Origin of the sequence: Shewanella nanhaiensis (assembly GCF_019457885.1) — a bacterium.
Classification (GTDB): domain Bacteria; phylum Pseudomonadota; class Gammaproteobacteria; order Enterobacterales; family Shewanellaceae; genus Shewanella; species Shewanella nanhaiensis.
Genome location: NZ_JAHZST010000003.1, coordinates 1 through 57671, shown reverse-complemented (window position 1 = coordinate 57671; position 57671 = coordinate 1). Strand labels below are relative to the sequence as shown.

Annotated in this window: 45 protein-coding genes (1 of these 45 running past the window's edge); 28 read left to right on the top strand and 17 right to left on the bottom strand. The window is 43.9% G+C overall.

Annotation, left to right across the window (positions count from 1 at the left end):
* The 3 genes from K0625_RS04830 to K0625_RS04820 form a co-directional block, all read right to left on the bottom strand.
* Positions 1-204, bottom strand: the start of a protein-coding gene (locus K0625_RS04830) for a RelA/SpoT-related domain-containing protein (RefSeq protein ID WP_220108641.1). It extends 582 nt beyond the left edge of the window; only the first 204 of its 786 coding nucleotides appear in the window; it begins with the start codon at positions 202-204; its stop codon lies beyond the left edge, outside the window.
* 461 nt (positions 205-665) lie between these two features.
* Positions 666-2750 carry a M13 family metallopeptidase gene (locus tag K0625_RS04825; RefSeq protein WP_220108640.1) on the bottom strand — a complete coding sequence of 695 codons (2085 nt, stop codon included), beginning with the start codon at positions 2748-2750 and terminating at the stop codon, positions 666-668.
* Positions 2751-2940: 190 nt separating this feature from the next.
* On the bottom strand, positions 2941-3843 hold the full coding sequence (locus tag K0625_RS04820) for a LysR family transcriptional regulator (RefSeq protein ID WP_220108639.1): 903 nt from the start codon (positions 3841-3843) through the stop codon (positions 2941-2943).
* Between the two features lie 235 nt (positions 3844-4078).
* Here K0625_RS04820 and K0625_RS04815 point away from each other — a divergent pair, with 235 nt between their 5' ends.
* From K0625_RS04815 to K0625_RS04795, 5 genes are read left to right on the top strand one after another with little or no spacing between them, the layout of a single operon-like run.
* Positions 4079-5782 carry an L-lactate permease gene (locus K0625_RS04815; RefSeq protein WP_220108638.1) on the top strand — a complete coding sequence of 568 codons (1704 nt, stop codon included), beginning with the start codon at positions 4079-4081 and terminating at the stop codon, positions 5780-5782.
* 12 nt (positions 5783-5794) lie between these two features.
* A complete protein-coding gene (locus K0625_RS04810) occupies positions 5795-6547 on the top strand; it encodes a (Fe-S)-binding protein (protein WP_220108637.1) in 753 nt (250 codons plus the stop codon).
* 1 nt (position 6548) lies between these two features.
* Complete coding sequence (locus K0625_RS04805; protein ID WP_220108636.1) at positions 6549-7994, top strand: LutB/LldF family L-lactate oxidation iron-sulfur protein; 1446 nt, start codon at positions 6549-6551, stop codon at positions 7992-7994.
* Complete coding sequence (locus K0625_RS04800; RefSeq protein WP_220108635.1) at positions 7991-8674, top strand: LutC/YkgG family protein; 684 nt, start codon at positions 7991-7993, stop codon at positions 8672-8674. Before K0625_RS04805 ends, K0625_RS04800 begins: the two co-directional genes overlap by 4 nt.
* On the top strand, positions 8674-11523 hold the full coding sequence (locus K0625_RS04795; RefSeq protein WP_220108634.1) for an FAD-binding and (Fe-S)-binding domain-containing protein: 2850 nt from the start codon (positions 8674-8676) through the stop codon (positions 11521-11523). The genes K0625_RS04800 and K0625_RS04795 overlap by 1 nt, the downstream gene beginning before the upstream one ends.
* Positions 11524-11526: 3 nt before the next feature.
* Here the strand turns inward: K0625_RS04795 and K0625_RS04790 are convergent, their stop codons facing one another.
* On the bottom strand, positions 11527-13209 hold the full coding sequence (locus tag K0625_RS04790; protein WP_220108963.1) for an RluA family pseudouridine synthase: 1683 nt from the start codon (positions 13207-13209) through the stop codon (positions 11527-11529).
* Positions 13210-13681: 472 nt separating this feature from the next.
* Here K0625_RS04790 and gshB point away from each other — a divergent pair, with 472 nt between their 5' ends.
* Together gshB and K0625_RS04780 are read left to right on the top strand one after the other, a co-directional pair.
* Entirely contained in the window at positions 13682-14719 is a 1038-nt protein-coding gene (gshB, locus tag K0625_RS04785; protein ID WP_220108633.1) for a glutathione synthase, read from the top strand.
* Entirely contained in the window at positions 14703-16697 is a 1995-nt protein-coding gene (locus K0625_RS04780) for a flavohemoglobin expression-modulating QEGLA motif protein (RefSeq protein WP_220108632.1), read from the top strand. The genes gshB and K0625_RS04780 overlap by 17 nt, the downstream gene beginning before the upstream one ends.
* A 46-nt stretch (positions 16698-16743) precedes the next feature.
* Here the strand turns inward: K0625_RS04780 and asnC are convergent, their stop codons facing one another.
* Together asnC and rluA are read right to left on the bottom strand one after the other, a co-directional pair.
* A complete protein-coding gene (gene asnC, locus K0625_RS04775) occupies positions 16744-17205 on the bottom strand; it encodes a transcriptional regulator AsnC (protein WP_012323556.1) in 462 nt (153 codons plus the stop codon).
* Between the two features lie 138 nt (positions 17206-17343).
* Positions 17344-18021, bottom strand: coding sequence for a bifunctional tRNA pseudouridine(32) synthase/23S rRNA pseudouridine(746) synthase RluA (gene rluA / locus K0625_RS04770; RefSeq protein ID WP_220108631.1), 678 nt, complete (start codon positions 18019-18021; stop codon positions 17344-17346).
* Between the two features lie 224 nt (positions 18022-18245).
* Here rluA and K0625_RS04765 point away from each other — a divergent pair, with 224 nt between their 5' ends.
* Both K0625_RS04765 and K0625_RS04760 read left to right on the top strand, forming a co-directional pair.
* The gene (locus K0625_RS04765) at positions 18246-20423 is read left to right on the top strand and encodes a winged helix-turn-helix domain-containing protein (protein WP_220108630.1); all 2178 of its coding nucleotides are present in this window, start codon (positions 18246-18248) and stop codon (positions 20421-20423) included.
* A 210-nt stretch (positions 20424-20633) separates the two neighbouring features.
* On the top strand, positions 20634-20855 hold the full coding sequence (locus tag K0625_RS04760) for a hypothetical protein (protein WP_220108629.1): 222 nt from the start codon (positions 20634-20636) through the stop codon (positions 20853-20855).
* 1104 nt (positions 20856-21959) lie between these two features.
* On the opposite strand, the gene K0625_RS04755 is transcribed toward K0625_RS04760, so the two are convergent.
* Genes K0625_RS04755 through K0625_RS04745 form a run of 3 tightly spaced genes read right to left on the bottom strand, consistent with a single transcriptional unit; the run spans position 21960 to position 23204 of the window.
* Positions 21960-22250, bottom strand: coding sequence for a hypothetical protein (locus tag K0625_RS04755; RefSeq protein WP_065188201.1), 291 nt, complete (start codon positions 22248-22250; stop codon positions 21960-21962).
* 41 nt (positions 22251-22291) lie between these two features.
* The gene (locus K0625_RS04750; protein WP_220108628.1) at positions 22292-22819 is read right to left on the bottom strand and encodes a class I SAM-dependent methyltransferase; all 528 of its coding nucleotides are present in this window, start codon (positions 22817-22819) and stop codon (positions 22292-22294) included.
* Positions 22794-23204, bottom strand: coding sequence for a hypothetical protein (locus K0625_RS04745; protein WP_220108962.1), 411 nt, complete (start codon positions 23202-23204; stop codon positions 22794-22796). Before K0625_RS04745 ends, K0625_RS04750 begins: the two co-directional genes overlap by 26 nt.
* A gap of 189 nt (positions 23205-23393) precedes the next feature.
* Here K0625_RS04745 and K0625_RS04740 point away from each other — a divergent pair, with 189 nt between their 5' ends.
* Entirely contained in the window at positions 23394-24386 is a 993-nt protein-coding gene (locus K0625_RS04740; RefSeq protein WP_220108961.1) for a 2-hydroxyacid dehydrogenase, read from the top strand.
* 124 nt (positions 24387-24510) lie between these two features.
* Entirely contained in the window at positions 24511-25248 is a 738-nt protein-coding gene (locus tag K0625_RS04735; RefSeq protein ID WP_065188197.1) for a dienelactone hydrolase family protein, read from the top strand.
* A gap of 322 nt (positions 25249-25570) precedes the next feature.
* Here the strand turns inward: K0625_RS04735 and K0625_RS04730 are convergent, their stop codons facing one another.
* Positions 25571-26098 carry a DUF3332 domain-containing protein gene (locus K0625_RS04730; RefSeq protein WP_012323565.1) on the bottom strand — a complete coding sequence of 176 codons (528 nt, stop codon included), beginning with the start codon at positions 26096-26098 and terminating at the stop codon, positions 25571-25573.
* A 318-nt stretch (positions 26099-26416) separates the two neighbouring features.
* Here K0625_RS04730 and K0625_RS04725 point away from each other — a divergent pair, with 318 nt between their 5' ends.
* The 4 genes from K0625_RS04725 (at position 26417) to K0625_RS04710 (ending at position 30961) form a co-directional block, all read left to right on the top strand.
* Complete coding sequence (locus K0625_RS04725) at positions 26417-27160, top strand: spermidine synthase (RefSeq protein ID WP_220108627.1); 744 nt, start codon at positions 26417-26419, stop codon at positions 27158-27160.
* A 209-nt stretch (positions 27161-27369) separates the two neighbouring features.
* Positions 27370-27939, top strand: a complete 570-nt coding sequence (gene ahpC, locus K0625_RS04720) for an alkyl hydroperoxide reductase subunit C (protein ID WP_220108626.1) — start codon at positions 27370-27372, stop codon at positions 27937-27939.
* Positions 27940-28121: 182 nt separating this feature from the next.
* The gene (gene ahpF / locus K0625_RS04715) at positions 28122-29690 is read left to right on the top strand and encodes an alkyl hydroperoxide reductase subunit F (RefSeq protein ID WP_220108625.1); all 1569 of its coding nucleotides are present in this window, start codon (positions 28122-28124) and stop codon (positions 29688-29690) included.
* Between the two features lie 215 nt (positions 29691-29905).
* Positions 29906-30961 (top strand): GGDEF domain-containing protein, encoded by a 1056-nt coding sequence (locus K0625_RS04710; RefSeq protein WP_232846936.1) that lies wholly within the window; start codon positions 29906-29908, stop codon positions 30959-30961.
* Positions 30962-31004: 43 nt separating this feature from the next.
* Here K0625_RS04710 and K0625_RS04705 read toward each other — a convergent pair whose 3' ends face one another.
* The 3 genes from K0625_RS04705 to K0625_RS04695 all read right to left on the bottom strand — a co-directional run bounded on the left by K0625_RS04705 (position 31005) and on the right by K0625_RS04695 (position 33348).
* Positions 31005-31193, bottom strand: coding sequence for a cytoplasmic protein (locus K0625_RS04705; protein ID WP_220108623.1), 189 nt, complete (start codon positions 31191-31193; stop codon positions 31005-31007).
* A 112-nt stretch (positions 31194-31305) separates the two neighbouring features.
* A complete protein-coding gene (locus K0625_RS04700) occupies positions 31306-32730 on the bottom strand; it encodes a cytochrome C biosynthesis protein (RefSeq protein WP_220108622.1) in 1425 nt (474 codons plus the stop codon).
* Between the two features lie 171 nt (positions 32731-32901).
* Entirely contained in the window at positions 32902-33348 is a 447-nt protein-coding gene (locus K0625_RS04695) for an OmpA family protein (RefSeq protein ID WP_220108621.1), read from the bottom strand.
* 273 nt (positions 33349-33621) lie between these two features.
* Between K0625_RS04695 and ohrR the strand changes: the two genes are divergently transcribed.
* From ohrR to chrA, 3 genes are all read left to right on the top strand, one after another.
* On the top strand, positions 33622-34077 hold the full coding sequence (ohrR, locus tag K0625_RS04690) for a transcriptional regulator OhrR (protein WP_220108620.1): 456 nt from the start codon (positions 33622-33624) through the stop codon (positions 34075-34077).
* A gap of 9 nt (positions 34078-34086) precedes the next feature.
* Positions 34087-35262: an FAD-dependent oxidoreductase gene (locus K0625_RS04685; protein WP_220108619.1), complete on the top strand. Its 1176-nt coding sequence runs from the start codon at positions 34087-34089 to the stop codon at positions 35260-35262.
* A gap of 75 nt (positions 35263-35337) precedes the next feature.
* Entirely contained in the window at positions 35338-36498 is a 1161-nt protein-coding gene (gene chrA, locus K0625_RS04680) for a chromate efflux transporter (RefSeq protein ID WP_220108618.1), read from the top strand.
* Between the two features lie 49 nt (positions 36499-36547).
* Here chrA and fdhF read toward each other — a convergent pair whose 3' ends face one another.
* On the bottom strand, positions 36548-40852 hold the full coding sequence (gene fdhF / locus K0625_RS04675; protein WP_220108617.1) for a formate dehydrogenase subunit alpha: 4305 nt from the start codon (positions 40850-40852) through the stop codon (positions 36548-36550).
* Positions 40853-41457: 605 nt separating this feature from the next.
* On the bottom strand, positions 41458-42441 hold the full coding sequence (locus K0625_RS04670; protein WP_220108616.1) for an ion channel: 984 nt from the start codon (positions 42439-42441) through the stop codon (positions 41458-41460).
* 224 nt (positions 42442-42665) lie between these two features.
* Between K0625_RS04670 and prfB the strand changes: the two genes are divergently transcribed.
* A protein-coding gene (gene prfB, locus K0625_RS04665; protein ID WP_220108615.1) for a peptide chain release factor 2 occupies positions 42666-43764 on the top strand; the annotation gives its coding sequence in 2 pieces (ribosomal slippage) (positions 42666-42740 and positions 42742-43764; 1098 coding nt in all).
* A 64-nt stretch (positions 43765-43828) separates the two neighbouring features.
* Positions 43829-45334 carry a lysine--tRNA ligase gene (lysS, locus tag K0625_RS04660; protein WP_012323580.1) on the top strand — a complete coding sequence of 502 codons (1506 nt, stop codon included), beginning with the start codon at positions 43829-43831 and terminating at the stop codon, positions 45332-45334.
* A gap of 66 nt (positions 45335-45400) precedes the next feature.
* Here lysS and K0625_RS04655 read toward each other — a convergent pair whose 3' ends face one another.
* Both K0625_RS04655 and K0625_RS04650 read right to left on the bottom strand, forming a co-directional pair.
* A complete protein-coding gene (locus K0625_RS04655) occupies positions 45401-46486 on the bottom strand; it encodes a PQQ-dependent sugar dehydrogenase (protein ID WP_220108614.1) in 1086 nt (361 codons plus the stop codon).
* A 147-nt stretch (positions 46487-46633) separates the two neighbouring features.
* Positions 46634-47242 (bottom strand): pseudouridine synthase, encoded by a 609-nt coding sequence (locus K0625_RS04650; RefSeq protein ID WP_220108613.1) that lies wholly within the window; start codon positions 47240-47242, stop codon positions 46634-46636.
* 284 nt (positions 47243-47526) lie between these two features.
* Here K0625_RS04650 and nagB point away from each other — a divergent pair, with 284 nt between their 5' ends.
* From nagB to K0625_RS04610, 8 genes are all read left to right on the top strand, one after another.
* The gene (gene nagB, locus K0625_RS04645; RefSeq protein ID WP_220108612.1) at positions 47527-48321 is read left to right on the top strand and encodes a glucosamine-6-phosphate deaminase; all 795 of its coding nucleotides are present in this window, start codon (positions 47527-47529) and stop codon (positions 48319-48321) included.
* A gap of 114 nt (positions 48322-48435) precedes the next feature.
* Positions 48436-48969: an SRPBCC family protein gene (locus K0625_RS04640; RefSeq protein WP_220108611.1), complete on the top strand. Its 534-nt coding sequence runs from the start codon at positions 48436-48438 to the stop codon at positions 48967-48969.
* Positions 48970-49066: 97 nt separating this feature from the next.
* Complete coding sequence (locus K0625_RS04635; protein WP_220108610.1) at positions 49067-50395, top strand: diguanylate cyclase; 1329 nt, start codon at positions 49067-49069, stop codon at positions 50393-50395.
* A gap of 191 nt (positions 50396-50586) precedes the next feature.
* Positions 50587-52734: a TonB-dependent siderophore receptor gene (locus tag K0625_RS04630; RefSeq protein ID WP_220108609.1), complete on the top strand. Its 2148-nt coding sequence runs from the start codon at positions 50587-50589 to the stop codon at positions 52732-52734.
* Between the two features lie 162 nt (positions 52735-52896).
* Entirely contained in the window at positions 52897-53577 is a 681-nt protein-coding gene (locus K0625_RS04625) for a nitroreductase family protein (protein ID WP_220108608.1), read from the top strand.
* Positions 53578-53616: 39 nt separating this feature from the next.
* Complete coding sequence (locus K0625_RS04620; protein ID WP_220108607.1) at positions 53617-53934, top strand: cupin domain-containing protein; 318 nt, start codon at positions 53617-53619, stop codon at positions 53932-53934.
* A 132-nt stretch (positions 53935-54066) separates the two neighbouring features.
* The gene (locus K0625_RS04615; RefSeq protein ID WP_220108606.1) at positions 54067-55992 is read left to right on the top strand and encodes a peptidase U32 family protein; all 1926 of its coding nucleotides are present in this window, start codon (positions 54067-54069) and stop codon (positions 55990-55992) included.
* Positions 55993-56130: 138 nt separating this feature from the next.
* A complete protein-coding gene (locus K0625_RS04610) occupies positions 56131-56505 on the top strand; it encodes a PH domain-containing protein (RefSeq protein WP_220108605.1) in 375 nt (124 codons plus the stop codon).
* The last annotated feature ends 1166 nt before the right edge of the window (positions 56506-57671 follow it).

Below are 57671 nucleotides of genomic sequence, written 5' to 3'. Positions count from 1 at the left end.
ATCGCTGCTTGTTTGTCTGGGAGTATGCTGCTGATGGCTGGAGATTAAATACAAACCTGTGAGATTTTTTGGCAGTGACTGCCTGACGGCATAGTTATCGCTCTTCTCTTTGATCTGATTTTGAAATTCATGGGTCGCCGCGAAGCCTGTGCGGGTAGAGAGGAGAAGCAGAAAGATGAAAAACGTTCTAAATAACTTGTTCATACTGTTCATAAACATACGATGGACCTCAAAACTCGTTAAGAATGCAAATGGTCATTAACTATTCATATATCAATCTATAGGGAGCCCCCTTAATCGCGGCTGAACGGATAATTAAAGTTTGTTCATGGAGAGATTACCTTAAATTACAGGCAAAAAAAGAGCGCCTATAGCGCTCTTTTAAAAGAAAATATGCAATACCAATCATTATAAGAAAGTGATCTACTCAGAGCGCTTTTTGGCAAACTAATTCAAGGCGAATGGATGATGGAATGGTTATTCCCTTGTGAGTTCATTCAACGCAGAAGTAGACAGCCAAAAACACTCCTTACAGGCGAATTTTAGCGCATCCGATGCGGTGTTAACGAGCTTAAACGTAGAACAACTATGTTCTTCACTCGTTGCCTTGCCTCTGAAGCGCTAAATTCTCGCTGAGCGATCACCTCTTTATACTGGTTGGTATATTACCAAATTTTGACTCGTTTTTCGGGAGCTATGTACATGGCATCCCCCTCTTTTACATCAAAAGTGCTGTAGAACTGAGGCATGTTTGACAGGGCGCCCAGCGAGCGGAACTTAGCGGGTGAATGTGGATCGGTGGCCACACGGTTACGCATCGACTCCTCTTTCATCTTAGCGCGCCAAATTTGTGTGAAGCCGATGAAGAAACGCTCATCACCGGTTAAGCCATCGATCACTGGGGCTTCTTTGCCATTGAGTGAGTGCTGGTAAGCTTTATAAGCGATAGTCACACCAGATAGATCACCAATGTTTTCACCTAGTGTCAGTTCGCCATTCACATGTAGGTCGTCAAATACCGCATAACCGTTGTACTGCTCAACCAGTGCTTTACCACGAGCGGCAAACTCTGTGAGGTCATTCTCAGTCCACCAATCGCGCATGTTACCTTCGCCATCAAACTTCGCACCTTGGTCATCAAACCCATGGCCCATCTCATGTCCAATTACCGCGCCAATGCCACCATAGTTTACTGCATCATCCGCTTCCATATTGAAGAAAGGAGGTTGTAAGATTGCGGCAGGGAACACAATTTCATTCATGGTTGGGTTGTAGTAAGCGTTCACGGTTTGTGGCGTCATATGCCACTCCCACTTACGGATTGGACCCGCTAATTTTTCAAGCTCTTTCTCATGGCCTAGTTCATTTGCACGGATATTGTTACCGATCAGATCGTCAGCTTTAATGGTCAGTTTGTCATAATCTTCCCATCTGTCTGGGTAGCCGATTTTCGGGTCGAACTTAGCGAGTTTATCTCTGGCGGCAACTTTAGTATCTGCGCTCATCCAAGTCAGACCATCTATGCTCTCACCGTATGCGCCACGAAGGTTTTCAACCAGAGCTTGCATGCGAGTTTTAGCTTCAGGCGTAAAGTGACGTTTAACATAAACCTTGCCTACCACTTCGCCTAATACACTGTTAACTGTACTTACGCCGCGCTTCCAGCGAGGTTGCTGCTCCTCTTGACCATTAAGAGTCTTAGAGAAGAACTCAAAGTTCTCATTATCCAGTTCGGCGGTCATCTCTCCTGCAAAGTGAGTCAGGAGTTGCCATTTCATGTAGGTTTGCCACGCCGCGAGGTCGTTAGCTTTTAATACTTCGCTGAAGCCTTCAATAAAGCTTGGCTGATTGATGATGATATCAGGCTGTTTTGCAACGCCTAGTGTAGTGAGGTAACCATTCCAGTCGATATCAGGAGCCATGGCTGAAAGCTCTTCTATCGTCATCTTGTTATAGGTCTTAGTGCTGTCACGTGTTTCAACAACGTCCCAGTGTTTGCCTGCGATGGCTGTTTCAAGGGCTAAAATCTGCTCTGCACTGGCTTTAGGCTTGTCAAAACCGGCTAAAGTGAACATCTTCTCGATATGCTCAACATAGGCTTTACGGATATTTACGAAGCGCTCACCTTCATTGAAATAGTAATCTTTCTCTGGCAGGCTCAACCCGTACTGCCAAATATGGGTTGCGTAACGGCTAGAGTCTTTAGCGTCAACACCTATGTAGAAAGCCAGTGGGGTGCCGCCACCGATGATCTGGCTGTGAGCGAAGTAGTTAACCAGATCGCCTTTGGTTTTCAGTGCTGCAATCTTATCTAGTTCACTCTGAATTGGCTTTGTACCAAGCTTATTCAGTGTCTCTGTATCCATAAATGAGCGGTAAAGATCGGCCACTTTTTGCTCGTCACTGCCAGCAACTAGGTTTGGCGTAGCGGCTACCTCTTCGATAATGGCTTTGACATCATCACGAGACTTTTCACGTAGGTCATAGAAAGCACCTGTGCTGGTTCTGTCACTTGGGATCACAGTGTTTTTAAGCCAAGTACCATTTACATAGCTGTAGAAATCATCTTGTGGGCGAATGGATTTGTCGAAATTGGCGAAGTCTATTCCTGAACTTAAGGCCTTTTCAACGGCGACAGCGGTATCTGTTTTAGTGGTTTCTGGAGCCTTAACTTCGGCTTCTTCATTATTGCAGGCAGTGAGGCCCAATATGAGTGAGGCACAAAGTCCCCCGACGAGTGCTTTATTCATTTTTTTTCCTTTTAATCTGCAGTTTGCCCCTCTAAGAGCATTTTTATTATTTATATGCCTTTGTAGTAGGTAATAATCTCAATTTGGCATAGTGGTACACATGTTAAGGCCATAGAGGGATTGTAAACAAGCTTTTGAACTGTGATGAAGCCGATTGAAGCGGCTTCATATGTAAGAAAAGGTTTCCTTTTTAAAAATACTCACTCATGGAGAGGTAACGTTGCCGTATATGCTCGATCAAAAGACGTATTTTTTTCGGTGGCTGACGAGTAAACGGATAGACCGCATAGATACCTAGCTTTTTAGCGACACGGTTGGGCATGACATCGATTAAATCTCCCTTCATCAGATCGTGATAGACCAAACATCGAGGAACATAGGCGATACCATATCCACCTAATGCAGCTTTTCTCAGGGCAGCGGCATTGTCTGTGGTGAAGTTGCCTTTAATTTTTAGCATATAGTTACCCTCATCGCCTTTGAACTCCCATTCGCTAGCCCCAGTTGTCTGATAGGCGTATTGCAAGCAGTTATGATCAAGTAGGGCTTCAGGTTCTGTCGGTTGACCGTGACGTTTGATGTAGTCGGGGGTGGCGCAGATGATCCATTGTGATTCGAGAATATGGCGGGCGATTAAACTTGAGTCCTCTAAGTAACCAGTACGGATCACCAGATCATAATTATCTTCGATAAGATCGACAAAAAGGTTTTCTAGTGACATATCTACCGTCATGCCTGGATTGAGTGAGCAAAATTCAGCAACGGCATCAGCTAAGAGTAGATCCCCTGAAATGGTGGGTACAGACATCTTAATATGGCCTGTAATGCTCTCTCCAAACCCAGAGACGGTATTGATCGCTTCTGTGGCCACTTGTTGGACATTCGTGGCTCCCTTATACAACTTTTTTCCCGCTTCACTTAGGGTGAGTTTTCGAGTCGTCCGATAGAGGAGCTGTACTCCAAGGTCTTTCTCTAATCGGGCAATACGTTTGCTAACCACAGAGTTAGTAAGTGAATTTTGCTCAGCAACTCGGCTAAATGAACCCTGCTCAACCACTTGGGCAAAGAGAATTAAGTCATCAATTTTCGTCATATTAATGCACTTTTGGAAAGAATGTTTTTCATTATTTCTCTATATCATGAAAAAAGAAAGGGGTACGGTTACATCGCTTTAACAAAATAGGTTCACGTGAGGGTGAGCAATAAGCTAATCAGACTGGGTCAATGCCAATAATAAAAGCAATCACGATGAGGGTTGCGACCTCAAATAGGCATATATCAAACGGTATATCGACCAAGTCAAATAGTGAGATGAAAGGATAACAAGTATGACTCAAACCTTACTCGCGTTAATCGCATTTACCCCTATTGTGGTCGCGGGTGTTCTCCTGCTACTTCTTAACTGGCCAGCAAAACGTGCAATGCCAGTTGCTTTTGTCACGACTGTTATTATCGCGCTGTTTAGCTGGGATATGTCAGTCACCCGTGTTTTTGCTTCATCACTGCAAGGTCTAGCCATTACGGTTTCGGTGCTGTGGATTATCTTCGGCGCCATTTTTTTACTTAATACCTTGAAGCATACCGGGGCAATAGGTGCCATACGAAATGGCTTTACCAACATCTCAGCCGACAGGCGGGTGCAAGCAATCATTATCGCGTGGTGTTTTGGCTCATTTATTGAGGGGGCATCGGGGTTCGGTACCCCAGCTGCGATTGCCGCTCCTCTATTAGTGGCAATCGGCTTTCCAGCAATGGCTGCGGTGTTAATGGGAATGATGATCCAATCAACGCCAGTTTCATTTGGCGCAGTTGGAACGCCCATTATCGTGGGAGTTAACAAGGGGCTTGATACCCATAACATCACACAAGCACTGCTTGCTAATGGCTCAAGCTGGGATTTTTATCTGCAACAGATCACTACTAATGTAGCGTTAATTCATGGTGCTGTCGGCACCTTTATTCCCGTTTTAATGGCCATGATGTTGACTCGATTTTTTGGTAGAAATAGAAGCTGGACTGAAGGGTTAGATATCTTACCTTTTGCACTTTTTGCGGGTTTAGCTTTTACCATCCCCTACGCCTTAACTGGCATGTTTCTCGGTGCTGAGTTTCCCTCACTTATTGGTGGCTTAGTGAGTCTGGCCATTGTGGTGTCGGCGGCGAAGAGGGGTTTTCTTGTACCGAAAAAAACATGGGACTTTGATCAGGAGGAGAGCTGGCCAGCAGAGTGGTTAGGCTCATTAAAGATGGAGCTTAATGATAATCACAAGCCGATGAATTTAATATTGGCCTGGACGCCCTATGTGCTACTGGCGCTTATATTGGTGCTCAGCCGTGTGAGCTCAGAGCTCAAAGAGCTACTACGAGAGGTGAGTGTATCGTTTACAAATATATTAGGTGAGGTGGGAGTCAGTGCGGCGATTCAACCTCTCTATCTTCCTGGTGGTATTTTAGTGTTTGTGGCGCTGCTGGCTGCGCTGCTTCAGTCTGGCAGTGTTAAACCTATGGCGAGCGCGTTTAGCGAGTCGAGCAAAACCTTAATGGGCGCCGGCTTTGTGCTTATGTTCACTATCCCAATGGTACGTATCTTTATTAACTCAGGTGTAAATGGCGCTGATTTAGCCAGCATGCCTGTTACCACGGCTAACTTCGTCTCAGGCCTTGTGGGGGATTTTTTCCCTGCATTGAGTGCGAGTATAGGTGCTTTAGGGGCATTTATTGCTGGCTCAAACACGGTGTCAAACATGATGTTTAGTCAGTTTCAATATGAGGTCGCCCATACTTTAGCTGTGTCGAGCGCCGCTATGGTATCACTGCAAGCGGTTGGTGCTGCGGCTGGAAACATGGTTGCGATACACAATGTGGTTGCGGCTTCAGCTACAGTCGGTTTACTGGGCCGTGAAGGTGCAACTCTACGTAAAACGATTATTCCTACTTTTTTCTATCTTGTGCTCACCGGCATTATAGGGTTAGTTATGATCTACGGTTTTCATCTTTCTGATGCATTAATGGTTAGCCAGCAAGGTTATTAAGGAGTGTTATCTATGCGAGTCTACCCTGCAAAACCTAAGACCGTTTATCTCTATGGTACCTGCCTTGTGGATATGTTTGACCCAGAAGCGGGACTGGATGCAATTAGCTTGCTTGAGCAGCAGGGCCTTGAAGTGATCTTTATTGAAAAGCAGACCTGTTGTGGTCAGCCTGCCTATAGCTCTGGTTATACCAAGGAAGCGAAAAGTGTAGCGCAAAGTCAGATGGCGCTTTTTGATGAGCCTTGGCCTGTGATTGTGTTGTCGGGATCCTGCGGTGGCATGATGCATCACCATTATCGCCGACTTTTTCAGGGTGATAGTGCGTTGGCAAAGGTGGAGCAGTTTTGTGAGCGGGTATTTGAGTTGACTGAGTTTCTGGTCAATGTGTGTCGTATAAAACTGGAAGACAAGGGGGAGCAGACCTCTGTAGTGATGCATACCTCCTGCGCCGCACGCCGTGAGATGAATGTTCACGTGACTGCGACTGAGTTACTGGGTCAGCTAGATAGAGTGACGCTAAAAGAGCAAGCTTATGAGAGCGAGTGCTGTGGTTTTGGTGGTACTTTTGCTGTGCGTCATCCTAATATCAGTCAGGCGATGGTGGAGGATAAGACTCGCCACTTATCAGAGACGAAAGCGGCGCTGCTGGTTAGTGCAGACTGGGGATGTTTATTGAATATTAATGGCGCCTTTGAGTACCAAGGGCACTCGATGCAAGGCCGTCATCTTGCCAGTTTTTTACTCGAACGTACGGGAGGTAAGTGATATGAGTCATACCTTCAATGGTCCTGAGAATATTCACTCTCAAGCTAAAGCTGCGCTGGACGATCCGCAGTTGCGACAGAATTTCCGTGGGGCGATGGATTACCTGCAAGATAAACGCAGAAGCGCCTTTGCCGATCCTGATGAGGAGAGCAAAATCCGTGAGCTTTCAGAAGCTATCCGTCAACGTTGTTTGAGTAAGCTGCCAGAGTTACTTGAGCTGCTCGATGCCAACTGTAGCCGCAATGGAATGGTGGTGCACTGGGCGCAAGATGAGACAGAAGCTAACGAGATTATTGCCAATATTGCGCAGCAGCATCAGGCGAAAACAATAGTGAAAGGCAAGTCCATGGTGAGTGAGGAGATTGAGCTCAACCATGAGATGGCAAAGTTGGGGATTGAATGCCTAGAGAGTGATATGGGGGAGTATATTGTCCAGCTCGATGGCGACAAACCGTCTCATATCATTATGCCTGCTATCCATAAAAATAAGCAGGAGGTGAGTGATACCTTTGAGGCACATCTAGATGATTTTACCCCAACAGTGGATGTTGATGAGCTGATCCAAACAGGGCGGACACGTCTTAGGCAGAAGTTTCACGATGCTGATATCGGTTTATCTGGAGTTAATTTTGCCGTCGCCGAAACCGGGACTTTGTGTTTAGTGGAAAATGAGGGGAATGGTCGCATGTGCACCACAGTCCCTAAGGTGCATATTGCCATTACTGGTATCGAAAAAGTGGTGGAGTTCCTATCTGATGTGCCGCCGCTCTACAGCGCTTTGACACGTTCAGCCACGGGGCAAGCAATTACTACTTACTTTAATATGATCAGCTCGCCACGTAAAAGTGGTGAATTAGATGGGCCTTTAGAGCTGCATCTGGTTTTATTAGATAACGGCCGAACTCAGGCATTTCAAGATGAAGAGATGCGTAAAACCTTGCAGTGTATTCGCTGCGGCGCCTGCATGAACCATTGTCCTGTCTATACCAGGATCGGAGGGCACGCCTACGGTACTGTGTATCCTGGGCCGATAGGCAAAATTATCTCGCCACATCTGATGGGGTTGGAAAAAACCAAGGAGTTAGTCACAGCCTCAAGTTTGTGCGGTGCGTGTGGAGAGGTTTGCCCGGTGCGTATCCCTATCCCTGAGATGCTGCAACGACTGCGCACAGAAGCCAAAAATCCCCCTAAACCTGACGCGATAGCGATAGAGGGGCAAGCTTCGGCTTCCAGTACTCTTGAGTCATTGGCGATGAAAGGCTTTGCGTTCGCGGCAACCCATCCCAAGCTCTATCACACGGGTAGCTGGTCGGCGACTAAGCTTAGAGGCTTAATGCCTAATAAAATAGGCCCTTGGACTCAATGTCGTACCTCGCCAAAACTAGCGAGTAATACCCTGCATCAGCTGATTAAGGCGCGTAATAAGAGAGCGGGAGGTGAGTCATGAGTTCAGCTAATCATATCTCAGCTAAAAATGCCATCTTAGCCAAACTCCGAGATGCTAAGGCGAGAGCAATACCGAAGGAGACCTTAGGTTATCCTGTGTGGCAAAGTCATGATAACGAATTAATCAAGCAGCGATTTATAGCAGGGCTCTTAGCCAGTCACGCAGAAGTGAGCTGCGTTAACGCGTCTGAAATACCTAAAACATTAGCGCGAGTACTTAATAGTAAAGGTTGTGAGAAAGTGATTGTTGGCGACGCTAATGCTGAGCAGGGCAGTGGTGAGTTCTTCCCCGCAATACTCGAAGGCGCACACAGAATTGAAGTCACTCAGTTTGATTGTGAGTTTGAAGCGCTTAAAACAAGCCTATTTACTGAGTTTGATGCTGGGATCACCCACTGCTTAGGTGGTATAGCCGATACGGGAACTTTAGTGCTTTGGCCAGATATTGCTGAGCCGAGAACCCTCTCCTTAATTCCGCCGTGTCATATTGCGCTAATAAAGCGTTCAACAATCGTCAGCAACTTTGCCCAGATGATGACTTTGCAAGCATGGCAGGAGAAGATGCCAACTAATATCGTTTTAGTCTCCGGCCCCTCAAAAACGGCTGATATTCAACAAACACTTGCTTATGGGGCACATGGGCCGAGTCAGTTGGTTGTTATCTTGGTTGAGGATAGGTAATGGAGCTTGTCTATCAAGAGTTTATAACCAGACTTGCTATATCCGTTGAATCCGAGCGCATAGTGATAGATAAAGCAAAAATGCTGGCTTATGGTACAGATGCCAGTTTTTATCGTTTAACGCCTAAAGTGGTGGTTCGATTAAAAAGTCTCGATGAGGTGATCTACACCCTTAAAATCTGCAGTGAACTTGATATCCCTTGCACCTTTCGTGCAGCGGGGACTAGCTTATCTGGTCAGGCTGTTTCCGATTCGGTATTGATAGCATTAACCGATGATTGGCGTGGACATAAGATCTTAGATGGCGGAGATAGGATCTGCTTACAACCTGGGGTGATAGGCAGTGATGCCAATCGCTATTTACTCCCATTTGGTCGAAAGATAGGTCCCGATCCTGCTTCGATAAACAGTTGTAAAATTGGCGGTATTGCGGCAAATAATGCCAGTGGTATGTGCTGTGGTACGGCGCAGAATACCTATCAAACTCTTGATGATATGACATTGGTTTTTGCTGATGGTTTTGTATTGAATACTGCTGATGAAACCAGTGTTTCAGTATTCAAAAATCAAAAGAGAGACTTGATTAAGGGCGTTGAATCACTATGCGACACAGTAAGGAGCAATCTCGCTCTTGAAGCTCGAATTCGTCATAAATACCGTTTAAAGAATACCACCGGCTATGCGTTAAATTCGCTGGTGGATTATTGCGATCCTATTGATGTTATTAAGCATCTGATGGTAGGCTCTGAAGGGACCTTAGGTTTTATCGCTGAGATCACCTATAAAACGGTGGTCGAGCACGCTTATAAAGCGTCGGCATTGATTGTCTTTAATGATATCGAACAGGCGTGCAGGGCGGTCTCTGCCTTGGCATCGGAGCCTGTGGCTGCTGTAGAGATGATGGATGGCCGAGCTATGGCCTCAGTGGCTGATAAGGCGGGGATGCCGGCGTTTATTAAGCGCCTTGATCTTGAGGCGTGCGCTTTACTGATTGAGACGCGTGCCAGTAATAAGGCTCAGCTGCTTGCGCAGTGCGAGCAAGTTAAAGAGACCTTGTTACCATTTTTTGTGATTGATTCTATCGATTTTACATCTCGAGCCGACACGCTCGCCATGCTGTGGGGAATACGCAAAGGGATGTTCCCAGCTGTGGGCGCGGTTCGAGAAGTGGGCACATCGGTGATAATTGAAGATGTAGCTTTTCCTGTGGAGCTGCTTGCTGCAGGAGTGCGTGATCTGCAGCAGTTGTTCAATCAATTTAAGTATGATGAGGCGATTATCTTTGGCCATGCGCTAGAGGGAAACCTTCATTTTGTGTTCACTCAAGGGTTTGAGTCCGAGGATGAGATAGAGCGTTACGGCGACTTTATGGATGCTGTGGCTGAGCTTGTGGCAGTGAAATATCAGGGCTCATTAAAAGCTGAGCATGGAACTGGGCGTAATATGGCTCCCTATGTTGAGCTTGAGTGGGGGCAAGATGCTTACCGCTTAATGCAGGAGGTCAAAAGATTATTTGATCCAAGAGGGATACTTAACCCCGGTGTAATTCTTAATGAGGACAGTCAGTGTCATATTAAACACCTTAAACCTATGCCCAAGGCCGATGAGCTGGTTGACCGCTGTATTGAGTGTGGTTTTTGTGAGCCAGTTTGTCCCTCTCGAACACTGACCTTGTCACCTCGCCAGCGTATTGTTCTCTACCGTGAGTTACAGCGCAGAGAAGCAGCTGGAGAGCGAGAAGAGGTAAAAGCGTTAGCTAAGGTGTTCGAATACCAAGGGCTGGATACATGCGCAGCAACAGGGTTGTGTGCTGAGCGTTGCCCCGTGGGGATCAATACTGGCGAGCTGGTTAAGAAGCTACGTAGGGCTAAATATCAAAAGTTTACCCCTATTGCCCGTTGGACAGTAGAACACTTTGATACCACGACCAAGATGGTTAAGTTCGGGTTAGGGGCAAATCAACAAGCACAGAAAATATTAGGTGATAAAGTTGTGGGCAACTTGGTTAACGGCTTGCGCAGTTTGACTCAAGGCGCCACGCCTGCTTGGACTCCTCAATACCCAGCTGTTAATCGACATAAGCCAGCATCATTTTCAGCGAGATCAGAAAGAGTCGAGTTGGCTACAGAGCCCCCTCTGCAAAAAGTTGTCTATATGCCCTCATGCGCTAGCCGCACTATGGGTCAGCAGTTGGGTAATCGTGAGCAACGCTCTTTGACTCAAGTGACGGAGTCGTTATTACAGAAAGCTGGTATAGCGGTGATTGTCCCATTAGCGTTAAATGAGCAGTGTTGCGGCATGCCCTATGACAGTAAAGGTATGACAGAGGTTGCAGATAAAAAATCTAAGCAGTTAGAGGAGCGGTTATGGCAAGCAAGCGAACAGGGAAGGTGGCCTGTGTTAATGGATACCAGTCCCTGCGCTAAACGAAGTATTGAGCAGTTTACAAAGCCGATTGAGGTATTTGAGCCCGTAGGCTTTGCGCATCGGTATCTGCTTAAACATCTGCATATAACTCCGACTGATGAAGCTGTCACCTTGCATGTAACCTGCAGCTCTCGCCGAATGGGACTTGAAAATACCATGCTTGAGTTGGCCAAGGTTTGCACACCCAATGTGATTGTTCCTGAACATATCCAATGTTGTGGCTGGGCTGGAGATAAAGGATTTACCACACCTGAGCTGAATATGGCTGCGTTAACGTCATTGAAAAAGCAGCTCCCGGCTGAGTGTCAGCGGGGTTTTAGTAACAGTCGAACCTGTGAAATTGGTTTATCTCATCATGGCGGCATCCCCTATCAGTCGATTTTCTATCTACTTGATGAGGTGAGTACTGAAAAGGGCGAGTAGCCTTTAAAACTCTGCTTCGATGCAGAAACTCATAAACTCCTTGGTACTTGGATGATTAAGCTCAAGAAGCTCTGCGTGCAGATGTAGCCTATCGGCCTTGGTACCGTAGAGATCGTCACCGACTATCGGCATATTTAACCCTTGAGCATGGGCGCTATGCACTCTTAACTGATGAGTACGCCCTGTTTTAGGGTATAAGTGAACCTTAGTTTTGCCATGCTTACGTTCAACCACCTGCCACTTAGTTTCGGCGGGTTTTCCATGCTCAAAGCAAACTAATTGTCGTGGTCTGTCATCGAAGTCGCCTCTCATCGGAAGGTTAATGAGCCCTTCATCCTCTGTAAGCTCACCAGTTAGTAATGCGGTGTAGCGCTTCTTTACTGTGCGGGCGATAAATTGTGCTTGCAGGTTTTTATTGGCCTCTTTGGTCAGTGCTATTACCATTAATCCAGAGGTCGACATGTCGAGTCGATGAACAATAAGTGGCCCTGTTGCATCAGGAAACTGAGTCTTCATGCGAAGATACACAGAGTCTTGAATACTTTTTCCTGGCACAGAGAGAAACTCGGCAGGTTTATTGATGATGGCCATCTCTTCATCTTGGTAGATGATATCTATGGTTTTACCTACAGCAGGGTTAGTGAGTAAGGGGTTTTTATCCAACTCCATCCCATTAAGCATATGACCTAAGATAGGTTTACATTTTCCCTGACAGGCACCATAAAAGTTCTTATGTTGGCGGATCTCAGATTTAGGTGAGCTCCCCCACCAAAACTCAGCCATTGCCAGTGGTTTCATGCCCCATTTGAAGGCGTAATGAAGCAGTTTAGGTGCTGCACATTCACCAGAGCCCGCCGGTGGTGTTTGATGTACGGTATCTTTGAAAATGCTGCCTAAATCTCTATGCTCACCTTTGATATTTAAAAAGCGGTATTGCTCAAATAGCTTTTTCTGTAGTTTGGCTGATGAGGTTTTACGCTCCTGCTTGAGCAGGTCTATTTCATCGGTTAGTTGTTTGAGCTGCTGTTTTGCAGCATCTACTCGTTCATCCCAATAGAGGTTTAGGGCTTTAAGCTGATTTTTATCGTGAACACTCTCTTTAGCAAGCTTGGCTTGAAGCTTGATAAAATCGGTTTCATTAAGCTCGAGTCCAGCTTCTGCTCTACGGGCTTTGCGTGTTTTTCGCCCCTCAATAATATGTTGTCTTTGGGCCTCAATCTGCTGTTTACTTGCATCGATTTCATTGGCCAATAAGTTACTGTATTCACTAATCTTAGGGTTAGTGTTTAGCTTGCTTAGCTGTTCACTGAGTTGATTTATGCGTGTTTGCTCTGTAAGGAAAAAACCTCCCTCTGTGAGCATGTCAAATACCGGAGGCACGAAGTGGGGCAGAAGGTTTTGGTCGGCAACTTTACCTGAAAATGCCGATAGATAACCGAGTTGTCCTTGGGCATTGTGAACCACTAAGACACCGAACATCTTACCGATTGCTCCCTCTCGAACGCCTTGGTGACCAAAATTATGGTGCCATTGAGTTTGGCTGTCGAGATATGTCTGAAGCTCCTTTGCAGCAAGCAAACATAGCGGGTGAGGCTCATAGTAAAATGGATAGGTAAATCGCTCAGGTAGTGCTAATTCTTGGGCTGAATCTTTAAAGAGGGTGAAGCAGTTTTCAGGGGAGTGCATGATATAGTCTTTAGCCATAACAGCGCTAAGCTATATGGACGGTAGTCATTGGTGCGAAAGTTGGGCGATTTTACCCTTTTACCCCCTAAAGTTCAATTTGAGCTGTGTAGACTTTGAGCCTATCTCTGGATAGTAAACTTTGAATCATTCTCATTACTTAACATATCCAAAAATTAATCTATGTTACTTATAGGTTAACTGGTTATTCTCCTTTAAATACAATCTCTTGCATTGTTATTTTTTATTGTGTTTTTTTCTCGTAAAAAAGCTAGATATATCATTGTTCTAGTTAGGACATTTAGTGTAGATTACGCATCCTTTTTGCTCAGTCTTTGAGCAACCCAAATTGTTGTTTGATTGGTTAGAGATCTTTTTTAGCTCTGCCATTTTTTGCATTTTGAATCCTCTATTCATCATTAAGCCTTTAAGTGGCCAAGACCGTTAGAGCGTTCCCCTATTGAAGGTATTATCAATGAACATCTTATTTCTTATGTATCCATGGAGCAGTGTTGAGCCTGAAACAGACTCAACATTAAGAATGATCCATGAGTGTGTTGCTAGGGGACATACCGTTGCGATTACAACGCCACATAACTTGACCATGAGATCATCTGAAGCAAGTGCTTTTTGCCAAATTTTCAGTAAAGAGGAGCCAGTATCGAATAATATCGTCTCTTTTTATAAAAAGGCTGTGTTTAAAAAGGCGCGTTTGCCGTTAGCAGGCTTTGATACGATTATTATGCGTGCCAACCCACCTTTGGATCCAATAGCACTGAACTTCTTAGATTCGGTGCGTGATGATGTGTTTATCATGAACGATATTGATGGCTTACGTATTGCTAATAATAAGCTGTACACCGCTTCATTTGATGATCCAACAAATACGTTTATCCCTGTAACTCATGTATCTAAAACTCCTGAGTATTTAGAGGAGGTGTTAAGGGAGTCGACAACCGATAAGATGATCATGAAGCCGCTTGATGGTTACGGTGGCCAAGGGGTTATCTTAGTGGAGAAGCACGCGCAAAAGAGCTTCCACTCTCTACTTGAGTTTTATATCAACAGTGGCAAAGGCGGCAATTACGTTATCTTACAAGAGTATGTAGAGGGCGCTGACGCTGGAGATGTGCGTATCTTAATGCTTAATGGTGAGCCTATCGGTGCGATGAAGCGTATTCCAGCTCAAAATGAGGTGCGCTCAAATATCCATGCGGGTGGCAGCGTGGTTAAACATGTTCTAACCAAAAAAGAGAAGGAGCTGTGTAAGCACATAGGTCCTAAATTGGTGAGAGATGGGCTGTTTTTTGTTGGTATTGATGTGATCAACGAAAAATTGATTGAAGTGAATGTGCAAAGTCCAGGTGGGATAATGCGTATTAATAAGCTTAATAACGTTAAGTTACAAAAAAAGGTTATCGACTTTGTAGAGGGTGTGGTGAATGCCAAAGAGGTCTTGAGCCAACGTAAAACTGAATTTAGAAAGGCGATTGAAGATGCTCACGTTATCTGAGAAGGAGTGTATTGCACTCATTAGCAGGGGCGAGTGTTTTCAAGCTGAGGTTGAAGATGGCGCTTTCATTGTAAAGATCGATGATTACTCACCTATGGTCTGTACTGCTATTCATAATGGTCACAGATTGCGAGATGATCTTAAAAAATCCTTTTTATTGAGTAAGGAGGAGCGGTTTTATGAGGAGGACCCCTATACGGATGAGTTGATCTCCTCGTTTCCGATAGTCTTGATTGGTAATGACTCTCGCTTTGAATATGACTTGAATCGCGCTAAAACTTTGTCGACTTACTATAAAACAGCTTGGGATAAGCAGGTTTGGGAAAAACCGCTGTCGACTAAACAAAGAGCCTTTAGTCATGCTAAGCATGAGTCATTTTATAATGTGCTTGAAGCCATTATTGCTCGATTAGAGATGCTATTTAAAAATAGCATCGTATTTGACATGCACTCTTATAATCATCAAAGGATCGCGAAAGACACGCCAACGTTTAATATTGGTTCAGGTCAGATCGATGTCGAGCGTTGGGGGAGCATTTGCCACTATTTTGAGCGAGAGCTGAATAAGATAAGCCTGCCGAATATCGATGTGAGGGCGGCAACTGATGAGGTCTTTCAGGGGCGAGGTTATCTTATTGCTCACATTAATGCTCATTTCGACAACACCTTAGTGTTACCGGTTGAGGTTAAAAAAGTCTTTATGGATGAGACGAGTGGGGAGGTTTACCCTCTGGTACTCGAAGAGCTAAAAGCTGGCGTGAAACATGCTATCTCTGAAACTGCGGCTCACTTTATGCGCCGTTTTGGAAAGCGCAAAACCGTTAGTAATGCCGATCTACTCTCATCATCTCTGTCGCCAGAGCTGGTTGAACTGGACAAGCAGCTCTATGGACTGTGTAGAAGCGTTGAGACGCTAAGGTTTATTAATCCGGTAAATATTGCCAGTGAGCGCAAGAATTTTTTTGGTAAAAAAGCCTTAATTACGCCTGATTTTAGTTATAAACAGTTGAACATTAACCCTTACCAATTTAGGGAGCAGTTGTATAAACTCCCTGTCGAGCAGGTGATGGACGCTGATATTCAACAATTATATCGCCATGTTATCGATAATATGGCAACTAAGATTGACCTGATTTCTTCCATTGGCAGTGATGACTTTGTTTACAACTCGCTGAAATATTATGGTCAGCCTGACAAGAACGATCTGGCTAATGCTGAGTTTATTTTAAGGGCGCCTGACATCGAAGGCGATGATGAACTTGAGGTTCATACAGCTGATGCCGCAGTTGAGTTTTTTAAAGAGAAAGCCGAGGAGTGGGGCCTTAAGTGTAAGATCGAGAAGTCATCTCGAATTGTTGCTAAGGCGATGGTTGATAATGATAAAGCCTGCTTATTGATCAATAAAGAGGCCTCATTTACATCCAAGGAGTTAGTTGCATTTGCTTACCACGAGTTAGGTGTGCATATGTTGACAACCGTGAATGCTAAGAGTCAGAAACTGAAAGTGTTTTCGTTAGGTTTGAGCGGCAATACCCAGACTCAAGAGGGGCTTGCCATCTACAGCGAGTATTGCTCTGGTAATTTAACATTAAGCCGATTGAAAACCTTAGCGCTTAGGGTGGTTGCCGTTAATTTAATGCTACAGCACAGAGATTTCCCTGCGACTTATCAGACATTGGTCAAGGAGTACGGTGTAAGCTGTGAGCAAGCGTTTACACTGACAACTCGTGTGTATCGTGGTGGTGGTTTTACTAAAGATTACTTATACCTGAAAGGGTTTAGAGATATCTATACTTTAGGGAAAACGACTCAGCTTGATAACCTATTAGTGGGTAAAACAGGCTTGTTGGATCTGCCTACAGTTAATGAGATGGTAGGGCGAAACTTGTTGGTAAAACCTGTTTCACTATTCGAGCTGCAATTAAAGCCGCCTCAACCACTCTCGATTATCGATTATCTGGTTTCAGGTATCCGTTAATTGGTAAAACACTTATGACCCCCTCACTTTATGTGAGGGGGCACAATTAAGGTTTAACTGCCCTAACGATGGGGTTTTGTAAACTGATCAATGTTTCGGTCGATTGGATCTCGTCGATCGATTGAATGCGGTTTATTAAGACATGTTGTAGCCCATCTATGGATTGGCACATGACTTTAACGAACACACTATAGTTACCTGTCGTATAGTAAGCTTCTACCACCTCCTCCAAGGCATTGAGTTTAGATATTGCTGCTGGGTAATCGCCTGCACTTTTGAGGTTAATACCGATAAAACAACACACATCATAGCCAAGGGCTTTAGGGTCTACAGTGATTTGTGCACCTGTGATAATACCCGCCTGCTTCATCTTCTCTACACGGACATGGATTGTTCCCGCACTGACACCAAATCGTTTGGCAAGCTCAGCAAAGGGGGTTCTCGCCTCCTCCATCAGTGCTGATAAAATCTGGTTGTCGAGTTGATCTCTTTGAAATGAGGTATCCATTGTGGGTAGCTTATTAATATGATGAATACTAACTAATCTACGTCTTTTTGTATGATATAGCTATCAAAAAGCGATTTTTGTTGTAATTATATTTAATAATAAAGTGAGGTAGAGAGGTTATTTCGATTTTTCTCTCTTTCACTGTTTTGTCTCAGACTCTAAAAAGGGCACTTCACAGGTAAAAGTTAACGCTTCTCCTGAGTAAGGTTGTTTGATGGTCAGTTCTTGAGCATGCAATAGTAGCCGGCTAGCCAAAGATTTTGCTAACGGATCTGCATAAAAGTTATCACCAAGTATCGGGTGCCCTATAGCAAGCATATGTACCCTTAGTTGGTGTGAACGACCTGTAATGGGGGTTAGCTTGACTAGAGTTGAGCGTTTAGCCCTACTTATCACTTCATAGTGTGTGAGTGATGGCTTACCCACTTTATGATCTACCTTCTGTTTTGGGCGGTTTGGCCAATCGCAGATAAGGGGAAGTTCGACTGTGTCGCTGTCCGATTTTATATGGCCAGCAACGCGCGCGTAGTAGGTTTTCTTAGTTTCCCTTTCTCTAAACTGTCTTTTCAACTCTTTTTCTGCATTTCGTCTTAGTGCAAGGACGATAATGCCAGATGTAGCCATATCGAGCCTATGTACAACTTGAGCATTTGGGTACTCGGCCAAAACCCGGGCATAGATACTGTCTCTATGGGCAGGGTCACGCCCTGGAACCGAGAGTAGTCCTGACGGTTTATTAACAACCAAAATGTCTTTGTCTTGGTAGATTATCTCAAGCCATGGGGTTGTAGGAGGGGAGTAGATAAAGTCAGACATAAAAAAAACCTAAGTAGAAATGCGCTGCAAAGATACCTGCTTGGAGCTAGGTGAAGCAAGTAAAAATAGCTCCAGAGAGCCTCTCTTTTGACTTTAGTGAGCGGATTTAATGTTAATAGCATTGATTTCATTTGTTTATCTTGGTCTAATTTAAGACTCTTATCTGTACTCTTTAGAGTTTCATGTTTTTATTTCTATTTTCAAGCTAATAAAACGGGTTATAAATGTTAAAGCGAACTCGGTATCGATTGGCTGATAAGGTAGTCGATCCAGCGCAATGTACCATCTTAAACGATGGCAACTTACTCAAGGTTGAGTTAAGGGCCATGCAGGTATTACTGTGTCTAATAAACCATGCTGGTGAACCTGTCAGCCGAGATATGCTGCTCGATGAGGTCTGGTCTGGTGGCGAGGTTTCTGATAATGCGATTAATCGTATTATAGGGATACTAAGAAATCAGCTTGGAGACAATGCCAAGTCGCCGGAGTTCATCAAAACCTTGCCTAAGGTGGGCTATGTTTTAATAGCCCCTATTACTCTGGTCAAGGAGGTGACTAAGCATGAGAAGTTTGCGACAGAGGTTATAGCGGGCGCAGAGCTAGATGTAGAGGAGAGCAAGAGGCAGGTATTTAAACGAAGCCTGTTTGCGACTCTTTATCAACATGCTGGAAAAATGTCGATTCTAATGGCGGGTCTTCTGTCTCTGCTACTCTTCTCGGTTTATCAAATTAGCCACAATGAGAGCAGTGAAAGTCCTCAACATATCAAAACAGAGCTTAAGCGTTTGACCTATTTAGATGGGCAAGAGCTATCACCTATGCTCTCGACTGATGGAAAGTACCTGACTTTCGCCAAGCGAAAACTTGGAGAGAAAAATTGGCGTGTAGGTTTAATGACACTGGGCAGTCGTAAAACCTATTTTCTTGATGATCCGTTTGATAGTCAAGGCTATCCTGCTTTTAGTCCTGATGGAAACAAGATAGCTTACCTTTCATTTAATTTTGGTGGTGGCTGTCAGATTAACATGGTGGACATTAATGATGGGGAATTTGGAGAGATAACTAAGATCACTGATTGTAAAAGTATTATTCAGAGTATCAGTATTGCCTGGCACCCATCGGGCAAAAGTATCTACTATACCGATGAAGATCATCAAAAGGAGTTCCTTAGTGAGAAGATGATTTTCTCTATTGACATAACAGGGAAGAATAAAAAACAGTTAAGTCAACCCTATTCCATTGGTGGGGGAGATTATTTGATTAGCCTCTCTCCAAACGGACGTTTTCTGGCCGTAGTCAGAGATGTTAATTGGGACAAAGTTCAGGTGATGCAGCTCTCATTGGAGACCGGAAATTGGCAAAAGCTATTCCCTGTAGAGCTTGCTTTACATTCTGTTGGCTGGAGCCGAGATAGTGAGTCAATTATCTATCGCGGTAAGGGAGATAATTTGATGCGGTATGATATAGAGAGTAAGAGTCATATTCAGTTAACCAACATATTGCAGCCAATTCTCTCACCTATCTCGAGTCCTAGTGGGGGGGTTGTTGCTGTATTGGGTAAACTGTACGATGGTGAAATTTGGAAGTTAAATTATCCTTTCGATGAGTCAGGTGATAGCCCCCTCTTCGTGAACAATAAACCTGTTGAAAAACATTATATAGCATCTAACGGCAGTGATTCTCGCCCCTCTGTTAGTTTAGATGGTAAACAGTTAGCTTTTGTCTCAACTAGAACGGGTGAGTCGCAAATCTGGTTAAAGTCACAAGATGGAACTGAGAGACAGTTAACATATTTTGAAGATATTAATTTTATAAGGCATATCAGTTTCTCTGATGATGGTACTCAGATTTTAGGGCGAAACAATCACCAAGCTTTTATCTATGATCTAACGACTAACACTGTAGAGTTTATCGATATTCAAGGTGGGCATGAACTTTATAGCGTAGTTTGGGGGCCTGATAAACAAACCATTATGGCAGCGTTTGATATTTTAGGAAAATCGTCATTTAGGCTAGTGGATATAAAATCGGGGGAAATATCTGATGTTCTGGCCGAAGAGGTTGAGTTTGGCCAGTTTTCTAATACGGGTCAGCTCTATTTTACTCAAAGAGCGAAAGATGGTTTATGGACGATTGAGAACGGTGATATAAAGCTAGTCCATAAGGATTTTGTTGTAATGTTAGATATGTCTTGGACTATCGTCGATCAATTTGTTTATAACTTGGCTTACCGAGAGGGGCGTGTTGACATCGACCGGATAGATCTTAATACAGGACAAAAGGTGATTATGAAATTTGTTGATATTCCACTACCACAAGCAATTGCTGTCGACAGAGAGGGAAGTATTTTCCTTGGTATTTATAACGAGAGTAATACCAACATAGTTAAGCTTGATTATTAGATTGTAGAGTTAAGTTGATGAAAATCAATAGGTAATGTTTTTGTCATGTTTTTGTTATGTTTTTTGAGCCCTTAAGTTGTAGTTTGGCTTGGTAGACCTTAGTGGTGGCTAAGCCAGCTCGTATGGCTATTGAAAAAGCAAAAAGACTTATTTTAGTAAAGATTTAGTTAGTATGGATTTGATCTTAGTGGTGACTTGAGAGGACCAAATATGAAAAATAGTAAAATAATGACGTTCTTTAAGGCTACGCTAATTGGGGCTGTCTGCACATCAGGAATGAGTGTTGCAGTCGCTCAAAGCGAAGATGAGATAGCTTTTAATATAGAGCAGAATATCTTTGAATTAAATAAGGATAAGAGTAAGGATGAGGTGGTGCTTAAACCTACTGTTTGGTGTCCTGCTAAGCCTTGTCCTGGTGAACAAAGTAAATAACTATAGGCAGAAAGTAGATTAACTAAAAATGGTTGTGTATCAAGAGATACACAACCATTTTTAGTTTTTAACTCTAAACAGCTTCTCCTTCCTTCTATTCAACCTTAGCTTAAAATCGTCTGCACTTAATGCTAATCAATAATCTACCTGTCTTTCTATTTAACTCTTATGTTCGGGATATAAATTTTTCTGCTGTAACTTTTCCATCAAAACTCACTTTTATACTTAGGTTCTAGGGTTCTAGGGTTCTAGGGTTCTAGTAATGAACGGTATTCCCCCACCTTTTTACAACAACGAAAGCAATTTTCAACCGAGTGTCTTTATCAATTATGTGGAAGTCTATTAATTTATATAATTTAATTTATTTCTTAACCTATTGAATTTAATGTGAATCACTTTTTCATTATCTTACTGTTATGACTCAATGCTGCTATCAGTTGTAGTTTTGTAGTCAGACAGGTTAACTCGGTAAGTATCAGTCTTTAGGTTTGCTTTTAATCTAAACTTTACCCTGGGTTTCATCACTGGTTCTCTACAACAAAAGGAAGTATGCAGTATTTTTGAGCGTCATATATTTCATTGTCTGGTCCACAATTGAAATAACTGGATAGTACAGATAGTTAGGATTGACGACTTAGATCTTGAGTTAGGTCTAAACAAGTCACTGAACTATAGGTATTAGCGTGATAGCTTTTAGTACTGTTTTATTTCTGTAGAGGAAGGTGGTTCATTAATTGTGTACGCCTAATCTGATTACAGATTAACCTGTCTCCCTATTTACTTTTCAACCGAAAACTGAAGTAAAATTTGTCAATTTAAGATGTACTGCTAGCGTTTATGTTTAATTATGATTGTTAGATTTACTTTTATGTAGTTGAACTTACTTAGTTTTCACTACGGCTAAGCCAAGTTTACATCATAAAGTTGTTAGGAATAGTCATCTCCCTTTAGACATAGGGGTGCTTCATTTGAGCACTCCTTTTTTTTGGCTTTTTTATGCCATATCCTCTTATATATCCTTCGGCTTAAAGCTTATCTACTTAGAGTGGTATGTAATTGCTGCTGAATGAGGGGAACTCTTATGCTTGCTCCGAAAGAGTAGTGTTATGAAAAACCGTTACCGTTGACATGCATCAGTGAGAAAGTCCAAACCACAAATGACAGTGCGATATGGATAAAAGCGTAAACCCCTTGATCTAGCCTCTCCATTCCCTTGGCCTGCCATATAAGCTGACCGTGTAGCAATATTACCAGTGGGAATAAACCGAATAGGGGGTAGAAGGCGATTGAGCTGCTATCACCGAGTATTAAACGACTAAGAAGGGACCAAAAAACCATAAAAGCCGTGAGAATGGGAGGAGCTGCTTGTCGATATTGTTCTGGATAGGGGAACATATAACTCCTAATTTAGCTTTCTACTATTACCATATTATGGATTAAAGGGGTTTTCTAGCAATCAGCTGTGCTTTCTGACTCATGGTCGATGAGTTAAACACCTTTCCCTCAAAGTAATGTAGACAGCTCCAATGATCAAATTCTGATTTGAGCTCATGTTGTTTTAATAGGAAGTTAGGGTTTCTGGGGCGACCAATTTCAGCTTGTTTTTCGATAAAGGTTTCATAGATGATAAGTCCTCCTGGTTTAATCGCTGCCTTGATTTGTGGAAAAAGAGGTCGGTGTAGATAATTAAAAACCAGTACCACATCATACTCTTCAACAGGAAGGTTTGGCGCTGTGCTAATTTCTAAATCCCATTCAAGGTATCGATGACCGTTAGGCCTTTTATTTAGGCCTGCTAATGACCTATCGATAAAAGTTACGTTATCGCCACGCTCTACAAACCAGAGACCGTTTCTGCCGCTACCACAGGCGAGATCGAGTACTTTCTTATTGCTTTTAAGATTTAACTCTTCAAAGTCAGTAATTAACTTTGAAGCCTCAACCTTTAACTTCTTTTCTTCCATCGATTCTTCGCCCGTGAATAACTGAAAAATGACGTAACCCAGCAGGGCCATGAGATACGACTACAGATAGCAGTAGTATAGTGATCACCAGCTCTGGTTTATATTGGCCTAAGGGGATAAAGAGGAGGAGTAAACCAAGCTTTACCAGTGTGAGCACTCCTTTAAGCTGGATTAACCAACGCCAGTCTCTTACAACTTCCCATATCATCATTAATAAGCCAGTTGTCATGGCTATGCACCAGTAGTAGATCCATTTCTCTTGTGGAACGCCTAAGAGTATGCCACCACCAGCACCTGTTACACCGAGAATATGAAGGGCTCTTAGGCTGGTTTTACTTAGCCTTTGCAACCAAAACTGTTTTTCTGAGAGTTTGCTTTTTGCCATGTTCAAAGGATGATTCGTTAAGTTGTTGTCAGCTTATCAGGAATTTGTATGCTGTGAAGAGCAGCTGGAAAAAATTGTATAGATAGGGCTCTTATCATCGTGTTTTGTATCGTGGAGTTGGTGAATTAAACATAGGTTTCTATTAGACTCTTAAACCTAAGCAATATAGAGCTAGATATAGGGAAGATGATGAAAATAGGTTTCTTTAGTGCAAAACACTATGACATGGAACACTTTGACCTTGCCAATAAGACTTTCGGCGCCGAAATAGAGTATTTTGACTATCGCTTATGCATGAAATCTGTGCGGCTGGCTCATGGGTTTGAGGCAATTTGCGCTTTTGTGAATGACTCTTTATGTGAAGAGGTGTTAGTTGAGCTTGCGAGAAATGGAACTAAGATCATCGCTATGCGCTGCGCTGGGTTTAATAATGTCGACCTTGTTGCTGCTAAACGTTTAGGTCTACGAGTCGTTAATGTTCCGGCATATTCACCTGAGTCTGTTGCAGAGCATACGGTGGCCCTAATGTTGACTCTCAACAGAAAGGTCCATAAAGCCTACCAGCGAACCCGTGATGCTAATTTCTCTCTGGAGGGGTTAGTAGGTTTCAACATGCATGGTCGCACTGTTGGAGTTATAGGTACGGGAAAAATAGGCGTCGCAACTATCAAAATACTGCAAGGTTTTGGCTGCAAGGTGGTTGCTCACGATCCCTATCCAAATCCACTGGTGGTAGACCTTGGGATTGATTATCTGTCTCTTGATGAGCTCTACTCACTGTCGGATATCATCACTTTGCATTGTCCACTGACTCCTGAGAATCATCACCTTTTAAGCGCTAAAACCTTTGATAAAATGAAACCAGGGGTGATGGTGATCAACACCAGCCGAGGAGGCTTGTTAAACGCAATGGATGCGATGGAGGCACTTAAAAAAGGCCAACTGGGCTCGCTAGGTTTGGATGTGTATGAAAATGAGAAATCACTCTTTTTTGAAGACAAGTCGAATGAGATTATTCAAGATGATGTATTCAGACGCTTATCTGCTTGTCATAACGTTATCTTCACAGGTCATCAAGCATTTTTGACAGCCGAGGCTTTAGAGGCCATCGCGTCAACGAGTTTACTTAATGTGCAGCAGCTACTCGAAGGTGCAACTTGCCCTAATGAATTAAAATCATAAGCTTACAAATAAAGAGGAGATTAAAAATTCAAGTCCTCTTTTGTGTAAGTTGAGTGATAACAACTGACAAATCAACGCTTGGCTGATAGATTAAAGGCTCAATATCAGCCAGAGTTTTAACATTATGATGGTCACCCATGAAGTTCACGATATTCCAACCGCCACTGGAGTGATGCGAACCTATCTTTATCGCCCCGATGAAGAGGGGCCATTTCCTACCATTTTATTTTATTCCGAGATTTTTCAGCAAACAGAACCTATTGCAAGAGCCGCAACAATTATGGCTGGCCATGGTTTTGTGGTGCTGGTTCCTGAAGTGTTTCATGAGCTCAACCCAATAGGAACTGTGCTTGCTTATGATGATGCTGGTAAAGATAAGGGTAATGAAGATAAGTTTGCTAAGCCCCTAGAGAGTCATGACTCTGATACAGAGGCACTGGTTCAGTTTGCCAGAAGTCAGCCTTTTTGTACCAGTCAGGTTGGTAGTATGGGCGTGTGTATTGGCGGTCATTTAGCCTATCGTGCTGCGATTAACCCCGATATATCAGCAGCGTTTTGTTTATACGCAACCGATATCCACTCAAGTACCTTACCCAGTGAAGAGGGAAATGACTCTCTTTCCAAAACCGCAGATATTCAGGGGGAGCTGGTGATGGTGTGGGGCAAGCAAGATCCCCATGTTTCAACCGAGGGACGTAAACGTGTGTATGAGCAATTAGAGAGTACGCAGAGAAGGTTCACTTGGTTGGAGGTCAATGCGCAACATGCCTTTATGCGCGATGGTGAAAGTCGTTATGATCCTGCTTTAGCCATTCAGATGTATCTACAGGCTGTCGCTTTTTTTCACAGAATATTACGTTGAGCACTGATGGGGTGTTGCAGTAAGAGTTATGATATATACCCAAGCAACTTCAAGATGTAGGATTCAGCATGTCGAGAAGTGACAGAGTTCAAGGCATGAAAATAGTAGGACTAGTTATTCTAATTCAATATTTCATAACACAGAAAAATGTTGCTTCTCGCCATGCCCTTCGGGAGTTCCCGTAGAATCGCTGCACTGCGTTAGTGATATCAACAAGGGAATAACCATTATCCTCAATCACTGCCTTGTTCAGCTATCCTACAGGAGCTCTGAAACGAGCATCTTGAGGTAGCTTGGGTATATGACTCTTACTGCAAATTACTTAGCTCTGCTTGCTGTAGTTGGCAAGATCTTCAATGCTAACGCGAGCGATAAATTCATTATCTAGATAGAAATCTACCTGTTCTCCGCTCTTTTTACCTGACATCAGCTGCTGACTACCGTCATCGAAATTGAGTGTCATCACTAAAGTATCTTCACTGGTCGCTTCCATGGTGGCATTGGTAAGCTTAATTTCTGGTAAAGGAGCTTTTGTAAGCTCTTTATTCAGATGAGGATTAACCTTAAAGATAGCTTCAACTGGCATATCTACGACTGCCGGTGAACGTTTGGTTATTGGGTTAGTACCAGTCCAAAACTCAATGCTATTGAATATAAAGAGATCTGCTGTAGCAGTTAAACCATAGACAGGGCTTAATAACATAAATAAGCCTGCGCGACCAAAGCGGTTATCAACAACACTTAAGTTGCCCTTCGTTACCATAGCACTCAGTCCCATCTGTCCCATGCAACCTGTGAGTTGGGTACTTAATAGCGTGGCAAGTGTGATAGAGATTAATGTCTTTTTCATGATTATCTTCGTTGGTGGGAAAGCGAGCAGATTGTAATGATTAGATATTTATTGTTGGAGATCCTAATCACAAATCTTGGTTGAGTTTTAGTTAGTATTGCTAGCTAAGTCGATCTTGATGTTACTCATTGGGAGGAGTTGTTCTTACTATGATTTAAAGCGAGCGTTTATTCGTCGTTAACCATTTTGTGATTAACCCTCGTATCTTCAGCAATAACAGCTCCTGTATCGGCTTATCGAGATGGTCAGAGGATTTTTGGGTGTGTTATTTTAGTGTTTTAGCGCATACTACGCCGCTTATTTAAGGGGGAGGTATCGATGGCAGAACTTGAGACATTATATCAGAGCGAAGATGAGTATGGTCCTCTATTAGTATTGGAAGATAAGCATATGCGTGTGCTCTCATTTGGCGATAATGATGAGCAGAGTAAGCTATTAAAGCTACAACCTTTTCTACCTCAACATACTTATGTACAGGCTATGTTATTGGTTCTGTTATTTATTAAGCCTAAGAGGGTGGTCATACTGGGTTTAGGTGGAGGTGGATTGATACATGCACTTCGTCATTATGATGCTGGAATTAAGATAACGGCGGTAGAGCTAAGAGCTCAGGTGATAGAGATAGCTAAACGTTTTTTTCAACTACCGATAGGCAAAAAACTGATATTAATCCACCAGGATGCGGCGGAGTTTCTTGAGTTGGCTGATCATAAAAAGGCCGATGTTATTTTTGCCGATATCTATGGGGCCGATGGTGTTGATGAGAACCAGTTGTCTGAAGCTTTCATCAAAAATGCCGCAATGATGATTAAAGCCGACGGTTTTCTGGTCTTAAATTGTTGGAAAGAGCATAGCCAAAATCGAGAGTTGCTAGGGTTACTGCAAACTTACTTTGTTGAGGTAAGGGCATGTTTAACTGGAGGAGGAAATTGGGTGGTGTTTGCCAGCAAATTAAAGCGAGATATTACCAGTAGCGGCATGAAAGCTAAAGCACACAGTTTATCTCTGCAGTTGGATTTTACCTTGAGTCGCTCACTGACTCGTTTCGACCACTGGGTATAAAAGTCTGAAGATAGGCAAGCGAGTTTGTCTATCTGACTTACCTTTTCCTCTCTTTAACTTATATGTTCGGATAAATCGATTAGGATAATAGGATTTACCCGTTATATTTAATTTAAGTTCCTCGCTATTATCTTCACATCGAAAACAAACTGATAGTTATATATAACGTCAGGTGAATGAATTAATTAGTAATTTTAACGGAGCTTTAAATGAATCAATCTATCATCAACACTGAAATCAAGCCTTTTTCTGCAACTGCATTCCACAAGGGCGAGTTTGTTCCTGTTTCTGAGCAAGACCTATTAGGTAAGTGGTCTGTTGTTTTCTTCTACCCTGCTGATTTCACGTTTGTATGTCCAACAGAGCTTGGTGACATGGCCGACCATTATGAGAAGCTACAATCTATGGGCGTTGAAGTTTACTCAGTATCTACTGACACTCACTTCACTCACAAAGCTTGGCATGATGCTTCAGACACCATCAACAAGATCAACTACCCAATGATTGGTGACCCAACTGGTACTATCACACGTAACTTCGGAGTGATGATTGAGGAAGATGGTTTAGCACTACGTGGTACTTTCGTTATTAACCCAGAAGGTGAGATCAAAGTTGCAGAAGTTCATGACCTAGGTATTGGCCGTAGCGCTTCAGAACTTGTTCGTAAAATCCAAGCTGCACAATATGTTGCTGAGCACGACGGTGAAGTTTGTCCAGCTGCATGGCAACCAGGTGCAGAGACGCTAGCTCCATCACTTGACCTAGTCGGAAAAATTTAATTTAACCTGTTGGTAGCGGCTTCATCTCCGAACTACTAGCCACTGAAGTGAAGGGATAGATTTGCACTTCAGTGACCTTTTTATCTCCAAATGAGCTCAACTCCCCCTGCAAGTTTGAGCTCATTCTTCCCCCTGTTTTTCATTGATGCTTACAGAGATAAGTGTCAATTTTAGGAGTTATCATGTTAGATACGAATCTTAAGAATCAACTGAATACCTACCTGCAAAACCTCAAGCGCCCAGTTGAACTTGTCGTGTCTGCAGATTCAAGCCCTAAAGCCCAAGAACTTAAAGCCTTGGCTCAGGATATCGAAAGTTTGTCACCATTAGTGAGCATTACTGAAGCAGAAGGTAAGCGTATGTCTTCGATGAAAGTGACTAGTGTAGAGACACAAACTGATATCACTTTTGCGGGCCTCCCTATGGGCCACGAATTTACTTCACTTGTACTCGCACTGCTACACACTGGTGGTCACCCACTGAAACTAGATGATGAGGTGATAGATCAGATTAAGGCGTTGCCAGGTGAATACCATTTTGAAACTTACGTTTCTCTTAGCTGCCAAAACTGCCCCGACGTGGTGCAGGCCTTGAATATGATGGCAGCGATCAATCCCAATATTACCAATGTCATGATCGATGGCTCACTATTTCAAACAGAGGTATTTGAGCGTGATATTTTAGCTGTGCCTTCGGTTTACCTAAATGGCAAAGTGTTTGCCCAAGGTAGGATAAGCCTCACCGAAATTCTGAATAAGCTGGATACTGGCGCTGCGGCTCGTCAAGCAGAAGTGATTGCAGAAAAAGAGGCGTTCGATGTACTTGTCGTTGGTGGCGGCCCCGCTGGTGCTTCAGCTGCTATTTATGCCGCTCGTAAAGGGTTACGTACTGGCATTGTTGCTGACAAGTTTGGTGGCCAAGTGGCTGAAACCGTTGGTATCGAGAACTTTATCTCTGTAAAGGCGACTGAAGGTCCTAAGCTGGTTGCAAATTTGGAAGCCCATGTTCATGAGTATGATGTTGATATCATGGATAATCAAAGAGCATTATCACTTAAGTCTGGTGAACTTTTTGAGTTGGAGCTGGAAAATGGCGCCAAATTAAGAAGTAAAACCGTGCTATTAGCAACAGGTGCTAGATGGCGTGAGATGAACGTCCCTGGTGAGCAGGAGTATCGTGGTAAAGGTGTGGCTTACTGCCCTCACTGTGATGGTCCGCTATTTAAAGGTAAATCCGTTGCTGTGATTGGTGGCGGTAATTCAGGCATCGAAGCGGCAATTGACTTAGCCAACATCGTTGAACATGTTACCGTATTGGAGTTTGATACTAATTTAAGAGCCGATGAGGTGCTACAACGTAAAGCTGCTTCTATGGGGAATATTAAGATCATTACCCAAGCGATGACGACAGAAGTGGTCGGTGATGGTAAGCGAGTAAACGGGCTTAATTACACCGATAGAGCGACAGGAGAAAGTCATCATCTTGAGCTAGCTGGCATATTTGTCCAGATAGGTTTGGTCCCTAACTCAGAGTGGCTAAAAGAGACAATATCATTAACTGAACGAGGCGAGATAATTGTCGATGGCAAAGGTGAAACATCTCTACCGGGTGCATTTGCTGCAGGGGATGTGACTAACTCAGCTTATAAGCAGATCATTATAGCCATGGGCAGTGGCGCTACCGCATCACTGGGGGCTTTTGATTACCTCATTAGGCATAGCGCACCGGAGCAGTCACAAGCTGCAGCTTAAACTTCACTATTCCAACGTTTTTCATCTTTCAGCCAGTCATAAGACTGGCTGCTTTTTTTATAATTTTTGGATACTTTTAAACACATTAGCTTTGAAGTTTGTTAGAATTTTCTGCCACAAGTTTTAAGGTGATTAGTATCGGTATCAACGCAAATTTGCCCTCTTTTGAGCGGCAATTAAAAACAGAGACTCACCTTTATCTAATTAAAGGAGCGATGTGGGCTACTGTAATCTCTCTGTTTATGTTGCTGGCAATCCTATTCAATATATATTTGCAAAACTCAGATATATCGGTGTTTTACGAAGCCATTTTTATGGTTTCCCCCCTTGTCATAATAACTTTCTCTGGTGCTTTAGCCGCTTATTTCGTTAAGAGAGAGAATATCGCAACTTGGGGCTTGTACAGTTATCTTTTTCTATTGGAGATAGTTTGGGTATACCTAGTTTGGCGTCTATTTCACTTTACCTACGATAAAATCCCATCCTATGCTGCACTGGCTGGTGTCGAGTCAATCATTGATATTTTGGTGTTAACCATTGCGATAGCGGTTTTCCCAAATAGAAACTTAATGCTGCTGGGAGTCTTGCCCTTAATGGTGTTTAGTTGCTCCGAAAGAGTGTTGGTGGTGCCAGACCAGTACCTGTTTCCGCTCACTAAGTTTTTTTGTTTCTTAGCGATTATAGTATCTGGGCAGAAAGTGCTTTCATCATGGTTTAATAAAGCGATTCTGCGCAATGTTGAAAAACAGTACCTCTTAGCTCAATTTAGGCGTTTGGCATTAGTCGATAGCCTAACCGATATCAGTAATCGTCGACATTTCGATGAGATCCTTCTGCAGGAGATCCGAGCATCAGAGCGTACTCGTCACCCTTTAGGTTTGGTGTTAATTGATGTGGATTACTTTAAACGGCTCAATGATAGTGCAGGACACCAAAGTGGAGATGAGTGTTTAGTTGAAATTGCAAAAATTTTAACTGTTACTGCGAATCGACCTCGAGATCTGGCCGCCAGATACGGTGGTGAAGAGTTCGTCCTATTGCTTCCTGAAACCGACCTTGCAGGTTGTATTGAGATTGCAGAAGCATTAAAGAGAAAGCTGGCTACTGCTAAATTACCACATCCTGATTCCGATATTGGATCTTTGGTTACTATCTCCCAAGGTGTGACACTTTGGAAAGAGGGGATGGGAGCACAGGAGTTATTGGAGTGTGCTGATAGCTTGCTATATCAAGCTAAATCGAGCGGAAGGGATAGGTTTATTGCTGCTTAAAATTGCGCCCTTGGAGAGGGCGCTCTTGATTCAGTTCGTTTAGCTATACTTTGATATTGATATTATGGCCAGCATTACCGCTTGGGGCTGCAGGTTCTGTCGCTTGTATGAGTTGCAGGGCAATCTCACCTTCAACCTGTTGCTGCTCTTTTGCGAGTTGGGCGACCTTTACTCCAATATTACCATTGCTTAAATTTGGCTCTAAATTTGCAGTTCCAATTGTGATTGCCATTGCGACCTCATCTTAAGTTCAGCTCTTAGTGATTAAATATCTATCGGCTCAGATACCATTAACTTTAGTGTAGTTGAGTAATGGTATCGAACCAAATCGAGCCGAGTAAAAATTAAGCTCTCTTAGCTAACACTTTTCTGGTAATAGTGATGGCGATGGTTAAGAGGATGGAGCTTAAAATAAGGCCAATGGCCAGAGCCACATTTTGTAGTGCGGTTGGATCCATCGCTAAAGTGCCGCCTAAGCCTATCATCATAATACCTGACATCAACTTAAGGGTTTGTCCCTCTTTCTCTGTTAGCTTACGTTTACCTAAAGTGGCGCTAAAGGCGATAACGATAATAGCCAGTGGAATGACATACACTATGTTGTAGAAGGCCAGATACATATAACGTTCAAGGTCTGGCAGTTCATGCATCGCTAAAACACTGGTGTAGATCATGGGGAAGCCTGCTGTACATAATAGCTCATAAGCGTTTGCAAGAATTGACAGTACCACTGTGCCTGCAATCATCGCGGCCATGCTACTTGCACTCGTCAGTTTGCCCATGCGTTTTATTAGCCCTGTACGATTCTCTGCTGACATGGAGAGTGTGACCTCTCCCTTAGTAAAGAAGTAATCTTTAATATTTATCACTCCAGCAATTAAGGCCAAAACTCCAGCCCCAAGGATTATCATGCCTCCATCACTTCCCGCCCCGAGTAACTCAAAGATATTGAGCCAGGCAATCATAAACAGGAAGTAGATAAAGCCTGAGAAGAAGACAAAGATGCCGCCAACAATCAACATACGTGTTCGGCTTTTAGCGTTAACCATAATAGAGAGTAAAAACAGTAGTACAAAGAAGGCGCAGGGGTTGAATGCATCGACGCCAGCTAACACGACTGTCAATAATGGCAAAGAGAGCTGTTCTGGGGCTACAACACCTAAAAATGGAAGCTCGACAGGTTGCACTGAGCTGGTACTGGTTTGTCGAGGTTCAGTATTTAAGTCGCAGGTACCTGCATTGCCATCTTCAGCGGTTCCATCACTACAGGTACCAAATAGCGGCTTATCCCCGTTTGGCGCTGAGCTTGGTACAAAGGTGTCATTAGGATCGAGTGTGCCTCCTAAAGATTGATAACACTGCTTTAGTTGGTTTACTAGGTATTGGCCTGTTACTGCTTCACTGCTGTAACCAATAACGGCGTTCTCGCACATGGCCATGTAAGGGACTGAGCTGGCTTTGGTACCTGTTTTTGATGCAATATCTTGCCACTTTTCCATCGAACCCGGCGCTGAGATCATATGTGATGATAGCTCAATCCAAGGGTAACGTTCGGGTAAGGAGTCGATAAATGGATGAGCTTCGGCGCAGTGAGGGCAGGTTTTGGACCAGAAGAAGTAGAGTTTGACTTTCAGCTCCCCTTGTTCATCCATATAGTGCCAAGTTTGTACGTTTTCTGATGTTGAGCTAGGTGTTGTTGAAGCTAAAGTCATTGGGGCTGAAAATGCCCCTAGGCAGAAAGCAATCAGTAAAAGGATAATTCTGGCCATATTCCCTCCACGGGGATGCTCCTATTTGGAGCATCATTGAGATATTTGTTATTAATTACTTTACGTTTATTTATCTGAGCTGATAAATAAAGGTTCTGTAATTGCAACCTGAATCTCGAATCACCGGGAAATGTGACGGGTTTATACTCTTAATAATTATTCTATCGGTATTTATAGCTTAACTTTACCGTTAACTAAGGCCTCTTTACTCTCTACAAGTCGAACTGGTGAAGGTGTTTTTTCAGACGGGCACCAGCTTACGCTAATATCCCGTCGCTTATCGACACCAGCGGTTAAGATCCTTGTTACAACTGGAGCGGCAAAATGAGCATCGGTTAGGTAGCTTTTTACCCTGTCGATTCTGCGCTGAGCCAGCCACAAGTTATAGGCTCTTAGCTCATCACTTCTTTGCTTTTCTTGTACCTGAAACTCCAAAAGCAAGTAGCCATCCTCTCCCTTGTGCTCCTCACTAATCGCATCGAGTTTGGAGGAGTAAGCGCTTGGGAAGTAAGAGCTATTTTTCTCGTATGGGATATTAAACATATGAATGCTGGGATCGCATTGTGCAGTAGCGCTTCCTGCTGCTAGTAGCAGTAAAATGGTGGTTATCACTCTCATTATGGGCTCCCTGTGAAGTAATACATGCCTAAATGGTGATTTGTTGGTGTAATCTTGATGGTCCTGGTACTTTCTGCTGCTAATTTAAGCTAATACAAGGCCAAAATCAATCTGTAAGATGTCGAAACAACGGATTATTATATCAAATATCTGAGTTATTTAGTCGGGAATTTTAAATATCGATATTTGTCAGACAAAATTCTTATTTGAAAGTCGATGAGGAGTGGAGCACAATAAGTGCATTGTGCGCAATCAAATGAGCTTCAAGGATATATGTCAATAGATCAAAAGAGCAATCCTCTCTCACTGGACAGTCAAGTCTGTTTCTCTCTCTACAGTGCCACTAATGCTATGGTCAGAGCGTATCGTCCTCTACTCAATGAACTCGATCTTACCTATCCTCAATATTTGGCCATGTTAGTGCTGTGGGATAATGAGGGGATCAGTGTAAAAACCTTAGGTGAACAACTTCATCTTGACTCTGGTACGTTAACGCCACTGTTGAAACGTTTGGAAACTAAAGGGCTGGTCAGCAGAGGAAGAAGCGAAGTCGATGAAAGGGTGAGGGTACTGCATACCACAGAGAAAGGGCGAGAGTTAAAACAGTTTGCAGCTAAGGTGCCTGAGAAGATGCGTTGCAAGCTCAATATCAAACCTGAAGTTTTTTCCGAGCTAAAGTCGCTGTGCGATCAAGCTTATATAAGTTTGACTCAGGCTGAGCAAGAGTAAGGCATTTGTATGGACAGATTCGATCTCGTTATCATAGGTGGTGGTATCAACGGGGCGGGCATAGCTCAGTGCGCCTCTGCGGCAGGGTATAGTGTACTGTTACTTGAAAAGGGCGAGATCGCTGAACAAACATCGGCAAATTCGAGTAAGTTAATTCATGGTGGATTGAGGTATCTTGAGTCTGGCCAGCTCTCTTTGGTTAGAAAGTCTCTCTCTGAACGTCGATCATTGCTCAAATTGGCCCCCAATTTAGTCAAACCTATCCCTTTTTATATCCCTATTTATGAAAATAGCCAGCGAAGTCAATGGACAATACGCGCTGGATTGAGTGCCTATGCTCTGCTCAGCGAGTTGGATCCTTTAGGTCAGTTTAAGAGCCTTCCTGCGGTTCAATGGCCGAATATTAAGGGACTAAAGTTACAGGGCTTAGAGGCTGTTTTTCAATACTGGGATGCGCAAACTGATGACAAAGCGCTGACTAAGGCGGTGGTGAGAAGTGCTGTAGCGTTAGGGGCTAAAGTGTTACAAGGTGCTGAGTGCGATGCACTTGTACATCGACCTGACAACTGTGAAGTGAGCTACCTTTATCAAGATGAACGCTGCAAAGTAACGGCTTCGTGTGTTGTTAATGCGACAGGCCCTTGGGTTAATAAACTTATTGGATGCGTCACTCCTCCAATGGCAAAAGAGGAGATTGAATTGATACAGGGCAGCCACCTTTTACTCGATATCCCCTCTCCCGATGGGATCTTGTATCTGGAATCCTGCTTCGATGAAAGAGTCGTATTTGTTATGCCCTGGGAGGGTAAAACTTTGCTGGGAACCACGGAAACGACCCTAGCAAGCTTAGATGAAAAACCTCAACCTACTAGAGAGGAGATCTATTATTTGTTGGGGATCTATCGCCGCTATTTCCCTGAATCTGGCGATATAGAGGCGTTAGAGGTCAAGATCTATGACACTTTTTGTGGAGTAAGAGTGCTGCCTAAGCAAGCTGGGCAAGCGTTTGAACGCTCTCGAGAGCTTTGGTTGCAATCTCGTGAATCACACCCCAGATTTCTCACCCTCTATGGCGGCAAGCTCACAACATTTCGCTCAACAGCCAAAGAGGTGACCCATTGGCTTCATGAGCGCTTAGGTGAAAGAGTTGAGATTGCAGATGTCGACAGGCTGCCTCTTTATTAGCGATGACAATTCATATGAATGTCATATTTCAATGTTAAAATCCGCCAAATTTTTATTGAGTACCATTCTGGATTTATGCTGCAGATTTTTATTCGTTTTTTCTCATTAGGTTTAATCTCTTTCGGCGGCCCCGCCGCACATATCGGTTACTTCAGGCAGACCTTTGTTCAAGAGTTGGCCTGGTTAGATGATAAACACTACGGTAGTTTGGTTGCCCTGAGTCAGTTTATGCCGGGGCCAGGATCGAGCCAAGTAGGCTTTGCTATCGGTTACCATAGAGGCGGCTTATTAGGGGGACTTGCGGCTTTTGTCGGTTTTACGCTTCCCTCCTTTATTTTGCTTTTTCTGTTTGCGGTAACCAGCAGTCAGTTACTGAATTACCCGATAACATTAGGAGTTATCCACGGCCTTAAGCTGCTGGCGGTGGTAGTGGTGGCCGATGCTGTCTGGATCATGTTTAAGCAGTTTTGTCAGCGGAAAACAGCAATTTTGCTTATGTTAACTAGCTTCGCCGTTATCTCACTCTTTCCGGGAATTTGGATACAGTTTGCACTCTTAATGCTTGCCGCTGTTGTAGGCCAGCAGTGGCTGTCGTCAACCGATAGCTTAGGCGAGCCCAAACAGAGTATTAAGCTTAACTATCTCTGGCTGGGACTATTTACTTTACTGTTTATTGGATCAAGTATAATGCTCTTTGGAGGTATCTCTTCCCAAGAGTCAGGTTTATTAGGTTTATTTAGTCAGTTTTATCAGGTTGGCAGCTTAGTTTTCGGTGGCGGACATGTTGTGTTGCCTCTGCTACAGTCGAGTGTCGGTGATGCGATGAGCGGCGATCAGTTTTTAACAGGTTATGCTTTAGCCCAAGCTGTCCCCGGTCCTATGTTTGCCCTAGCAGCATACCTAGGGGCTGAAATCTGGGTAGCTCAGCCTCTGCTTGGAGCATTGGTTGCAACGCTCGCTATTTTTCTACCTGGCTTTCTGCTGATGTTAGTTGCACTGAAAAGCTGGCATGCAATGAGTGGCAGACCGAAAATTACTGGGGCGATAGCTGGCGTGAATGCGTGCGTAGTCGGCTTTTTGTTGGCGGCGCTCTATGATCCTATCTTTACCAGTGCGGTCAAAGATAACTTAGATATGGTATTGGTGGTGATAGGGTTTGCCTTATTTAAGCTATTAAAGCCAAATATCTTCTATCTGGTGCTTAGTTTTGCCATTGCTGGGGCTGTTATCAGCTAAAGACTTAAGGCTAGGTAAAGCCGGAAGGGACAGTTCCGGCTTACTCCTTTTACTCGCTCAGCTCTGCTGTTACTGACACTTTTTCAACCTTAACTGCACAGATCTTAAATTCAGGGATCTTGGCGATAGGATCGATTGCGTTAATGGTGAGTTTATTGGCGGCCGCTTCAACGAAATGAAACGGGAGAAACAGGACGCCCACCTGAGCACGACGAGTGACAAAAGCGTTGATCTCTATCTCACCTCGGCGACTGGATATCTTCAGCATATCACCATTGTTTATACCTAGCTTGTCGGCATCGAAGACGGATATCATCACTTTTGGTTTACCAAGTTCATCTAACCCCGGTGTTTTACGAGTCAGTGTGCCTGTGTGGAACTGTTCCAGTAGTCGCCCCGTCGATAGGGTTAGTGGGTATTCACTGCAAGTGGGCTCGGCAGGTAAGCTGTAACTTACAGGCGTCATCTTTGCCCGGCCTCGGGTAAATTTAGTGGTGTGTAAAATTGGAGTCCCTGGATGGTTTTCTGCTGGGCAAGGCCATTGGATCCCCAGTTTTCCATTCCGAGTACGACTATCTATCGCCTGCCAGCTAGCTCCTCTGTATTGCGGAGTCACACTGGTGATCTCGTGCCAGATCTGTTCTTCATCTCTATAGTGCCAATCTGCGCCGAGTTTATTGGCGATATCTTGAATTATCAGCCAGTCGAGTCTTGCACTGCCAGGGGCTTTGACTACAGTTTGTAGCTGCTGAATTCGTCGCTCGGTATTGGTAAAGTGACCGCTTTTTTCTGCGAAAGCATTTGCGGGAAGCACGACATCTGCCAGTGCTGCGGTCTCTGTAAGGAAGATATCTTGTACAATTAACAACTCTGCTTTTTTGAGCGCCTGCAGAACATGGGCTTGATCGGGATCGCTCAATACTGGGTTTTCTCCCACCACATAGAGCGCTTTTAACTCCCCATGGGATAAGGCCTGCATCATTTCGGTTGCGGCTAACCCGATCTGATGAGGGAGATCTTCTACGCCCCAAGCTTCTCGAAAACGAACCTGAACCAAAGGGTCGTCAACTCGCTGGTAGCCGCTGAAGTAGTTTGGTAGGGCGCCCATGTCGCAGGCTCCTTGAACATTACTCTGTCCTCTAAGAGGATTAATGCCGCCCCCCTTGATACCTATATTGCCACAAAGCAGCTGCAGATTGGCGATGGCAGTAACATTGTTATGGCCTGAGGTATGTTGGGTTACGCCCATGGCATAGTAGACGGCAGTTTTTGTTGCTGTACCAATCATGTTAGCCATTTCAGCAATCTGTTTGGCAGGAACACCAGTTATTAGAGCTGCATTTTCAAGGCTGTAGTCGCTTTTCATCACCTCATCATAGAGTGAGCTGTAGTCATCGACCCTAGCTTGAATATAATCGAGATCGTGCCAATCATTTTTGATGATAATTTGCATGATGGCGTTGAGCAGCATCACATCTGTGCCTGGCTTCTGGCTGACATAGAGCTTGGCATGATCGGCAATATCGACTCTTTTGGGGTCGGCCACAAGCAAGGTCGCCCCATGCTCGCGAATGGCTGATTTTATATGGGAGGCGATAATTGGGTGCGCGTTGCTGGTATCGGATCCTATGATAAAGATAAGATCAGAATCTACAATGCCTGGAATATCATTGGTCATTGCACCGCTGCCTAGGCTCTCTTGCAGCGCAGTGACTGTTGAGGCATGACAGAGGCGCGCACAATGATCGATATTGTTTGTGCCGATAATAGCCCTGAATAATTTTTGAAACAGATAGTTATCTTCATTGGTAGCTTTGGCTGAGGCGAGTCCTGCAACGGCATTACCGCCGTGGGATCTGATAATATGCCTAAGTTTAGTGCCGATAAAGTCTAATGCTTCACTCCAAGATACCGGCACAAGTTGTTTATCTTTGCGCAGCAGTGGCTGGGTGAGTCTGTGCTTGCTAGCGATAAAATCGAAACCAAAGCGCCCCTTAACACACAGCATGCCTTGGTTGACGACTGAGTCGGGATCGCCACTGACTCGGGTTATCTTGTTATTCTCTCTGTCTACATGCATATTGAGGCGGCAACCTATGCCGCAGTATGTACATATGGTACTGGCTTGTTCACTAGGCTTTGTGCGGCCTTGAGTCTTGTCTCTGGCATCAACAAGGGCGCCAGTAGGGCAGACCTGAATACAGTTACCACACTGCACACAGTTACTGTCTAACATGGTGGCAGCAAACCCTACTCGCGGCGCTCTTCGTTCTGAGTTTTTCTCTTGGGTCGGGAGTGCTTGATAATGATCCTTTGTGAAGCAGATCGCCTTATGGCCACTTTGTTGCTGACAGATATCGACGCATGCACCGCAGCTTATACATCGGTTGGCGTCGAAGGTGATAAAGGGACTTGAGTTATCGACACTGAACTGTCTGGGAGAGGGGGCTGAATGGGTGGCATCCACAGCACTGCTATCAACCTTATATTCGGTGGCATAATCTCGAAGCTTACAATCTGTATTGGCCTGACAGGCACACTCAAGGCACCTTGCTGCCTCTTTCATCGCCTCGCTGGGCTCAAAGCCTAGCTCAATCTCATTGAAATTGAGTGACCTCTCTTTAATGCTAAGCTCAGGCATTTTTGCCTTCGGCTGTTTAGGTGTATTAGGGTAAATACTGCCATTAATCTTTGCGGATTCTATTGATTTAGTTGAATTAAATTCGCGCTGTACCAGCTCACAACTTAAGCCTGAGGTGAGTAGCTTTTCGATCGCTTGTGCGGCTTTTCTACCATCTGCAACGGCGGCTACTGCAGTAGCAGGACCCGTTCTCGAGTCACCAAGTACAAAGAGTTTATCTATCTTGGTTGATAGGCCTGCAGACATGGTCTGCTCACAACCTTGGAAGGTGTTCCAGCGAGTGAGGGCTAGCTCTCCTGTAGTGAGCTGACTCTGTGGATCGGATAGAAATGCCATATCCGGTGTCTGAGAGACCGCTGGGATAACGGTATCAAATTCTTCAGTGAAAGTTTCACCTGTAGGGATGGGCGCTCTTCGCCCTGATGGATCTGGCTTGCCTAATGTCATCTTTTCAAGGGTGACACTCATAACACGTCCTTGAGAGTCACTGTGGTTCTCAATTGGGTTGGTCAAGTAGTGAAACTTAATCCCCTCATGCTCAGCTTCCTCTATCTCATAGAGCTCTGCTGGCATCTCATCCCGCGTACGTCGGTAGACGAGTGTGACTTCTGCGCCTTCACGTTTAGCGGTGCGAGCACAATCGATAGCGGTATTTCCTCCTCCAATCACCATCACTTTCTTACCTGTGATCAGATGTTTATCTGTGCAGTGATCTTTTAGGTAGTCAACACCTAAGTAACAGCCTGCCAGATCGCTGCCTGGATAATCCATAGGTACGGCTTTTTGAGCGCCTATCGCTAGACAAACCGCATCGAACTCTTCGACCAGTTGGTTAAGGTGTATCTGTTTACCAAGCTTAGTATTGGTCTGGATTTTTAAGCCATTCTTGCACAGCTGTTCAATCTCTTTGTCTAGGATCGCCTTAGGCAGTCGATATTCAGGGATGCCATAACGAAGCCAGCCACCAGCTTTTGGCATCGCCTCAAAGATAGTGACATCATGGCCCGAGTTTGAGAGATAATAACCTGTGGTGATCCCCGCAGGTCCGCTGCCAATTATCGCGACCTTTTTACCCGTTGCTGGCAACTTCTCCGGCATATAGCTGAACTCGTCCTGAATATCGAGATCGGCTGCGTGACGTTTTAGCTGTCTAATGGCCACAGGTTCATCGACTAAGCCACGTCGACACTCGGTTTCACAAAAAGCGGGGCAAACTCGTCCTATGGAGAGGGGAAGTGGCAAGGTTTGCTTTATCACTTTTACCGCTTCTGTGTGATCTCCTTGTGCGATATGAAAGAGGTAAGATTGCACATCGACACCTGCTGGGCAGGCTTGTTGGCAGGGAGCCTGACAGTCGGCGAAGTGATCTTTAAGGATCTCATTTAGCGCCGCTTGCCTGAGCAAACTAAGCCGAGTTGATTGGGTGATAACTTCAACACTCTGGGTGTGACTTGAATAGAGGGAAACTAACTGAGTATCACAGGCTCTGACTGTGACCGTATTTGCTTGATTCTGGTGATCGAAGGTTTGCACTTCCACCTGACACAGATTGCAGTGGCTCTTCTCGTTATTGTTATTGTTATTGGGGAAGTTAAGGCCATTCTGCTGCTGACAAAGATTAGGGATAGTGATCCCAGCTTCTTTTGCGATGTTGAACAGAGTTGTTTCTGGATTAGCCGATAGACACTTACCATCTATTGTAAGTTCTTTCATGGTGTTACCTTCATTAATTGGCTTTTATTCGAGTTTTTATAGCGTGTTTTCAGCGACAGGCTAGACTTGCTGAATATGACTTAGGATTAGTCGACTTTCTTGATGGCGAGTATAACTAAGGGGGTTTTAAGAAAGGGTCTAACCTCTCTATTTATAAGATGATTTTGCAGTGAACATCACAAATGATGGGGAGATTGTGTTCGATGTAACCTTGCTTGGTTAGTGAAGTTTGAACTCGCCACAGATCTGCTTATTAAAGAATAAGCAGATCTGGGATAAATCGGATTAACGAGTCATTTTCTTTACAAAAACAACCACGAAATACTGTGCGATGGTGAAAACTGACTGCACATACTAGCTTATGGCTAACGAGTCATTTTCTTTACAAAAACAACCAAGAAATACTGTGCGATGGTGAAAACTGGCTGCACATATTAGCTTATGGCTAACGAGTCATTTTCTTTACAAAAACAACCACGAAATACTGTGTGATGGTGAAAACTGGCTGTACATACTAGTTTATGGCTAACGAGTCATTTTCTTTACAAAAACAACCAAGAAATACTGTGCGATGGTGAAAACTGACTGCACATACTAGCTTATGGCTAACGAGTCATTTTCTTTACAAAAACAACCACGAAGAGCGCGATGGTAAAGCTGCCAGTAAATGCCTCTATTGCGGCGATGACCTTAGATAACCCCACAGGGGTAAAATCTCCATAGCCTAAGGTGGTAAACGTAACCACTGAGTAGTAGATACAATTAAAAAATAGATAAAAATTAGTCTGAAAGTCGTTACTTACCTGAAATTGGTGCAACTGAGAACCATAGCTTAAACCGGTAAAGAAATAGAGTATGGCACATACCATGATAAGTCCCATGGAGAAACCTATCACTCGCATCGGCGCTTCGCCGTAACCACAGAAAACATCGATAACTTTTGAGACCATACGCTTGTAACTGTACTGCGGCATCTGGTGGCGCCGCATAGTAAGCTCTTTACGAATATAGTCACCGGACATGGCAAATAAACCTTCGCGTTCGGCGGCTTTACGCAGATCTCTGTAGATCTCCTCTGCCTGCTCAAAGTAATCATTGGCTATCTCGCGCTCTCCAACACGATCGGCCTCATGTGCCAATATCTCCTGTTTAATTTTTTTACCTGTGGCTATATTTTCAATCTTGGCACCGTTCCATTTGATCCCAAGCAGATTTGCGCCCACCAAGTTGGCACAGTGAACATTTGAATCTCTTAAATCGGCCTTCATTAGGCTGGCATTTTGCAAATTAAGATTGAAAAGGTGAGCGCCCTGAAGATCGGCTCGGTATAACTCAGCATGAGTCATATCAAAACCTGTTTTCTGATGGTGTCGTACCAGATCAATTCCTGGCAGTTTAGCGCGCTTTAGCGCTATGCCACGCAACATCCCCCCTTCGCGTGCAAACTTCTCTAACTTCTGCACATCATCAGGTTTGTTTTTGAGGATTTTAGGATCGTGCCAATAGCATAAACCAGATGGCTCCGCCGGCTCAGTGCAGGAGAAGCCTTCATCTTCGTGGTAGCAGCAAGTGGGTGTTTTTTCATTCATCCTGAAAGTATAGACATGAGGTTTGAAAATTGTGAATTTTATTACTCCTTGATAAAAGTGGTAAATAACCGATAGCTTAGATATGACTCTCTTAAGCTAGTGCAAGTAAATATAAGGTTGAAATAAGCGCAATTCATCACGTTGAGACTCTAGGCGAAGTGCAACAATTGAGTTAAAATAGCGGGTTTGCAGTAGCTGCCTAACCAAATTTAAGTAGAAGAGTCATGTTTGAAGTAAACCCGGTTAAATTTAAAATCAAAGACCTTGCCGAGCGCACCCTTCTACTCCGGAGGTATCTTTGACTATGATGCCAAGAAAGAGCGTCTAGAAGAGGTAAGTGCCGAGCTTGAAAGCAGTGAGGTTTGGAATAACCCTGAAAATGCCCAAGCGTTAGGTAAAGAGCGTTCATCTTTAGAGCTAGTGGTTAAGACTATCGATGATATGGACTCAGGCCTTGAAGATGTCGAAGGGTTAGTTGAACTAGCGGTTGAAGAGGAAGATGAAGAGACATTTGTTGATGCCAGTAGTGAGCTTGATGCGCTAGAGAAGCGTCTTGAGGAGCTTGAATTCCGTCGTATGTTCTCCGGTCCCCATGATATCTCTGATTGTTACTTAGATATCCAATCAGGCTCTGGCGGTACTGAAGCTCAGGATTGGGCCAATATGGTGCTGCGTATGTTCCTTCGTTGGGGTGAAGCCCATGATTATAAGCCTGAGCTTATTGAAGTCACCGATGGTGATGTGGCGGGTATTAAAGGCGCAACCATTAAGTTTACTGGTGAATATGCCTTTGGTTCGTTGCGCACCGAAACAGGTGTACACCGTTTAGTGCGTAAATCGCCTTTTGACTCTTCAGGAAAGCGTCATACCTCTTTCTGTTCTGTGTTTGTGTATCCAGAGATTGATGATTCGATTGAGATCGATATCAATCCTTCAGATTTGAGGATTGATACTTATCGCGCCTCAGGGGCTGGTGGTCAGCATGTCAACAAAACAGAATCTGCGATCCGTATTACTCACGTGCCAACCAATACTGTTGTACAGTGCCAAAACGATCGCTCACAACATAAAAACCGTGATGCCGCGATGAAGCAACTTAAAGCAAAACTCTATGAGTTAGAGATGCTTAAGCAAAATGCCGATAAGCAGCAGGCGGAAGATGCCAAGTCAGACATTGGCTGGGGTAGCCAGATCCGTTCATACGTGCTCGATGATGCACGCATTAAAGATCTGCGCACCGGCGTCGAAAGCAGAAATACTCAGAGCGTGCTTGATGGCGATCTGGATAAGTTTATTGAAGCCAGCTTAAAATCTGGTTTGTAAGGCTTTTTAATCATAAAGCCGATTAATTTTAACGTGTGATCCGTAACATTTACGAGAGAAGAAGATGACTGAACAAGTACTACCAGATGAGAACAAGTTAATTGCAGAGCGTCGTGCCAAGCTTGAGCACATTCGCGCTAACTGCCCTGCAAATGGTCACCCAAATAACTTCGATCGTAAACATAAAGCGGCAGATATTCAGGCTGAATTTGGTAACAATACCAAAGAGGAGCTTGAAGGCATGGGGATCCAGCGCAGCATCGCTGGTCGTATCATGGCAAAACGTGGTCCATTCTTGGTGATCCAAGATGTTAGTGGACGTATTCAAGCCTATGCTGGTAAAGATGTTCAAAAAGATCTTAAGGCTACATTCCAAGGTCTAGATATTGGTGACATTATCGGTGTGACGGGTCAGCTTCACCTATCAGGTAAAGGCGATCTGTATGTGAACATGGAAGAGTACCAGTTGCTGACTAAAGCACTGCGTCCACTACCTGAGAAGTTCCACGGTTTGACCGATCAAGAGACTCGCTACCGTCAGCGTTATGTTGACTTGATTGTGAATGAAGATTCGCGCAACGCCTTTATTATGCGCTCTAAAGTGGTTTCTGCTATCCGTAACTTTATGGTAAAAAAAGAGTTTATGGAAGTTGAAACGCCTATGATGCACAGCATTCCTGGTGGCGCTTCGGCTCGTCCTTTCGAAACTCACCACAATGCTCTTGATATCGCTATGTATCTGCGTATCGCACCTGAGCTTTACCTGAAGCGTTTGGTTGTAGGTGGTTTTGAGCGAGTGTTCGAGATCAACCGTAACTTCCGTAACGAGGGTCTATCACCTCGTCATAACCCAGAATTCACTATGATGGAATTCTATATGGCTTATGCAGATTTCAATGATCTGATGGATCTGACTGAAGAGATGCTAAGCTCTATTGCCACTGAGCTTTGTGGTTCTCCACAGCTTCCATACGGTGAGCATACTGTTGATTTTGGCGGCCCATACGCGCGTCTGAGCATGTTAGATGCAATCAAGAAGTACAACCCAGATAATGCAACAATCCAGTCTATGACCTATGAAGAGGTTAAAGATGTTGAGTTTATGCGTGACTTGGCTAAGAGCTTAGGCATGACCATTGAGAAGTTCTGGACCTGTGGTCAGCTACTTGAAGAGATCTTCGGTGAGACTGCAGAAACTCAACTGATGCAGCCAACTTTCATTACTGGTTACCCAGCAGATATCTCTCCGCTTGCACGTCGTAACGATGATAACCATTTCATCACAGATCGTTTTGAGTTCTTTATCGGCGGCCGTGAAGTGGCAAACGGTTTCTCTGAGCTTAACGATGCAGAAGATCAAGATAACCGCTTTAAAGCGCAGGTTGATGCGAAAGATGCTGGTGATGATGAAGCTATGTTCTACGATGCAGACTACATTACTGCACTTGAGCACGGCTTACCACCAACAGCAGGTCAAGGTATCGGTATCGATCGTCTAGTGATGTTGTTTACCAATACACACACCATTCGTGACGTGATCCTGTTCCCAGCGATGCGCCCACAAGCTTAATCATTGGCTTTGTATTAACGAGCATTGAATTTAAAAACCAGCCGCACGGCTGGTTTTTTTAATGGCTTACTTTTTATAGCTAATCCGGTAGATAGCATCTGCTGCATCATCGGATACTAACAAAGATCCATCAGGCAAAGTAAGCACAGCAACGGGGCGACCCCAGCTCTCCTCTCCCTGTAGCCAGCCCGATGCAAACACCTCTGAGTTTATGACTTTGTCGCCTTCAAGCACCACCCGGACGATGCGGTAACCCACCTTTTTACTTCGATTCCAGGAGCCATGTTCGGCGATAAAGATATTGTTTTGATACTCAGCTGGGAACTGCTTTCCTTGGTAAAACTCCATACCTAGAGCGGCCACATGGGCACCTAGCTTTAGTGCGGGTTTGCGATTGTGTTTGGCTTTCTCTGGGGAGTTAAATTTGGGATCGTAAATATCGTCATTATGGATATAGGGGAAGCCGAAGAACTGTCCCTCTTTCGACACATGGTTGAGCTCATCATCGGGAAGATCATCTCCCATCATATCTCTGCCATTATCGGTAAACCATAAATCCCCTGTTTTAGGGTGAAAATCAAAGCCGACACTGTTTCTGACGCCAGTCGCGACAATTTTGCTGTTTTTTGTCACTGTGTCTAGTTTTAGGATCGTGGCAAAAGGGAGTTCACTCTCGCACACATTACAGGGAGCACCGACGGGAATATAGAGCTTACCATCGGGACTGAATGCGATAAATTTCCAGCCATGGTGGGATTTATTAGGAAGCTTATTATATACAAGCTCCGGCGTCGGTACGCTAGGTAGTGAGGCCTCTATATTGGGATAGCGCCATATTTTATCGACCTCTGCCACATAGAGGGCACCTTGGTGATAAGCGATACCGGAGGGCATAAAGAGCTTACTTGCGATATCAATAACCTTATCGGCTTTATAATCCCCATCATTGTCTATTAAGGCATAAACCTTCCCCTCCTTACGACTTCCCACAAACAGAGTGCCTTTATCGCCTAAAGCCATCTGCCGGGCATTATCAACGCCTTCTGCGTAAAGCTCTATCTTAAAATCTGGGGGGAGGGTGATCTTCTCTAAAGGAAGCGAGTGGCAGATATTGGAAAAGAGGATAGCGATTGGGATTAATAGTGATCTCATCAAGTTGCACTCCATGGCCTGATATTAATACTCATTGGCATTAGTTCTCTTAACCTACTTGAAGCTGCGCTGTTGAACAAGCAGCTGGCAGCTTTGAAGTGTCACAGGATTTTTCATTTCGAAGCGGGAAAGCTCTGTTTGGATAGCTTAGTCAAAGGGAGAGGAGAGAGGGAGCACGTCACCTGCCTGCATCCCATTAATGTCGATATTACCAATGCGAACTCGGACTAACCTTAAGGTTGGAAAGCCTGCAGCTGCGGTCATCTTGCGTATTTGTCGGTTTTTCCCTTCGCTTATGGTGATGGATATCCAGCTCATAGGTCCGTGGCGAAGATCTCTCACTTTTCGTCCATTTGTAGGCAAATTGGGCTCTGAGGCTAACTTAAATACCCTGCAAGGTAGAGTGAGATACTTATCTCCCTTGATCCCTATTTCAACACCATTTTGAAGCTGAGTAATGGCATCATCGGTGATATCGCCATCAAGCTGAACATAATACTCTTTCTCAACTTTTTTGCTGCGCACCTGATGGCTGACCATGCCGTCGGTGGTGAGTAAAAGTAGCCCTTCTGAGTCATGATCTAATCTGCCAATAGCCATAGTTCCCTTTGGAAAGTCAGCTAACTCTGCGAGGAGTTTTTTACGCTTTCTGGTTTCCGGTACAAATTGACTGAGAAAACCGTAGGGCTTAAAAATTTTGAAGTGATGATGCTCCTCTATATTTGAGGAGTTAGCTTGAGTGGCATCGTCAGACATGGCTTAGTGTCATCATTTGGTCAAAGAGATCTGGCATTATACTGCATAAAGTGAACACGATATTATTGGGGGTAGTTAAACCTAATAATAAATAAATGACAGCGTTGTCATTTGGCGTTATAGTAATGTTACAAAACACCTAGATTAACCTATACCTGTTTTTCACTCGTTGAAATTGATAGTAAGGGATAGGCAATAGTTATACTCAATGTGAGGTTGAGCTGGCTAATGATAGGTTATTCAATCTTATTGAGCAGAGCTCTAAGTTAAAGCGAGTCTATATAATGCAAATCGTCATCTTAAAAAACAGTGCTGAAGTTGCCGAATATGGCGCGAACATTTTTAAAAAGCAGTTGCAGAGCAAACCAGACTCAGTGCTAGGCTTAGCAACGGGGTCGACGCCCGTATCTCTTTATCAAGGCTTAATAGAAGCGAATAAGCTTGGTGATATCTCATTTAAGGGGGTCACTAGCTTTAATTTAGATGAGTATTTAGGTTTGGCGGGAACCCATCCACAAAGTTATCGTTACTTCATGAATGAGCAGCTTTTCGACCATATCGATATCGATAAAGCCAACACCCATGTCCCCCCAGGGGATGCCGAAAACCCAATCCAAGCTTGTGATGGCTATGAAGAGCAGATCCAAGCTGCTGGTGGTATCGATATTCAACTGCTTGGTATTGGCCGAAATGGCCATATTGGTTTTAATGAACCCTCGTCTGGATTGATGTCCAGAACACGAGTTAAGACCTTGACTAAGGCGACCATCGAGGACAATGCACGCTTCTTTAAAGAGGATGAGTACCAGCCACATCTGTCCATTACCATGGGAATAGGCACGATTCTAGATGCTAAAAAAGTGGTTTTATTAGCCACTGGTGAAAATAAAGCAGATGCCATTTTAGCGACAGTTGAAGGGGCGCTAACGGCTTCATGTCCAGCTTCTGCGTTACAGCTTCACAAGAATGCAGTACTTGTGATTGATGAGGCTGCCGCATCTAAGCTTTCTGATCGTGATTTCTATAAGCATATTGAAGCTGAAAATCAGAAGTTACTGGCTAGATTAGCTAAAAGTTAATACTCAAATGTTTAGCCTACTGTTTAAAAAGGACTGCAGATGCAGTCTTTTTTTTGCTAAAACTAGCATTAGATGTTTAGGTAAGTAATACATTATTAAACCATGGTGAGCCTTATGCTAAGAAAGATCCTTGGGACTATTGTTTTACTCATTGCAATCCCCTTGATTGCCGCTCTGTTTACTAAGCAAGACTATGAGGTGATAACCTCGGTCACAATAGATAAGCCTGTGGCAGAGGTATTTGATTATATTAAGTATCTTAAGAATCAGGATAACTATAGTGTTTGGGCAAAGTTAGATCCCAATATGACTAAGAGTTATCGAGGCGTTGATGCCAGTATTGGGTTTGTTTCCGCATGGGAGAGCTTGAGTGAGGAAGTTGGCGTAGGCGAGCAGGAGATCATCAGTATTGAGGAGGGTAAACGTATTGGCTATGAGCTACGTTTTATCTCCCCCTTTGAAGCCGTATCACCTGCATTTATGTCCTGTGAGCCTATCACTAAAGAGACGACCAAAGTCACTTGGGGCTTTAAGGGGCATATGGATTATCCGATGAATCTGATATTAGTTTTTATGGACTTTGAAACCATGATAGAGAGAGACCTCACACAGGGTCTAGTATCCTTAAAGGAGATCATGGAAAAATAGACTAAAGGCTTTAAAGCTAGCTGATTAGAGTGTTATAACGGAGACTAATAGCATAAAATGTGATTTTTGTTACGGGGTCTCCGATAATTATACTTTTATGAGTATTTATGTAGCGTTTATTATCAATGTTGTTCTCTTTTCGGTTTTCCCACTGCTTCTGTCGACTCTAGATCCTCTTATGCGCCGAATTGGGTTTTACTCATACTTGAGTGTCATTTTGGTGATAGGTGGAGTATTAGGCAGCCTCTATTCGTTTCAACTGACTGATGATATCTACCTGTCAGGGGGCAATTTAGCCTACGGCTCCTTTATGATGTCGGCCGTGATGTTATTTATCATGGAACGGAAGGTACTCATCTTTAACTATCTGATAAAACTCCTTGTTTTTATTAATCTATTCGTATTTTTTGGTTTTAACTTTATCTTGTATATTTTGGAAAATGCCCTAGTTATAAATCCGTTTAATGTTGATGCTAAATTATTTGATACCTCGTTAGGTGTTTTATTGCTTGGTGGTGCTTTGATAGCCACTGAGTTTTTAATTTTGATGCAGATCTTTATTAAAGTTAAGGATAGGATCAGTCACCCTAAGCAGCTGATGATGCTCTACTCTTTTGTGTTTATTTTGGTCATATGTCTTGATGGTGTGTTATTTCCCCTTATTGCGGTTGGGGTTTCTCCAGAACTACTACCGATAATGATAAGTAATCTTAGCGGTAAACTTATTCTGGCAATCTCCTTTAGCTTTCCTCTATTCGCTTTCTATTGTCTATATCAAAACAAACTTAACCGCTTTGTCGATACGCCAATGGCATTGAGTACGATCTTCTTTGGCTCTCGAGTGAGATTAGCTCTCGAGCTCGATAAACAGGAGAGGGCCGCTAAACAGCTGATTGAAGATAATCAGAAACTGATAAATCTATCCCATTATGATCATTTAACCGGATTGGCAAACAGGCGTAAATATGATGATTATGCGAGTGCTCTATACACAAGAGCTGTTGAGTTAGGAGAGCCTGTCACCTTAGTGCTTGGGGATATTGATCACTTTAAAAAATATAATGACTTTTACGGCCATCAATCAGGCGATGAGTGTTTGCAAAAGGTGGCTGAATTTTGGAAAGAGATACTCCCAGATGAGGAGCGCTTAACCGCTAGAGTTGGAGGCGAAGAGTTTGCTGTCATTGTTGCTAATCGAACTGCAGAGTCGATTTTACCTCAATTAGAGCGAGATATTGCAGGTTTAACGGCACTTGCTATTCCCCATGCCGCTTCTTCTACCGCCTCGATTGTCACTATGAGTATAGGTGTCGCAAGTATGCTCCCCAGCAGAGAAGGAAATTTTGAGCCGCTGTTCGAAACGGCTGACAAGGCGCTTTATCAGGCTAAAAACTCAGGACGTAACCGGATCTCAAGCTTAAGCTAATCCCATTTCATCTACTGTTTATAAATCATAGTTACTCTAAAAAAGCGTTGAATACATTACAGCTATGTACAACTGTGAACCTATTACAACTATGAATCTATTGTAAATACAATTGATAATCGTTATCAATTGATCTACTGTCTCGCCACATTTCTCAAGGGGCTCCCTAATATAGGTTAAGAGGCAGAAATATGGACCAGAGTTTTAAATTAAGATATCCCGCATTATTCATCGCACTGAGTGTGTCATTATCGGGTCACGCTTTAGCAGAGCAGAGCAAGATAGATAAACAGGCAGAGCAGGGCGATGAAGCTGAAATGGAGGTGATAACCATCAGTGGTAAAGGGCTTATCTCCTACGTGAGTGCATCGGCATCAAAAACAGATATGCCCATTATAGAAACACCTTCATCTATCTCTGTTCTAACTGAGAAGCGTATCACCGATCTGGGTGCTGAGAATGTGCAGGATGCCATCGGCTATGTAGCGGGAGTTTACAACGGTCCCTATGGCGTCGACACCCGTGGTGATTGGGCACAAATTCGTGGCGTGTCTCCACTGCAGTACCAAGATGGCCTTCAGATGATGTTCGGTAATTACAATAATGTCCGGACTAACCCTTATATGTTGCAGCAGATTGAGATCTTAAAAGGGCCATCCTCAGTGCTTTATGGCCAAGGTTCAACTGGCGGTATCATCAATATGGTAACTAAGCGTCCTGAGGCTGAGCAGCAAGGTGAGATCTGGGCTCAAGTTGGTAATTATGATCGTAAGCAACTCGCAGGCGATGTAACTGGCTCACTCAATGATGATGAATCGGTGCTATATCGATTAACTGGCCTATACCGCGACAGTGAGACGCAAACAGATTATGTCGATAATAATAGTTATTTTATTGCACCGGCAATAACTTGGTATGCGACAGATAGCACCAAGCTGACGCTGCTGGCTAATTTGCAAAAAAATGAATCTGGCTCAAGCACACAGTTCTTCCCTCATGAGGGAACTTTGCTGCCTGCACCCAATGGCCAGATATCCAGCTCACGTTTTGTCAGTGAGCCTGGTTGGGATCAATATGATACCGAACAAAAGTCGGTGACTCTCTTGCTTGAGCAGGAGCTCAATGATTATCTGTCACTTCACTGGACTAGCCGCTATGTCGACAGTAAAGCGACCTATCGCACCATGTTTGCCTGGCCGCCAAGGTTTCAAGATGATGGCCGCTCAATTTTGCGTAATGTCAGCATGAGTGATTCAAGTGCGCAGGCGTTAACATCTGATTTACGCTTGCAAGCTGAGTTTGATACAGGATCTGTGGAGCATAATCTGACATTTGGTATCGATTACCAAGATGTCGATACCGATACCGACCGACTCTATATTCCTGGAGCTGGTGGTTTGCTCGATCTTTACGACCCGAAATATGGTATTAATCTCGCTTCACTGCCCACTGGAGCTGATATTCCAGATACGCCGGGTGAAAACAATAACCAGTTGGGTGTTTATCTGCAGGACTCGGTTAAGTTTGGTAACTTTATCATCAGTGGTGCACTGCGCCATGACAGAGTAGAGTCGAGAACAACAAAAGATGGTAAGCAAGATCAAAGTGCGACAACGGGCCGATTAGGTTTGATGTATAGCTTTGATTCAGGTATCGCACCTTATGTGAGCTATGCCCAATCTTTCCAGCCTATTTATGGCTCAAATCAGGTTGGAACGCCATTTAAACCCCAAGAGGGGGAGCAGTATGAGTTAGGGATTAAATACCAGCCCGCAGGCTCTGAACATCTGTTTACAGCGGCTATTTTTGATATTACGGATAAGAATCGTAAACAGTCAGCGGGCCCTGATTTGACGCTTCAGTTGGGTGAAGTACAGATCCAGGGATTGGAGCTTGAAGCCCAACTTGAGTGGGATGAAATAGATGTCTACGCTAGCTATGCCTATACAGACTCAGAGAAGCACACCAATAAAGTGGGTGAAGTCGATGCTAAATTAGCTGCGATGCCGGAGCATATGCTCTCAACTTGGGTGACCTATCGTCCACAATCATTTTGGCATGGGTTTAAGGCGGGTTTGGGCTTTCGATATGTAGGTGAAACCTCAGATGGCAGTGTTGATGTCTTTATGCCCGATGGTACTCAGGTGCATAATGCGTTAAACACAGAGGCTTACCACCTGTTTGATATGATGCTTGGCTATGAGTTTAGCGATTTTGACTTGAGTTTGAATATTGATAACTTGGCTGATGAAACCGTTATTACCAGTTGTTTAGCCCGTGGGGATTGCTTCTACGGACAGCGTAGAACAATTACGGCCAATGTCAGATATAAGTTCTAATTTGCTTATCTAGATCTGTTTTTAGAAGATTAGAAAAATGGAACCTTAGGGTTCCATTTTTTATCTGTACTTCTAATTAAACAACAAAGTGTTACTGGTTTTTCTCTGTTTTTTTGTTTAGGTTAAAAAGATAAAAATAGAGAGCAAGGAGCAGAGATTGCCATGAAAGAGAGTGAAGCACATCATCCCCTGACTGATTTTGTTGAGTATGGTGAAGAGGAGATGCTCGCCAGAGCACAACTTCATTATCAGGAGGTTAAGCGTCGTCACAGTATTCGTCAGTTTTCCGATAGAGCGGTTCCAGAGGCGATAATCGCCCAATGTATCCAAACGGCAGCAACAGCACCAAGCGGTGCAAATCATCAACCTTGGCATTTTGTTGCGATAAGTGATCCTAAGGTAAAAGCGCAGATCCGCCATGAAGCCGAAGCTCTAGAGCGCTCTTTTTATGAGGGGCGAGCTGGTGAAGAGTGGCTTGATGCATTAAAGCCTTTGGGAACAGATGCCAATAAGTCTTATCTTGAACGTGCCCCTTGGCTGATTGCTGTTTTCTCACAAAAACGAGGGGGCATGGAAAATGATGAGAGCAAGACCAATTACTATGTCCATGAATCGGTGGGTATCGCCACGGGTTTTCTGCTACAAGCCTTGCACAATGCAGGTCTTGGCACTTTGACACATACGCCTAAGCCTATGTCTTTCTTGAGTAAGGTTTGTGGTCGAGATAATGATGTGGACCGTCCCTATATGTTGATTATCGCCGGTTACCCTGATGAAGGAGCATCCATTCCAGATCATGCCAGTAAAAAGAAGTCATTGGATGATATCTGTACCTTTATCTGAGTTGGCTTACTTACGCTCTATATACGGCAGGAGTGAAGAGTGAATAAACAGAACCTGTTTGCATCTTTACCTGCCGATCTGACCCATGAGGTGTTTGAGCAAGTTGGTGGCAGTAACACTGTCTTAATTGAACGAATTGTCTCTAAGGCGCATGTGACCCCAAAAGGGCAGTGGTACGATCAAGACAGAAATGAGTGGGTGATGGTATTAAAAGGTGAGGCTAAACTGCAGTTTGAAGGTGTTGAGCCTATTCACCTTAAGGTTGGCGACTATATTGATATACCTGCCCATTGCAAACATAGAGTTAGCTGGACGAGTGAAGAGACAGAAACTTTATGGCTAGCAATACATTACTGAACTTTCTTCAATGAGCCGTTACTGGCTCATTTTAGTTTAAACTGAATTTATATTTGCTAACCCCAATCGCACTCACTTCTTTGCTATAATATCCCACCAAAATTTACACATTAACTTTTTTGAGTGATTTTTATGAGCAAAGCTACCATCTTTACCCCTGACGATGTGTCGCATATATCGAACCGTTTAGAACTGCTTGCCCCAGCAAAAAATGCTGAGTTTGGTATGGAAGCGATTCTGCATGGTGCCGATGCGGTATACATTGGCGGGCCTGAATTTGGTGCACGCGCAACCGCGGGTAACAGTGTTGAGGATATCGCTCGTCTCTGTTCTTTCGCTCATAAATACCATGCTCAGGTTTTTGTCGCTATCAATACCATCTTGATGGATGACGAACTTGCTGGTGCTGAAAAGTTGATCTGGCAAGTGTACGAGGCGGGAGCGGACGCGCTTATTGTCCAAGATATGGGGGTGCTTCAGCTCGACCTTCCTCCTATTGCTCTGCATGCCAGTACTCAGATGGATAACCGCACTGCAGAGAAAGCGGTATTTTTAGAGCAGGTGGGGTTCTCTCAGGTGGTGCTCGCTCGTGAGTTGGGGTTAAGCCAGATCCGTGAAGTGGCAGCGCACACTAAGATGCAGCTTGAGTTTTTTATCCATGGTGCGCTCTGTGTGGCCTATTCAGGTTTGTGTAATTTAAGTCATGCCTTTAGTAACCGCAGTGCTAACCGGGGTGAGTGTTCTCAGATGTGTCGCTTGCCGGGTGAACTTAAGACTCGACAAGGTGAAGTGCTTGCCGAAAATGAGCACCTGTTGTCCCTTAAAGATAATAACCAGACGGACAACCTTGAGGCTTTAATTGATGCGGGGGTACGCTCATTTAAGATTGAAGGGCGCCTGAAAGATATTAACTATGTGAAAAATGTCACCGCGCATTACCGTCAAGAGCTGGATAAGATCATTGCCCGTCGTCCAGAGCTTAAGGCGTCATCCCATGGGCGTTCACTGCATACCTTTACTCCCAATGTTGAAAAGACATTTAACCGTGGTCGTACCGATTACTTTGTGAATGAGCGTAGCCAAGGTGTGAGTGATTTCCGCTCTCCTAAATATATTGGTGAAGAGGTTGCGACAGTCAAGCGTCTTGGTAAAGACTTTATTGAACTGGAGTCGACGCACACCTTTAATAACGGTGATGGCCTCTGTTATTTTCCTGCCAATTACACTCAAGCCAAGCAGTCTGATGATAAGTTACAAGGATTGCGAGTCAACCGTGCTGAGGGGCTAAAACTGCATGTGTTAACTGTGCCTGGCGATCTTGAAGTGGGCATGACCATCTACCGAAATCGTGACCAAGCCTTTGAAGCTGTGCTCGCAAAAGAGTCCTCTAAACGCTCAATTGATGTCGATATCGTGATTGCAGATACTAGTGATGGCATCAAGATGACCATGACCGATCTTTATGGGCATAAAGGCGAGGTGAGCTTAACTATGGATAAGCAGCCGGCGAACGATCAAGAGTCCGCCAGCGGTAAGTTGCGCAAACAGTTGGCAAAACTAGGCAGTACCGATTTTGTGGCCAGAAAGGTGAGTATTGAGACAGAGCAGATCTGGTTTGCCCCGGCATCTGTTATCAATGGACTGCGCCGTGATACCGTGGCCGCGCTTGAAAAAGCCCGCGTTGATGAGTATGAAAGACCTAAGCCTTGGAAGCATAATCAAGATGCTATGTATCCTACTAAGCATCTGAGTTATCTCGCTAATGTGGCAAACCAAAAATCGAAAGATTTTTATCAGCAGCATGGTGTGATTGAGATTGAAGATACCTATGAGAAGAACGGTATAACAGAGGAGGTGCCCTTAATGGTCACTAAACACTGTTTACGTTTTAACTTTAATCTCTGCCCTAAAGAGGTGCCAGGGATAAAAGCTGAGCCTATGGTGCTTGAGATAGGCAAGGATGTTTTGAAGTTGGTTTTCGACTGCCCTAAGTGTGAAATGCTAGTGGTAGGTGCCAACCGTCAGGTTAAGAGCGACGGCAGAGAAGTCGTGAATTAAAGAGTTAGCCTGCAACTTTAGCCATTATAGATAGCCCCAAGAGCGTCGACTATTTACCAGTAGTGACGCTCTTTTGCTAAGTGCATTTTTTGCTGATAACGTGCTATGTTATTTTTTTAAATCATTAAGGGAAGTAGCATGGGATTATTAGATTCGTTAATGGGTAACGCTTCTGAGGTTAATTTAGAGGAGTTAACCGAGGAGCTAAACCCGATAATGGGAGATAACGAGCAGTTACACCTTGCCTATAAAGTCATTCGTGACATGTTTGTATTCACAAATAAGCGATTGATCTTGATTGATAAGCAGGGAGTGACAGGTAAGAAGGTGAGTTATCACTCTATACCTTACAAAGCGATCACCCATTTTGAGGTGGAAACTGCTGGCCGCTTCGATATGGACTCAGAATTAAAGCTCTGGATCTCTGGTCAAAAAGAGCCACTGGTAAAAGAACTCAAGAAGGGAACCGACGTGGTTGGCATTCAGAAAACCATAGCCAATTTTTCTCTTTAGTTTTCGGTAGAAAACTTTTACCACAGATTTTGGTGGCTTGTTGGATAACAGGTTGATGACTTGCCAGATAGCAAGGTTGATGACTTGCGAGATAGCAAGTTTCAAATATCTTTTTGAGTTAGGCTCATTGAGCGAAATTAGCATTTGATGGTTGATTGTCAACCATAGCCACAATTACAATCTATTGCTTGCAGCAGGCCTAATGTGTAAATACTTCTATGACACGGCACAAGTATATCCCTATAGCCTCTACGACAGCGTCCGTGCTGTCGAAGGTCATAGCCGCATTCACACCTGATTGTTTATCTCTTCGATTGAGGTTTTATCAGTTATTACTGATTTCTGGATAAAGCTTGATGACTTGCCAGATAGCAAGTTTCAAATATCTTTTTGAGTTGGCCTCATTGGGCGGGTTTGGTTGGATTATGATCCACCACGACTTCATATTTAATCTATAGCCTGCGGCGGTGCTGTATATGGATATACGAATGTCGTGATCACACGGATGTGAGTGAACGACCTTAATGTGCAAACACTTCTGCGACACGGTGAGTGAAGCAGAGCTTCAAGCTTACGAACGAGAAGCATGGATGCTGAACTGGCACTTAGATAGGGATATCGTTGCAAGTATATCTGACCTCCAAGGTCTTAAGCGTTCCAGACGCTTTAAAGACATTCCCCATATTTCTATGGGTCAGTGGAGGAAATGCAGAAAAAATGTCTGGAACATTTTCTGCCCTGTGGGCTCTACCGTAACAAACAACGTCCATGTTTAGTAGCCAGTTCGGCATCCTTGACTCTCGCTCGAAGAGTATCACTTCGTGATACCTCGCCATGTCACGGAAGGTCGCAGCCGCGTTCACATCTGACTGCTTATCTCTTCGACTTTACTTCGAGTGACCAAACACGTTTTTGGACATAAAAGAGTTCGTGCTTAGGGTCTAAAAATGGGGGATTAGGAAATGTGTGGTAATCAAATAAAATTGACACTGACTCTGACTAATCCCCACGTATCCTCTAGTTACTTATTCACCACCAGCTCTGCTCTGGATATCGGTTTACCGTGCAGAAAAACGGTATCAATACTGTTCCACGACTCAATAGAACCTAAGGGATTGTTTTTTAGAAGCAATAGATTAGCCATTTTCCCTACTTCTACAGTGCCA

Coding starts and splice junctions, on each gene's coding strand:
- K0625_RS04615 (WP_220108606.1), top strand. CDS start 54,067: ATGAGCAAAGCTACCATCTTTACCCCTGACGATGTGTCGCATATATCG.
- K0625_RS04755 (WP_065188201.1), bottom strand. CDS start 22,250: ATGTTCCCCTATCCAGAACAATATCGACAAGCAGCTCCTCCCATTCTC.
- K0625_RS04795 (WP_220108634.1), top strand. CDS start 8,674: ATGGAGCTTGTCTATCAAGAGTTTATAACCAGACTTGCTATATCCGTT.
- ohrR (WP_220108620.1), top strand. CDS start 33,622: ATGTCAATAGATCAAAAGAGCAATCCTCTCTCACTGGACAGTCAAGTC.
- K0625_RS04630 (WP_220108609.1), top strand. CDS start 50,587: ATGGACCAGAGTTTTAAATTAAGATATCCCGCATTATTCATCGCACTG.
- ahpC (WP_220108626.1), top strand. CDS start 27,370: ATGAATCAATCTATCATCAACACTGAAATCAAGCCTTTTTCTGCAACT.
- lysS (WP_012323580.1), top strand. CDS start 43,829: ATGACTGAACAAGTACTACCAGATGAGAACAAGTTAATTGCAGAGCGT.
- K0625_RS04725 (WP_220108627.1), top strand. CDS start 26,417: ATGGCAGAACTTGAGACATTATATCAGAGCGAAGATGAGTATGGTCCT.
- K0625_RS04750 (WP_220108628.1), bottom strand. CDS start 22,819: ATGGAAGAAAAGAAGTTAAAGGTTGAGGCTTCAAAGTTAATTACTGAC.
- K0625_RS04810 (WP_220108637.1), top strand. CDS start 5,795: ATGCGAGTCTACCCTGCAAAACCTAAGACCGTTTATCTCTATGGTACC.
- rluA (WP_220108631.1), bottom strand. CDS start 18,021: ATGTCTGACTTTATCTACTCCCCTCCTACAACCCCATGGCTTGAGATA.
- K0625_RS04820 (WP_220108639.1), bottom strand. CDS start 3,843: ATGACGAAAATTGATGACTTAATTCTCTTTGCCCAAGTGGTTGAGCAG.
- K0625_RS04805 (WP_220108636.1), top strand. CDS start 6,549: ATGAGTCATACCTTCAATGGTCCTGAGAATATTCACTCTCAAGCTAAA.
- K0625_RS04780 (WP_220108632.1), top strand. CDS start 14,703: ATGCTCACGTTATCTGAGAAGGAGTGTATTGCACTCATTAGCAGGGGC.
- K0625_RS04815 (WP_220108638.1), top strand. CDS start 4,079: ATGACTCAAACCTTACTCGCGTTAATCGCATTTACCCCTATTGTGGTC.
- K0625_RS04740 (WP_220108961.1), top strand. CDS start 23,394: ATGAAAATAGGTTTCTTTAGTGCAAAACACTATGACATGGAACACTTT.
- K0625_RS04825 (WP_220108640.1), bottom strand. CDS start 2,750: ATGAATAAAGCACTCGTCGGGGGACTTTGTGCCTCACTCATATTGGGC.
- K0625_RS04800 (WP_220108635.1), top strand. CDS start 7,991: ATGAGTTCAGCTAATCATATCTCAGCTAAAAATGCCATCTTAGCCAAA.
- K0625_RS04700 (WP_220108622.1), bottom strand. CDS start 32,730: ATGGCCAGAATTATCCTTTTACTGATTGCTTTCTGCCTAGGGGCATTT.
- K0625_RS04695 (WP_220108621.1), bottom strand. CDS start 33,348: ATGAGAGTGATAACCACCATTTTACTGCTACTAGCAGCAGGAAGCGCT.
- K0625_RS04765 (WP_220108630.1), top strand. CDS start 18,246: ATGTTAAAGCGAACTCGGTATCGATTGGCTGATAAGGTAGTCGATCCA.
- K0625_RS04710 (WP_232846936.1), top strand. CDS start 29,906: ATGTGGGCTACTGTAATCTCTCTGTTTATGTTGCTGGCAATCCTATTC.
- K0625_RS04705 (WP_220108623.1), bottom strand. CDS start 31,193: ATGGCAATCACAATTGGAACTGCAAATTTAGAGCCAAATTTAAGCAAT.
- K0625_RS04685 (WP_220108619.1), top strand. CDS start 34,087: ATGGACAGATTCGATCTCGTTATCATAGGTGGTGGTATCAACGGGGCG.
- K0625_RS04650 (WP_220108613.1), bottom strand. CDS start 47,242: ATGTCTGACGATGCCACTCAAGCTAACTCCTCAAATATAGAGGAGCAT.
- K0625_RS04735 (WP_065188197.1), top strand. CDS start 24,511: ATGATGGTCACCCATGAAGTTCACGATATTCCAACCGCCACTGGAGTG.
- gshB (WP_220108633.1), top strand. CDS start 13,682: ATGAACATCTTATTTCTTATGTATCCATGGAGCAGTGTTGAGCCTGAA.
- chrA (WP_220108618.1), top strand. CDS start 35,338: ATGCTGCAGATTTTTATTCGTTTTTTCTCATTAGGTTTAATCTCTTTC.
- K0625_RS04625 (WP_220108608.1), top strand. CDS start 52,897: ATGAAAGAGAGTGAAGCACATCATCCCCTGACTGATTTTGTTGAGTAT.
- K0625_RS04635 (WP_220108610.1), top strand. CDS start 49,067: ATGAGTATTTATGTAGCGTTTATTATCAATGTTGTTCTCTTTTCGGTT.
- fdhF (WP_220108617.1), bottom strand. CDS start 40,852: ATGAAAGAACTTACAATAGATGGTAAGTGTCTATCGGCTAATCCAGAA.
- K0625_RS04730 (WP_012323565.1), bottom strand. CDS start 26,098: ATGAAAAAGACATTAATCTCTATCACACTTGCCACGCTATTAAGTACC.
- ahpF (WP_220108625.1), top strand. CDS start 28,122: ATGTTAGATACGAATCTTAAGAATCAACTGAATACCTACCTGCAAAAC.
- asnC (WP_012323556.1), bottom strand. CDS start 17,205: ATGGATACCTCATTTCAAAGAGATCAACTCGACAACCAGATTTTATCA.
- K0625_RS04760 (WP_220108629.1), top strand. CDS start 20,634: ATGAAAAATAGTAAAATAATGACGTTCTTTAAGGCTACGCTAATTGGG.
- K0625_RS04745 (WP_220108962.1), bottom strand. CDS start 23,204: ATGGCAAAAAGCAAACTCTCAGAAAAACAGTTTTGGTTGCAAAGGCTA.
- K0625_RS04610 (WP_220108605.1), top strand. CDS start 56,131: ATGGGATTATTAGATTCGTTAATGGGTAACGCTTCTGAGGTTAATTTA.
- K0625_RS04640 (WP_220108611.1), top strand. CDS start 48,436: ATGCTAAGAAAGATCCTTGGGACTATTGTTTTACTCATTGCAATCCCC.
- K0625_RS04670 (WP_220108616.1), bottom strand. CDS start 42,441: ATGAATGAAAAAACACCCACTTGCTGCTACCACGAAGATGAAGGCTTC.
- nagB (WP_220108612.1), top strand. CDS start 47,527: ATGCAAATCGTCATCTTAAAAAACAGTGCTGAAGTTGCCGAATATGGC.
- K0625_RS04790 (WP_220108963.1), bottom strand. CDS start 13,209: ATGCACTCCCCTGAAAACTGCTTCACCCTCTTTAAAGATTCAGCCCAA.
- K0625_RS04655 (WP_220108614.1), bottom strand. CDS start 46,486: ATGAGATCACTATTAATCCCAATCGCTATCCTCTTTTCCAATATCTGC.